Annotated in this window: 40 protein-coding genes and 1 tRNA gene (1 of these 41 running past the window's edge); 25 read left to right on the top strand and 16 right to left on the bottom strand. The window is 56.7% G+C overall.

The features are described from left to right. The 5 genes from H8B15_RS15075 to ureG all read left to right on the top strand — a co-directional run. Positions 1-1,368: P-loop ATPase, Sll1717 family (locus tag H8B15_RS15075; protein ID WP_187320503.1), on the top strand; the 1,368-nt coding region annotated here is incomplete at its 5' end. Between the two features lie 12 nt (positions 1,369-1,380). Next, positions 1,381-3,102: an urease subunit alpha gene (ureC, locus tag H8B15_RS15070; RefSeq protein ID WP_187320502.1), complete on the top strand. Its 1,722-nt coding sequence runs from the start codon at positions 1,381-1,383 to the stop codon at positions 3,100-3,102. Positions 3,103-3,168: 66 nt separating this feature from the next. Then, positions 3,169-3,762: a hypothetical protein gene (locus H8B15_RS15065; RefSeq protein WP_187320501.1), complete on the top strand. Its 594-nt coding sequence runs from the start codon at positions 3,169-3,171 to the stop codon at positions 3,760-3,762. A 103-nt stretch (positions 3,763-3,865) separates the two neighbouring features. Then, positions 3,866-4,537: an urease accessory protein UreF gene (locus H8B15_RS15060; RefSeq protein WP_187320500.1), complete on the top strand. Its 672-nt coding sequence runs from the start codon at positions 3,866-3,868 to the stop codon at positions 4,535-4,537. Between the two features lie 116 nt (positions 4,538-4,653). Further along, on the top strand, positions 4,654-5,409 hold the full coding sequence (gene ureG / locus H8B15_RS15055; RefSeq protein ID WP_187320499.1) for an urease accessory protein UreG: 756 nt from the start codon (positions 4,654-4,656) through the stop codon (positions 5,407-5,409). 30 nt (positions 5,410-5,439) lie between these two features. On the opposite strand, the gene H8B15_RS15050 is transcribed toward ureG, so the two are convergent. The 3 genes from H8B15_RS15050 to H8B15_RS15040 all read right to left on the bottom strand — a co-directional run bounded on the left by H8B15_RS15050 (position 5,440) and on the right by H8B15_RS15040 (position 8,053). Next, positions 5,440-6,240 carry a YqjF family protein gene (locus tag H8B15_RS15050; protein WP_187320498.1) on the bottom strand — a complete coding sequence of 267 codons (801 nt, stop codon included), beginning with the start codon at positions 6,238-6,240 and terminating at the stop codon, positions 5,440-5,442. Positions 6,241-6,457: 217 nt separating this feature from the next. Beyond that, positions 6,458-7,312: an urease accessory protein UreD gene (locus tag H8B15_RS15045; protein WP_187320497.1), complete on the bottom strand. Its 855-nt coding sequence runs from the start codon at positions 7,310-7,312 to the stop codon at positions 6,458-6,460. Between the two features lie 54 nt (positions 7,313-7,366). Further along, on the bottom strand, positions 7,367-8,053 hold the full coding sequence (locus tag H8B15_RS15040) for an HAD family hydrolase (RefSeq protein ID WP_187320496.1): 687 nt from the start codon (positions 8,051-8,053) through the stop codon (positions 7,367-7,369). A 303-nt stretch (positions 8,054-8,356) separates the two neighbouring features. On the opposite strand from H8B15_RS15040, the gene H8B15_RS15035 reads away from it, so the two are divergent. Beyond that, on the top strand, positions 8,357-8,728 hold the full coding sequence (locus tag H8B15_RS15035) for a hypothetical protein (RefSeq protein WP_187320495.1): 372 nt from the start codon (positions 8,357-8,359) through the stop codon (positions 8,726-8,728). Positions 8,729-8,804: 76 nt separating this feature from the next. On the opposite strand, the gene H8B15_RS15030 is transcribed toward H8B15_RS15035, so the two are convergent. The 3 genes from H8B15_RS15030 to H8B15_RS15020 all read right to left on the bottom strand — a co-directional run bounded on the left by H8B15_RS15030 (position 8,805) and on the right by H8B15_RS15020 (position 10,493). Next, complete coding sequence (locus H8B15_RS15030) at positions 8,805-9,473, bottom strand: phosphatase PAP2 family protein (RefSeq protein WP_187320494.1); 669 nt, start codon at positions 9,471-9,473, stop codon at positions 8,805-8,807. A gap of 102 nt (positions 9,474-9,575) precedes the next feature. Further along, positions 9,576-9,657: transfer RNA gene (locus H8B15_RS15025), tRNA-Leu, on the bottom strand. A gap of 119 nt (positions 9,658-9,776) precedes the next feature. Further along, on the bottom strand, positions 9,777-10,493 hold the full coding sequence (locus tag H8B15_RS15020; RefSeq protein WP_187320493.1) for a phosphatase PAP2 family protein: 717 nt from the start codon (positions 10,491-10,493) through the stop codon (positions 9,777-9,779). Between the two features lie 71 nt (positions 10,494-10,564). Between H8B15_RS15020 and H8B15_RS15015 the strand changes: the two genes are divergently transcribed. The 3 genes from H8B15_RS15015 to H8B15_RS15005 all read left to right on the top strand — a co-directional run bounded on the left by H8B15_RS15015 (position 10,565) and on the right by H8B15_RS15005 (position 14,431). Further along, the gene (locus H8B15_RS15015; RefSeq protein WP_187320492.1) at positions 10,565-11,293 is read left to right on the top strand and encodes a class I SAM-dependent methyltransferase; all 729 of its coding nucleotides are present in this window, start codon (positions 10,565-10,567) and stop codon (positions 11,291-11,293) included. A 60-nt stretch (positions 11,294-11,353) separates the two neighbouring features. Next, positions 11,354-13,213: a M61 family metallopeptidase gene (locus H8B15_RS15010; protein WP_187320491.1), complete on the top strand. Its 1,860-nt coding sequence runs from the start codon at positions 11,354-11,356 to the stop codon at positions 13,211-13,213. A gap of 96 nt (positions 13,214-13,309) precedes the next feature. Further along, complete coding sequence (locus H8B15_RS15005; RefSeq protein WP_187320490.1) at positions 13,310-14,431, top strand: glycosyltransferase family 4 protein; 1,122 nt, start codon at positions 13,310-13,312, stop codon at positions 14,429-14,431. Between the two features lie 273 nt (positions 14,432-14,704). Here H8B15_RS15005 and H8B15_RS15000 read toward each other — a convergent pair whose 3' ends face one another. Both H8B15_RS15000 and H8B15_RS14995 read right to left on the bottom strand, forming a co-directional pair. Beyond that, positions 14,705-16,183 (bottom strand): PA14 domain-containing protein, encoded by a 1,479-nt coding sequence (locus H8B15_RS15000; RefSeq protein WP_187320489.1) that lies wholly within the window; start codon positions 16,181-16,183, stop codon positions 14,705-14,707. A gap of 298 nt (positions 16,184-16,481) precedes the next feature. Then, a complete protein-coding gene (locus H8B15_RS14995) occupies positions 16,482-17,873 on the bottom strand; it encodes a PA14 domain-containing protein (protein WP_187320488.1) in 1,392 nt (463 codons plus the stop codon). A gap of 390 nt (positions 17,874-18,263) precedes the next feature. On the opposite strand from H8B15_RS14995, the gene H8B15_RS14990 reads away from it, so the two are divergent. The 12 genes from H8B15_RS14990 to H8B15_RS14935 all read left to right on the top strand — a co-directional run bounded on the left by H8B15_RS14990 (position 18,264) and on the right by H8B15_RS14935 (position 31,939). Further along, the gene (locus H8B15_RS14990) at positions 18,264-19,691 is read left to right on the top strand and encodes a Glu/Leu/Phe/Val family dehydrogenase (RefSeq protein WP_187320487.1); all 1,428 of its coding nucleotides are present in this window, start codon (positions 18,264-18,266) and stop codon (positions 19,689-19,691) included. 156 nt (positions 19,692-19,847) lie between these two features. Further along, positions 19,848-20,432: a hypothetical protein gene (locus H8B15_RS14985; RefSeq protein ID WP_187320486.1), complete on the top strand. Its 585-nt coding sequence runs from the start codon at positions 19,848-19,850 to the stop codon at positions 20,430-20,432. Positions 20,433-20,553: 121 nt separating this feature from the next. Continuing rightward, positions 20,554-21,573 carry an MBL fold metallo-hydrolase gene (locus H8B15_RS14980; protein ID WP_187320485.1) on the top strand — a complete coding sequence of 340 codons (1,020 nt, stop codon included), beginning with the start codon at positions 20,554-20,556 and terminating at the stop codon, positions 21,571-21,573. 311 nt (positions 21,574-21,884) lie between these two features. Next, positions 21,885-22,904, top strand: a complete 1,020-nt coding sequence (locus H8B15_RS14975; RefSeq protein WP_187320484.1) for an ABC transporter transmembrane domain-containing protein — start codon at positions 21,885-21,887, stop codon at positions 22,902-22,904. Further along, entirely contained in the window at positions 22,897-24,279 is a 1,383-nt protein-coding gene (locus H8B15_RS14970) for an HlyD family secretion protein (protein WP_187320483.1), read from the top strand. The genes H8B15_RS14975 and H8B15_RS14970 overlap by 8 nt, the downstream gene beginning before the upstream one ends. A 21-nt stretch (positions 24,280-24,300) precedes the next feature. Beyond that, positions 24,301-25,806 (top strand): TolC family protein, encoded by a 1,506-nt coding sequence (locus H8B15_RS14965; protein ID WP_187320482.1) that lies wholly within the window; start codon positions 24,301-24,303, stop codon positions 25,804-25,806. Between the two features lie 115 nt (positions 25,807-25,921). Beyond that, positions 25,922-27,406 (top strand): sodium:solute symporter, encoded by a 1,485-nt coding sequence (locus H8B15_RS14960; RefSeq protein ID WP_187320481.1) that lies wholly within the window; start codon positions 25,922-25,924, stop codon positions 27,404-27,406. 67 nt (positions 27,407-27,473) lie between these two features. Continuing rightward, positions 27,474-27,932, top strand: a complete 459-nt coding sequence (locus H8B15_RS14955) for an energy transducer TonB (RefSeq protein WP_187320480.1) — start codon at positions 27,474-27,476, stop codon at positions 27,930-27,932. Between the two features lie 101 nt (positions 27,933-28,033). Then, positions 28,034-29,860 (top strand): ABC transporter ATP-binding protein, encoded by a 1,827-nt coding sequence (locus tag H8B15_RS14950; protein ID WP_187320479.1) that lies wholly within the window; start codon positions 28,034-28,036, stop codon positions 29,858-29,860. A 54-nt stretch (positions 29,861-29,914) separates the two neighbouring features. After that, complete coding sequence (locus tag H8B15_RS14945; RefSeq protein WP_187320478.1) at positions 29,915-30,427, top strand: hypothetical protein; 513 nt, start codon at positions 29,915-29,917, stop codon at positions 30,425-30,427. Positions 30,428-30,436: 9 nt separating this feature from the next. Next, positions 30,437-30,970 carry a hypothetical protein gene (locus tag H8B15_RS14940; RefSeq protein WP_187320477.1) on the top strand — a complete coding sequence of 178 codons (534 nt, stop codon included), beginning with the start codon at positions 30,437-30,439 and terminating at the stop codon, positions 30,968-30,970. Positions 30,971-31,060: 90 nt separating this feature from the next. Next, on the top strand, positions 31,061-31,939 hold the full coding sequence (locus tag H8B15_RS14935; protein WP_187320476.1) for a DUF2911 domain-containing protein: 879 nt from the start codon (positions 31,061-31,063) through the stop codon (positions 31,937-31,939). 233 nt (positions 31,940-32,172) lie between these two features. On the opposite strand, the gene H8B15_RS14930 is transcribed toward H8B15_RS14935, so the two are convergent. The 7 genes from H8B15_RS14930 to H8B15_RS14900 all read right to left on the bottom strand — a co-directional run bounded on the left by H8B15_RS14930 (position 32,173) and on the right by H8B15_RS14900 (position 40,572). After that, on the bottom strand, positions 32,173-33,891 hold the full coding sequence (locus H8B15_RS14930; protein WP_187320475.1) for a sodium:solute symporter family protein: 1,719 nt from the start codon (positions 33,889-33,891) through the stop codon (positions 32,173-32,175). Between the two features lie 414 nt (positions 33,892-34,305). Beyond that, on the bottom strand, positions 34,306-36,897 hold the full coding sequence (locus tag H8B15_RS14925; RefSeq protein ID WP_187320474.1) for a PIG-L family deacetylase: 2,592 nt from the start codon (positions 36,895-36,897) through the stop codon (positions 34,306-34,308). 380 nt (positions 36,898-37,277) lie between these two features. Then, positions 37,278-38,525, bottom strand: a complete 1,248-nt coding sequence (locus H8B15_RS14920; protein WP_187320473.1) for a serine hydrolase — start codon at positions 38,523-38,525, stop codon at positions 37,278-37,280. Between the two features lie 87 nt (positions 38,526-38,612). After that, the gene (locus H8B15_RS14915) at positions 38,613-38,864 is read right to left on the bottom strand and encodes a hypothetical protein (protein ID WP_187320472.1); all 252 of its coding nucleotides are present in this window, start codon (positions 38,862-38,864) and stop codon (positions 38,613-38,615) included. 13 nt (positions 38,865-38,877) lie between these two features. Further along, complete coding sequence (locus H8B15_RS14910; RefSeq protein WP_187320471.1) at positions 38,878-39,246, bottom strand: hypothetical protein; 369 nt, start codon at positions 39,244-39,246, stop codon at positions 38,878-38,880. 39 nt (positions 39,247-39,285) lie between these two features. Further along, complete coding sequence (locus H8B15_RS14905; protein ID WP_187320470.1) at positions 39,286-39,594, bottom strand: hypothetical protein; 309 nt, start codon at positions 39,592-39,594, stop codon at positions 39,286-39,288. A gap of 189 nt (positions 39,595-39,783) precedes the next feature. Then, complete coding sequence (locus H8B15_RS14900; RefSeq protein ID WP_187320469.1) at positions 39,784-40,572, bottom strand: hypothetical protein; 789 nt, start codon at positions 40,570-40,572, stop codon at positions 39,784-39,786. Between the two features lie 229 nt (positions 40,573-40,801). Here H8B15_RS14900 and H8B15_RS14895 point away from each other — a divergent pair, with 229 nt between their 5' ends. From H8B15_RS14895 to H8B15_RS14885, 3 genes are all read left to right on the top strand, one after another. After that, positions 40,802-41,896, top strand: coding sequence for a hypothetical protein (locus H8B15_RS14895; protein ID WP_187320468.1), 1,095 nt, complete (start codon positions 40,802-40,804; stop codon positions 41,894-41,896). Between the two features lie 9 nt (positions 41,897-41,905). Beyond that, the gene (locus H8B15_RS14890) at positions 41,906-42,757 is read left to right on the top strand and encodes a rhomboid family intramembrane serine protease (RefSeq protein ID WP_187320467.1); all 852 of its coding nucleotides are present in this window, start codon (positions 41,906-41,908) and stop codon (positions 42,755-42,757) included. A 112-nt stretch (positions 42,758-42,869) separates the two neighbouring features. After that, positions 42,870-43,844: a T9SS type A sorting domain-containing protein gene (locus H8B15_RS14885; protein WP_187320466.1), complete on the top strand. Its 975-nt coding sequence runs from the start codon at positions 42,870-42,872 to the stop codon at positions 43,842-43,844. 145 nt (positions 43,845-43,989) lie between these two features. Here the strand turns inward: H8B15_RS14885 and H8B15_RS14880 are convergent, their stop codons facing one another. After that, complete coding sequence (locus H8B15_RS14880; RefSeq protein ID WP_187320465.1) at positions 43,990-44,853, bottom strand: aldo/keto reductase; 864 nt, start codon at positions 44,851-44,853, stop codon at positions 43,990-43,992. Positions 44,854-45,061: 208 nt separating this feature from the next. Here H8B15_RS14880 and H8B15_RS14875 point away from each other — a divergent pair, with 208 nt between their 5' ends. Continuing rightward, positions 45,062-46,501, top strand: partial view of a xanthine dehydrogenase family protein molybdopterin-binding subunit gene (locus H8B15_RS14875; RefSeq protein WP_187320464.1) — the 5' portion only. Its footprint extends 774 nt past the window's final position; only the first 1,440 of its 2,214 coding nucleotides appear in the window; it begins with the start codon at positions 45,062-45,064; its stop codon lies off the right edge, out of view.

The following is a 46,501-nucleotide window of genomic DNA, read 5'->3' as shown; positions in this document are numbered from 1 at the left end:
GGGGCAGTAGGGAAAGAATGGGAAAAGATACCCCCTTTCTCTACTTTTCACTGGCCTACTTCACGGGGAAGCCTACAAATTGGCAAATCTGCTCTTTTTACTGTTGCCATGAGTGAGAATGAGGAAAAAAAGGAGTTAGCTATACTTATTAGACCAGATGATATAATTTCAATTCAGCCAGATATTACAAATTTGCTTACAGCAATTAGAGATTGGAAGTTAGGATTAGAAAAAATAATTTGCGAAAAAGTTTTTATCAACGCTGGCATTGACAACAACGATTGGCAAGATAAAGCAGCTAATATTGGAGGTAAACTTATAAATTTTATAACAAATTCATTTAAATCAGCTCAACAGACTATAAGTTTAGAACCTTTTCAAAAAGCTTTAGTAAGTTCATTTATAGAAAATCATAAAATTATTATTTATATAGATGATTTAGATAGAGGATGGCAAGCTCGTAATTCTGACATATTCAGAATATCAGCATTACTAAATGCAGCGAGAGATATGGCTAATACTTATAAGGGTTTACAATTTAAAATTTCATTACGATCCGATGTTTATTTTCTAGTTAGAACATCGGATGAATCAACAGATAAAATAGAAAATTCTGTAATATGGCACAAATGGGAGAATATTGATATTTTAGCTATGCTCGTAAAACGTGTAGAAACTTATTTTGGCAATAAAGTAGATGAATCTCGATTAAACAATCTTAATCAAGTTCAGTTAGCTGGTTATTTAGAGAAGATTTTTACGGCAAAATTTCAAGGTTTTGGCAAATGGCATAATGCATCAACTGATGTTGTATTAATGTCAATGATAAGAAAACGCCCGCGTGATTTGGTGAAGATATGCGCAATGTCAGCACAAGTTGCTTATAGCGATAAATCTAATATTATTAAAACACATCACTTACAATCTGTATTCGAACAATATTCTCAAAACAGGATACAAGATACTGTAAATGAATATGGATCAGAATTACCTGATATAAAGCGATTGTTATTAAACATGAAACCTAAGAAGAGTTTTCAAAAGAAATATGTATATAATACCTCAGAGCTAACTATAGCTATTAATAATATTATACAAGGAGGAAAGTTTATATTTGCAAATAATAAAAGAGCAGCAACTCCAAAAGAACTTGCTCAATTTCTTTTTAAAATTAATTTCATTACAGCACGCAAAGATCATATTGATGGTAGGATAGAGCGAAAGTATTTTGAAGAAAGCAGATATTTATCGAGTGACTTTGTTGATTTCGGGTATGAATGGGAAATTCACCCTGCTTTTAGATGGGCATTAGAACCTTCTTCAACAATGGAAGATATTTTCAATAAATTAGATTTAACTACTTTTTAAATTCCCCCACATATGCCCTACCCCCTCTCCCGGCGCGCATACGCCGATATGTACGGCCCGACTACCGGCGACCGGGTGCGCCTGGGCGACACCGAGCTGCTGATTGAGGTAGAGAAAGACTACTGCACCTACGGCGAGGAATGCAAGTTTGGCGGTGGCAAGGTGCTGCGCGACGGCATGGGCCAGGCCGCCGGTATTCCGCAGACCGAGGCGCTGGATTTGCTCATCACCAACGCCCTGGTGCTGGACTACACCGGCATCTACAAGGCCGATATCGGCATCAAAAACGGGCGGATTGTGGGCATTGGCAAGGCCGGCAACCCGCACATCATGCCCCACGTGACGCCTGGCATGACCGTGGGCGTGACGACGGAGGTAGTGGCCGGCGAGGGTAAAATCCTCACGGCCGGCGGCATCGACTGCCACATTCACTTCATCAGCCCCCAGCAGATTCCGGAGGCGCTGGCCTCGGGCCTGACCACCATGGTAGGTGGCGGCACGGGTCCGGCGGCGGGCACCACGGCTACTACCTGCACGCCCGGCGCGTTCTACATCGAGATGATGCTGAAGGCCACGGAGGCCTACCCCCTCAACTTCGGATTTCTGGGTAAGGGCAACTCGTCGAAGCCCGAGGGACTGCGCGAGCAGATCGAGGCCGGGGCGCTGGGCTTCAAGCTGCACGAGGACTGGGGCACTACCCCCGCCGCCATCGACCAGTGCCTCTCGGTGGCCGAGGAGTACGACGTGCAGGTGTGCATCCACACGGACACGCTGAACGAGAGCGGCTTCGTGGAAAACTCGGTGGGCGCGTTCAAGGGGCGCACCATCCACAGCTACCACACCGAGGGCGCCGGCGGCGGCCACGCCCCCGATATTATCAAAATCTGCGGGGAGCCGAACGTGATTCCCTCCAGCACCAACCCCACGCGGCCCTACACCGTGAACACCATCGACGAGCACCTGGACATGCTGATGGTGTGCCACCACCTGGACCGCAACATTCCCGAGGACGTGGCCTTTGCCGAGAGCCGCATCCGCAACGAAACCATTGCCGCCGAAGACATTCTGCACGACATAGGCGCCCTCAGCATCATCAGCAGCGACTCGCAGGCCATGGGCCGGGTAGGCGAGGTGATTACGCGCACCTGGCAAACGGCCCACAAGATGAAGCAGCAGCGCGGCGCCCTCCCCGAAGACGCAGGCGCCGCCCGCCCCAACGACAACTTCCGCGCCCGCCGCTACGTGGCCAAGTACACCATCAACCCCGCCCGCGCCCACGGCTTTGCCGACGAAATCGGCTCCGTGGAGGTAGGCAAGCTGGCCGACCTGGTGCTCTGGAAACCCGCGCTATTCGGCTCCCGCCCCGAAACCATCATCAAAGGCGGTATCATCGTGCAGAACCAGATGGGCGACGCCAACGCCTCCATCCCTACCCCGCAGCCCTCCTTTTCGCGACCCATGTTCGGGGCGCTGGGTGGGGCCGTGGGCCAGTCGTCGGTGGTGTTTGTGTCGCAGGCGTCGGCTGAGCACGTGGCGGCCACCTACGGCTTGCAGAAGCGCGTGGTACCCGTGCACGGCTGCCGCACCGTGGGCAAAAAAGACATGGCATTGAACGATTACCTACCGAATATTGAAGTCGACCCAGAAACCTATAAGGTGACGGTAGACGGCGTGCATCTGACGTGCGAGCCAGCTACCAAGCTGCCGCTGGGGCAGTTGTATAATTTGTTTTGATGGGTACCCCAGCCCCCTCCCCTCCGGGAGAGGGGGAGCCAAGACATCTGCTATTATCGATAGGTTATGCGTGAGAATAGAGGGTTTACAGTCGCTGTTTTTCTTATCAGTCTAATGTTTCTGTTGGTACAGTTTATTGAGAATTCATTTATAGGAGGGGCTTTAATACTAGGAGCGATAGTTATATGGCTCGGTTTATTACCAATTTCAATTTACCGCATAATTACTAGAAATAAGCTCGTATGGCAAAAACGAATTGTTCCTTTTTATCTACTTACAATACCTTTTTTCGCATTAACAACAATCATTTTCATTAAAAAACTAATTTACAAACCTGATTGGCTCATTGCTGTTAGTCATGATTTTAGAGGTTCCGATGAATTTAGGATAAAAGAAAATGGAACGTTTGAATATTGGCGTGATAGTCCATTAGGACCAACTCTCATAACTAAAGGGGAGTACACAAAGAGAGATAGTTCCATAGTCTTACACACATCAGAAATAGACAAAATTTATGGTATATATAAACTCATCATACGCCCTTATATACAACGTGGTAAACAACTCAAAAAAACACCAAGCGCCTTAATTCCATTAGATGCACGAGGATATAAAATAGGTTTCTTTTCTATTGAATCAGAAGCATCAGCTAGATACTGAGAAACAGATACCGCAAACGCCCACATTTCGCCAATACCTAACCCACAAATAGCTTGGCTCCACCTCTCCCGGAGGGGAGGGGGCCGGGGGGTGGGGTACCCGTATGCACCTTGCCCGCCTGCTCCACCTCACCGACTCGGCCCTGCCTACCGGCTCGTTTGCCTACTCCTTTGGCCTGGAAAGCAGCGCCACATTTGGTCTGCTACCCGATTCCGGCGCCTTGCGCAACTACCTGTATTCATTTCTACAACAGGTAGTCAGCCTGGAGTTTCCGTTCATCAACTCATGCTTTCACCTGCCCGAAAACACGCAGGAGCTACACGAGTTGGCCGCCGAGTACAATGCCCAGCTGCTGGTGCCGCCGCTGCACCGCGCCAGTTTGGTGCAGGCCAGCAACTGGCTGCGGCTGCTGGCATCATTTTACCCGATGGCCGGGCTCAACGCAATCAGCCAGTGGTTTGCGGAGCAGGTGCTGCCGCTGCATTTTGTGCCAGTATTTGGGCTGTCATTGCGCCGGGTAGGGTTTAGGCTGGACGAAGCCCGAACGGCCTACCTGCACATGGCCTTGCGCGACCAGATCAGCGCAGCTATCCGGCTGGGCGTATTGGGACCAATGGAAGGCCACCTGCTGCAACACGATTTCTACGCTATTTTTGAAGAGCTGCTAGCCACGCCTACCACCATATCCTACCGAGAAGCTACGCGTTCCGGTTTTTTGCTGGAGGTGGCGCAGATGTTTCACGAGGATATATATTCGAAGCTGTTTCAGAATTGAGTTGTAACGCGAAGCTCTGCTTCGCGACCATTTGCGCCGTCGGAGTAACCTTGCGCCCACGCCGCTCTTTTGTGTCAACGATTCGCGAAGCAGAGCTTCGCGTTACTTCCTACCACATGGCTTTTGTCGATAAACTTGCCCTCCTGCTCCACGGCCACAACCCGCACGAAGCCTACGAGTCGCCGGGCGACTACAACGAGCGGGAGACGCGCCGCCTACCCTCCTACCGTAACTTCCGTAAGCGGGCCTTCACGGTGGGCATTGGCGGGCCGGTGGGCACGGGCAAAACGGCGCTGCTGAAAGCGCTGTGCGAGCGGCTGCGCCACGAGCTGGAGCTGGGCGTGGTCACCAACGACATCTTCACCCGCGAAGACGCCGACTTCCTCATCCGTCACAGCGCCCTCACCGAAGACCGCATTGTGGGCGTAGAAACCGGCGGCTGCCCGCACGCCGCTATTCGGGAAGATATTTCCCTGAACATGAACGCGCTGGAAGGGCTGATGCAGCGCTTCAACAACAAGCTCGACTTCCTGTTTGTGGAAAGCGGCGGCGACAACCTAGCCGCCCACTTCAGCCGCGAGCTGGTCGACTATTCCATCTACGTCATCGACGTATCGGGCGGCGACAAGATTCCGCGCAAGGGTGGCCCCGGCATCACACAGGCAGACCTGTTGGTTATCAACAAGATAGACATTGCCCACCTCGTGCGCGCCGACCTGGGCGTGATGGAGCGCGACTCGAAAAAAATGCGCGGCGACGGCCCCTTCGTCTTCGCCCGCGCCCTCGACGGCTACAACCTCGACGTCATTATCGACCACATCAAAGAAGCCAAAACCAAAGCCCTGGCCTCCGTACGGGAAGACCGGCGGTAGAACAACCGTTCTCCGCAAAAGTCTTTCCGGCTACACCCGACGGAGCGTCTGCACCCACACGTCGAGCGGGTCGGCGGCGTAGAGCACGGGCTGGCCGGTGGGGGTAGGCAGACCGTGGCTTTCTATCAGCGTTGACTCCCAGCTGGTTACCTTGGCTTCGCGCAGCGGCCAGGGCGCGTGCAGCAACTGGCCGCGCCACAGATCGGGACCGTGTATATCGTGCTGCAGGTTGGGGCCGGCCGTGTAGAGATGGTAGCGCTCCGTGAGAAAATGCGCCAGAGAGCCTGGCTGCGCGGGCGGCAGCGGAGCCCCTACCGTCCAGGTGGCGGCAAACGTGGCGGGTGCGCTGCCGGCATGGGTGCGCTCGGCCACCGCTTGAAGCGTATTGCCCTGCTGGGTGAGGCGCATGCGGGCGTGCAGGTAGGGCAGGTGAAATAAGGTGCGGGCGGCCCACACGCCCAGCGGCTGAGTGGCATCGAGGGAAAGGAACCACACACCCGGTACCCCATCCAGGGTCGCGTAGGTGCGCACGTTCAGCTCGTGCAGGTGGTTGAGGCCCGGCACGGCGGGCAGGCCCAGCGGCCGGATATGACTCATGGTGAACGGCACCACACCCAGCCACGCCTGGCCCTCAAATACATCCAGCGTCAGGCGCGGCGGCAGGTAGGGCCGCAGCACTTCCGGCGCTACCGGCCAGTGCGCAAACAACAATTGGCTCCACCGCTGCCGCATGAGGTAGGGCCAGCGGTAATATGGGGTAGGGAACTCAGGCACAGCGAAAACGAGAAAATGAAACAGCGACTCAGCCGAAGCTGGACTATTCCTACGCATACGTGCGGGCTCTGTTAGAGACGGGTGGACCGTTGAAAAGGATGTAGAGACGCATACTTGCGTCTCGTCGTTGAACGATTTCGTCCACACGGCGCATACGAAGAGACGCGAGTATGCGTCTCTACACGCGCGTCGTTGAACGATTTCGTCCACACGGCGCATGCGATGAGATGCAAGGATGCGTCTCTACACGCGCATCGTTCACTCCTTCACCTCCTCAAAACTTCCGCGCCCACGGGTTGAAGCCCAGCAGCTCCGGGGAGGCTAGTGCACGCATCAATTCCTCGCAAAGTGGCTGCAAGTCGGCCCGACTCAGGCCTAGAGCGCGTAGCACGTACACATCTTCGCGGGCGGGCGCCACGGATATCACGTAAGGGCGGGTGGCCAGCGTGAAATGCGGGTCGCGGCGCTCGGGTAGCTGCAAGGCCAGCAACGCTTCGGCCAGCCGCCGGAAACGCGGGTCGTTGGGCGGGCCTACCAGGTAGAGCGAGAGCATGGTTTGGTAGGGGCCGAAGTGCGCGGGCGAAGCGGCAATGTGCTCCTCGGGTTGAAACTGAAAGCGGTCTAGTAGCGTCAGCTTGCCCAGCCGCTCTACCCGTAGTGCCGTGTGCAGCGACGTGAAGGCGAACCGTTCGCCGCTGTCGGTGCGGCCGGCATGGAACCAGTCGGCCAGCAGCAGCACGGCGCCGGCTTGCAGCTGCCAGTGCTGCTGCTGGCGGTAGCGGCTGCCGGCCTGGGGCACCAAAGGGTCGGGAAACACCACGGCCAGTGCGTTTTCGGCCAGTGCGCCGGTGGTATGTTGCAGCGTTTCCTGCATGCCCACTGCCTTATATACCCTAGCATTGGCCTGCGTACCCAAAAACAGCTGTGCCTCCTCTCCTACCCCAACCCGCAGCCGAATGGCATCGCCGGAAACTAAGCCACCGCCGTAGCTCGACAGCACCGCGTGGCAGGCCCGAGCCGCCGAACGAGGTTGCAGAATCTTAAGCGGCTGCACGCTACGGCACGTCGTCAGCACCGACTGGCCGCGCACTACGGCTACCTCCAGTGCACTTTCTTCGGGTAAGAGCATTAAACTATCATACAGGCAGTTGTGAACATAAAAGCAGACAACGAACCGATTTTGCTACTTCGCTTTCTCACGCACCATCAGGCGCAGCACGTCGCGCAGGCCGTCTATCTGGTGTTTGGGTTCTAGGGCCCGGCACGCATCGGCGTCGCCGAAGCCGTAGCGTGCCCAGCAGGCATCGATACCACAATTACGGGCGAAGAGCAGGTCGGCGGCCGTATCGCCAATCATGAGGGTAGCGGCGGGCAGCACTGGCGCGAAGAAGGGCCGCACAATTTGCTCGTAGAGCACAGGGCTGGGTTTTAGAGGCAGTTGCTGATCGGGGTAGCTGCCGTCGCCAACCAGCAATTGCACATCGGCGCGCAAGCCCAGGCGCGTCAGGGAAGTTTCCAGCGTAACGGCGCCTTTGTTGCTCACTACGGCTACGGCAATATTGTGCGCACGGGCCGCAGCCAGCACCTCGCGGGCACCCGCAAACGGCTTCACCAGCTCTTCTCCCTCGTTGGTATAGATGCTCCGGTAGGTGAGCAGCCACGCCGCTAGCTCGGCCCCGGCCAACTGCGGGCGCAATGCCTGAAGGGCATCGGGTGAGGGCAAGCCCAGGCCTACCACTCGCTCCAACTCGGCTTCGGGCGGCACCGGCACCTGGTAATGCGTGAATACCTGGCGCAGACTATGCAGGATAGCAGCTTCCGAATTGCAGAGCGTGCCATCGTAATCAAACAAAAGTAGTGAGTAGGACATAGACAAAAATACGTTGCTCTGCCTAGTGCAGAGGAGGTTGTAAAGCTACTGGCTAAGACACCGAATAACGCCGTCAGCACAGGCAGGGAACGTATTTTTGCGATATATAGCTCAACAACAAATTCATAATGAAGTAATTATGTACTTCAAATGAGTAACCGAATTAGCCACTAGCCGTTAAGATTACGGATTTATGTGGCTGTAAAAGCCAGTGTCTTGCAAGCTGCTAAACAGCTGACCGTTGCAAGTCGCTTGGTTTCGTTAGTCATTAGTATCTACTCTTTCACCAGAAACTTTCTTTCCATGAAACGCACGTTCTTCTTCGCTGCTGCAGCCCTTACCGCTGCTACCCTGTCGCTTTCTAGCTGTGGCAACGACTCAACTTCCACCGACACCTCGACCACTTCAACCAGCACTATGGACTCCAACCCGACGATGAACTCGGATACGGGCATGAATGCTGATACCACTATGTCGACGATGCCATCAGACGGCACCTCCACCATGTCGGATGCTGGCGCGGCTACTACCACCGCTGGTATGTCTACTGGCAGCAGCGGTACCATGAATGGTGCTACCACTGGCACCACGGCTGGCACTACTACTGGCACCACCAGCGGCACGGCTGGTACTACCGGTGGCACGGCTGGCACCACCGGCGCTACTACTATGTAAGCAAACGGCATTGCCGTTTTGCAAGCGAAAGCCACCCCGAAACGTTTCGGGGTGGCTTTTTTAGGTTTTCCCCTACCTACCCAGGCTGCCCGAGCCCCCGGCGCCAGCGCAGAATAGTACGCAGAACCAACATCCAGACTATGCCCGCCGCAAAACCAGCCGTTACGTCGGTGGCGTAGTGCACATGCAGGTACACGCGGGTAAGGCCAATAAGAGCCGCCCACACCAGCAGCCCCACGGCCACGCCACGCTGGCCGTGGCGCCACGCCAGCCATGCCAACGCCGCGTATAAGGAGCTGCCAATCATGGCGTGGCCGCTGGGAAAGCTTAAGCCCGGCTGCGGAATCAGGGCCGAGCTGGGGCGGGTGCGCTGGAAATGCAGCTTCAATAACTGGTTGAAAACCGTGGCACCTACCACGGCCAGAAAGACCATGAGGGCCTCGCGCCGCTGTTGTCGCCACAACAAAAAGCCTGGTATGAGCAGCGCCGCTGCTACCAAAAAGGGCATAGAGGCAAAAAACGTGATGCCGCGCACCCAGTCCGTAAGCCCCGGCGTAGCTGCTCGCAAGGCATCCAACTGCCCAAACGCCCAATTGTCAAACGCAGTGGAGTGCTGCACAAATACGATGCGCGTGAGGTAAAAAAACACCCCAAAGGCCAGTAAAAAAAACAACCCGGCCAGTGCCACTTCCAACGTAATCAGACCGGTCAGCGTGACCAGGCGCTCTTGCAGACGTTTTCTCATATGGCGTATCCTACGTGCTATTCATGGCCATTGATACTTTAAGGATGTAGCCAGCCTGGCCTGAAAACAAAAAAGCCGACCCGGTGAGGGGTCGGCTTTCAGTGCGCTCGGAGAGACTCGAACTCTCACACCTTGCGGAACTGCCGCCTGAAGACAGCGCGTCTACCAATTTCGCCACAAGCGCAACACGTTTATCAGAAAACCGCCCTGTTGGTGGTCGTTTGATGCTGCAAAGATACAACAGCGAATTCGCTTCGCGCAACATTTTTTTCAAAAAACCGCTTAAAAAACCGCTTTATAGCTCTACAGAGGCTGTTTTTCAACGAGTTGCGGATCGTGTTTGAAGCGTTTTTTTACGATTTTTTCCAAGCGTTTCAGCAGCGGGATAGCCACAAGCAGCCATACTATACCTGCCGCGTAGCCCGCCAGCACATCGGTGGCGTAGTGCACGCGCAGGTACACACGGGTGAGGCCGATAAGTAAAATCAGCAGCGCTAACCCCGTCATCAGACCCCAGCGCAGGGCAGGCCGCGCTACGTGGGTGTAGGCGAGGTAGATCAGCAAGCCATAGAACGAAGCCGAAATCATGGCGTGGCCGCTGGGAAAGCTCAGGCCCGAAGCCGATACCAGCGGCAGCAACGGCCGCGGACGGTGGTAGAAATTCTTGAGTAGCAGGTTGAGCGTGATGCTACCCAGGGCCACCACCGGCACCAGCAACGAGTACCACCGGTGCCGCCGCACCAACAGGAAATAGCCAATCAGCCCCAGCGCTGCCGCCACAATGAAGTTGCGCGAGGCGAAAAATGTCAGCACTTCCACCCACTGCTGGTGGGTAGGGCCAAACAAGTCGCGCGTCCAGCGGAAAGCCGCTTCGTCGAAGGGCACAGCGTGCTCGTTAAACACCTCACGCCCAATCGCCAGAAACGCCACGGTGCCCAATGCGCCTAGCCCTAGCGTAAGCGTAAACTCGGTGATAAACAACGTGATGCCTGCCAGCAGGCGCCGGAGTGAAGTAGTCATTCAAACAGAAGTAAACTCAATCGAAGGGAATAATGCTTCTTCCAGCCATCTTTACAGGGTAGTACTTAGTCTTGCCCGTAACCTATCGTAGATACGGGCACTCGCTACCCATTGGTTGGAAACTGCATCCTTTCTCCTTCACCCTCAACCCTACCCTCCTGAAAGGCTTCGATTACGTGGCACCTTTTTATGATGCGCTGGCGCGGATGGTATTTGGCCGGGCACTGCGCCGCACCCAGCAGGCAGCCCTGGCGGGACTGCCAGTGGGCGCGCCGCGGGTACTCATTATTGGGGGCGGCACGGGCTGGATTCTGGGCGACATCTGGCAGCAGAGTCCGCAGGCCCAGGTGCTTTACCTGGAGGCCTCGGCCCAAATGCTGGCGCAGGCCCAGGCCTGGCAGCACCGCCACCAGCCACAACGGGCCGGGCAAGTGGAATTTCGGCTGGGCACTGAGTCTGCACTATTGCCAGCAGAACAGTTTGATGCCGTGCTTACCTTTTTCTTTCTCGACTTGTTTGCACCCGACCAACTGCAGCGCGTGGTGCAGCAGCTCAACGCAGCCCGGCGCCCCGGCGCGCCCTGGCTCCTCGCCGATTTTACTGCGCCTACCCGCTGGTGGCATCGTGGGCTGCTGGCGGTGATGTACCGCTTCTTTCAACTCACCACGGGTATTTCGGCCCGTGTCCTACCCCCCATGCAGGAGGTATTGGCGCAGGTAGGGCTACGGCCACAACGCAGGTCCTTATTCTTTAAGCAGATGATGGAGGCAACGGTATTTTCGGAGCCAGCTATAGATTAAAGGGGCCGCGTTCTGAGCGGAACACTTACTTTTACTACCTCCACTCCTGACTATTCGTTCATGCGAAAACACGTTACTCTCCTCCTGGCGCTGGCTTTTCCGTTGGCGCTGTGCCAGCCTGTGGCGGCGCAAACTGCCTCGGCACCCGTGCGCTACACGGTGGCTTTCCCAAACGCCGTGCACCACGAAGCCCAGGTAACCGCTACGTTTACCAACCTGCCTACCGCACCCTTGCAGGTACGGATGGCCCGCTCCTCGCCGGGGCGCTATGCGCTGCATGAGTTTGCCAAGAACGTGTATGATTTGCGCGCCACCAACTCCAAAGGTCAGCCGCTGACGGTGACTCACCCTGACCCCTACGGCTGGGACGTAGCCGGCCACGATGGCACCGTCACGTTCACCTACACTTTGTTTGGTGACCGGACCGATGGCACCTACGCCGGCATTGACTGGCGCCATGCCCACCTGAACATGCCCGCCACCCTGGCATTTGCCCGAGGCCTTGAGCAACGCCCAGTGGAGGTAAAGTTTGACATGCCCAACGAGTGGAAAGCCGCCACCCAGCTGCGTCCCGAGTCGGCTGGCAACACGTATTACGCGCCGCATTTTCAGTACCTTATGGATTCGCCTACCTCTTTGGGTGCGCAGCAAGTGCGTAGCTGGCAGGAGCAAGGCAAGACCATCGAAATGCAAGTGCTGCACGATGGTACTGCCGCCGAGCTGGACGATTTTGTGGCCAAAACCAAGAGTGTAGTGAAAGAAGCCGCCGCCGTGTTCGGCACGCTGCCAGACTATGATTTTGGACGCTATACCTTCATTGCCAACTACCTACCCCAAACCAGCGGCGACGGTATGGAGCACCGCAATTCCACCTCGCTCACCAGCAGCCGCCCATTGCGCGGGCAGGGAGCGTTGGATAACCTGGGTACGGTTTCGCACGAGTTTTTTCATAGCTGGAACGTGGAGCGCCTGCGCCCGCAGGACCTGGAGCCGTTCAATTTTGAGCAGGCCAACATGAGCAGCAACCTGTGGTTTGCCGAAGGTTTCACCCAGTACTACGGCGACCTGCTGCTACGCCGCTCCGGCGCCTTCGGCACCGACCAGCAGTACTGCGACGAGGCCCTGTCGGGAGTAGTGAATGCGATGCTGAACTCGCCGGGGGCAGCGCGCTACTCGCCGGTGTATATGAGCCAACAGGCGCCTTTCGTGGATGCGGCCGTCAGCATCGACCCCAACAACCGCGCAAACACCTACCTTTCCTACTATTACATTGGCGCGGCCAATGCGTTGGCGTTGGACATGATGCTGCGCCAGGACCACAAAACTGACCTCGATTCTTACATGCGGGCATTGTGGCAGCAGTATGGCAGCAAGCAGCAGAACTACGCCCCTGCCCGCCCCTACACCACCGCCGACCTGCAACGCGTGCTGGGCGAAGTAGCCCGCGACACGGCCTTTGCCGGACAGTTTTTCCGCCAGCACATCTACGGTCATACTCTGCCCGATTTTGAAAAGTTGCTAGCGCCGGCGGGCCTCCTGGTGCGCAAAGCCCACGCCGGCCAAGCCAGCCTTGGTGCCAACAGACTGTCGTTCAACGCGGATAGCACAGTCTCCATCCCGGCTACTACCCTGGCCGGCAGCCCGCTCTATCAAGCCGGCCTCGACCGCGAGGATGTCATCACGAAATTGGATGGTCAGCCCATTGCCAACCGCACGGCCTACGGCGCCCTGCTGGCCCGCCACAAGCCCGGCGACGTGATATCGGTGGTGTACCGCTCGCGGGGGCAACAGCGCACGGCCCAACTAACCCTGACCGAAGACCCTACCTTGGAAGTCCTACCCTACGAAGCCGACAAGCGTACCGTCACAAAGAAGATGAAGGCCTACCGCAGCGCATGGCTGGGCAGCAAAGCTAAATAAGCAATTATACTCCCCCACTCTCATCAGGAAAGCTTAGCCTACCTGCCTTTTCATGGATAGTGAACGTGTTGCTATCCTAACTTTTTCCCCTGCGGTATGCGGATTGGATATGATGCAAAACGCCTGTTTGGCAATTTCACGGGTTTAGGAAACTACAGCCGAACTCTGGTGCAGGATGTGGCGCGTTTCCATCCCGAACACGATTACCATTTATATACGCCTGCCATCCGGCAACATCCAGCAGTACAACCCTTTCTGGGAGGCACCCAGTACACTACGTTTGTACCCAACGGGTCCTTCAGGTCCTTGTGGCGCAGCTATGGCGTCGTGAAGCAGTTGAAACAAGACCGGATTGAACTGTATCATGGGTTGAGCCACGAGTTGCCTGTAGGTCTTGCGCGTGCAGGCATCCCGGGCGTGGTGACCATGCACGATGTCATTTCCAAAGTTCATCCGGAGTGGTACGGCACTGTAGAGCGCATTATCTACGACCAGAAAGTACGTTACAGCTGCCAGCATGCAACTAAAATAGTGGCCATCAGCGAGCATACGAAACGTGATTTGGTAGAGTATTATCGAGTAGATCCAGCCAAAATCAACGTCATCTACCAAGCCTGCGACCCTGTGTATTATCAGCGGCAACCAACTGAGCAGGTAGCTAGTACGGTAGCACAACTGGGCATAACAACGCCCTACCTCTTAGGGGTAGGAAGCATCGAGCCTCGTAAGAATATTGCCACGCTGCTCCGTGCTTATCAACACTTGCCAACAGACTTGCGGGTGCCGCTCGTGCTGGTGGGTAAGGGCAAGCGCTACAAACAGCAACTGCAACAGCTACTAGGCCACATCAAGTTGGAAGATGTTGTGTATTGGTTGGAAAACTTAGTGGATATTCGGCAACTCCAGGCTTTGTACCAAGGGGCATCGGCTCTTATCTACCCTTCGCTGTATGAAGGCTTTGGGCTCCCTATCGTCGAGGCACTATTGTGCAAAACGCCTGTTATCACCTCCTCTACTTCGGCTCTACCAGAGGCAGGTGGCCCAGCTTCGAGTTATATAGACCCTACCAGCCCCGAGCAGCTCGCGCATGCCATAGAGAAAGTCCTGACCGATTCAGCCTATGCGAATCATATGCGGGAACAGGGCTACGAATACGCTCACACCCGGTTTGCACCTGCACACCTTGCCACTCAGTTGGTAGACTATTATCGCCAGTAGACCTGTTTCCAAATTAGAAATGGGCGCTAGGATTTGCCGTTCGTGCTTCGGCAGGTGGCCCCTAAGTCAAGCATAACGTTCCCTTTTTGTTTTTCTTTTAGGACACTTATGTACGAATTGTGTGCCGGTTGGACGCCTAGGACGTCCGACCGGCACACGCCTTTCTAAACAGCTTCAATAAAACCCAGCAGCCTGCAAACGTTAAGAGGGGTAGCAACAGCCACGCATAGTGTGACTATTGCTACCCCTCTTAACGTTTGTGAGCTATTAGACCTACCGGCTAGTCTGCATCTGTACGATTTGCACTGGTTCGGCCGTTTGCACCCGTGCTTCGCCCTGCGGCTCTGCTTTAGGATGACGAATCATGATGGGCTGCGTAGTGGTTACGCCGTTCACTGTGAGGTGCAGCTGGTAGTTGCCGTTGGGCAGTTCCAAGAAGGGCAACGTTTGGTTGTGCACACCATCGCTCAACTGGCGAGCGTCGGAAGAGCGCACGGCCACGCCGCGGGTGTCGTAGAGCACCCAGCCCACAGGCATATTACCGGGTAGCTGATAGCGTAACTGCGAGATGCCGTTAGAGGGGTTGGGGTACACGTGCACCTTGTAGTCGCCATTGCCTACAAGCGGAGTAGCTTTGGTGCTAATCTTCGCGCCCGCTACGGGCTCCAGTTTCCATTGCTGATCGGCGCCGCCATTGTAGCGCCACTGCTGCAAGCCACCTTGCGACGTTTCTTTCGCTGTCAGAGCTTTGCTGCTGTGCTTGGCCACCAGCGAGTAGAAGCCATCTTCCGCCTCATGAATCAGCCACAGCTGATTGTCGCTCTTATAGGCAGGCCATAGGTCGAGGGCGGCACCGTTGGAAGAGGAGTTGCCGAGCACCTCTAGTGCCTTATTGCTACCCTGTACAAATACGCGGTAGTAGCCATTGCCAGCCGATTCGATCATCCATTCGGGTGCGGCGGCATCGGCGGCTATTTTACCAGCCGCTTGCTGCTCTGCCACGGCCAGCGTCTGGCCATCGTTGCGGGCCTTCAACCGATACACCCCCGACATGGAGGCAACCGCTGGAGCGGCCACGGCCCCTTTGGGTAGGCGCATGCCAGCTTTACGTGCTACGGCTTGCTTAGGAGCTTCCACCGCTGCTTTTGGTTGAGCTACTGCTGGGGCGGGCGCGGGCGCAGCGGCCATCACAAATCCTTCGGCCGAGAAAGCCTCAGCCGGAACAGCCTGGCGTACTTGCTTTGGGGTTGTCCACTGCAACTGCACGTGCGCATCGCCTTCTTCGCTGTGATACTCCAGCTTAATCGGCGTCGATTCTCCGGCGGCCAGGTTCACGTAGATATCCGACTCGGTGAGGCTCTGCCCATCCCAAGTATCCAAAATTTTCTGTCCGTTGATCCACAACCGCACTTGTTCCCCAGCCCGCACGGCAAAGGAGTAAGCCCCGGTGGTAGGAGCCGTCAGGAATCCTTCCCAGCGTATCGAGAAATAATCGGCTGGTATGGTGGGCGCTGGCGCGTCTTTTCCCCACTGGAAATTCGGTGCGGCATCCTGCTGCTGACGAATGGGTTTGCCGGCCAACGTGCTGTTACCGAAATACCACCCCGTAAGGCCCGGTGTACCGTTTTGCACTGGCGCCGCCAGTTGTTGAAATTCTTTGCCTGGCGCTCCTGTAGCAGAAGCAAACGCACCTTCGGTATGGCTGAACAGGTGCATCCCCACCAAGGAATAGTAGAGTAAGTGTCGCATCATAGGAGAAGAATGTACGGGATTTGGTTAAAATAGTATTTTATCAATAAATACTATCTCTGTTATGTCTGATTTCAAAGCCTAACAAACACAATAAAAACCAAGCCAGAATTACATATATCAGCTCAATACTCATAATTTTACTATTGTATACAATGAATAATAAATATATCTTATCTAACAATGTAATACCGTACTTCGTGCAAAGGCAGATGCTTGGGCATACCCCCACTGATATCCGCTGAGTCACGTTGGTCTTTCGCTATTCTGCCTGCGATTGCAAGTAGTTTATCCTAACTACTTATTCGGTTTGCGTCTGTGTTTCGGCCAATGGATGGCGAATCAGGATAGGTTGGGTGGTAGTGATAGTGCCGACAGTGAGATGCAGTTGATAATTACCGTTGGGCAAGGCCGAGAGCAGTAATGTTTGCTGATGCACCCCGCTGGTTGCCCGGCGGTAGTCGGAAGTGCGTACCACAATACCACGTGCATCGTACAGCACCCAGCCCACTGGTATTGCATCTGGCAACTGGTAGCGCAACTGAGAGATACTGTTGGCAGGGTTAGGTGACAGACTCACGTTGTAGGTACCATTGCCGACAAGCGGTGTGGTGGTAGTAACCGGCTGGGCTACTTTATCTTTCACGGGGTTCAGCCGCCATTGTTGATCCTCGTGGCCGTTTGCACGCCACTGTTGCACGCCACCCTCGGCAGGTGATTTGGCCGTGAGGGCTTTTCGGCTATGTTTGGCGACCAGCGTGTAGTAGCCGTCGCCTACCTCCTTGATTTGCCACAACTGATTATTGCCACTATAGTAGGGCCACAGATTGAGGGCCGCACCGTTGGAAGAGGAGCTACCTAATACCTCCAACACTTTGGTGCCGCCCTGCACTGCCACCCGGTAATAGCCCTGACCAGCTGGCTCGATGCGCCAGTGCGGAGCCACCGTGGCATCCTCAGTACCAAGCTGATGCTCATCGGCAACTACCAACGGCTGGCCGGTGGTACGGGCTTTCAGCGTATATACGCCTGCCAGCTCTTGCGGAGCTGGCAGGGTGGCAGGCGCGGCTTTAGCCTGAGTAATTTTTGTTGACTGAGTCGTAGCCGGGGCAATTTTGCGCTTGGCCGTTGCACTCTGCTTATTGCCGGTGCCCGCTACTGTTGCGGCCACTAGTTCATTGCTCTCAGAAGAAAACATTTGGGCGGGAATAGCCTGGCGTGCCTGACCAGGAGGAACCCACTGCAGCTGCACATGCGCGTTACCCTCTTCGCTATGATATTCCATCTTCACTGTCGTGGTTTCGCCGGCGGCCAGCGTCACGTAGGCTGGTGGCTGTAGCTGGCCGGTGCCATCCCAGGTATCGAGCACCTTCTGTCCGCCTACCCACAATCGCACCCGCTCATCGGCACGCACAGAAAAGGAGTAGGAGCCAGTGGTAGGGGCTATAAGCCAGCCCACCCACCGCACCGAGAAATAGTCGGCTGACACAGTAGAGGCCGGTGCCTCTTTACCCCAATCAAAGTTGGGGGCACCGTCTCGGCGCTGGAGCACTGGCTTGCCCGCTAGCGTACTGTTGTTGAAGTACAGCGCTGTGAGTCCAGTCTGATTACCTGGCACCACGAGCGAGGTTTTTTCTGGCTCGTCTACCGGTACCCAGGGCTGAGGGTGTGCGCTCCCAGTGCCAGCTAGCATGCAGATACTCAAAAGCGAACAACAAAATATACGTTGTGTCATACCAACTTCACCAAAAAGTACTTTATAGTATTTTACCGACAAAATAATGCATCTTACTCTTGTCAATCAGCTTAAAAATATTCAATTAATATTCCATAAAAAACAGATTATAATCGATTATTTGTATTTAAACACAATTTACCCGTTTAGTACAAGCTATATCCTGTTTCTTATATCATCCCCATTTTAATCCTTTTGAGAGAAGCTACTAGTGTCTGAAGCGCTATGAGTGCCCATAACCGGCAACTCCCGATCTTTGCACTAGGCAGCTACACAACGCAAGGAGCTTTTCGGCCGTTTGCGGGTATACTGTCTTCTCATTTTATCTTCCCACCAACGCACACTACCATGAGCAACCACTTGGTGAAGGGCAAGGACTTTTACGAAAGTGTCCTGCACTTCTACGACCACGCGGCGAGCTTCTCGAAGCTCGATCCTGGCATTATAAGCCAGATTCGAACCTGCAACAGCATCTATAAAGTAAACTTCCCGGTGGAGGTAGACGGGCACGTGCAGGTGTTCGAGGGCATTCGGGTGCAGCACAGCCACCACAAGCTGCCCAGTAAGGGTGGCATTCGCTACAGCATCCACGTAGACGAGGAAGAAGTGATGGCGCTGGCCACGCTCATGACCTTTAAGTGCGCTCTGGTAGACGTGCCGTTTGGCGGGGCCAAGGGTGGGGTGAAGATCAACCCACGCACCAGCTCTGTGCAAACGCTGGAGCGCGTGACGCGTCGCTACGCTAGCGAGCTGATTAAGAAGAACCTGATTGGTCCGGGTATGGATGTGCCAGCCCCCGACTATGGCACCAGCAGCCGCGAAATGGCTTGGATTGCCGATACCTATCTCACCTTTAAGTATGGCGACACCAGCGCGCTAGGCTGCGTAACGGGCAAGCCCGTAGGTCAGGGTGGTATTCGGGGCCGGACGGAAGCCACGGGTCTGGGTATTTTTTACGGCCTGCGGGAGCTGCTCGAAGATGAGCCGCTGCTGAAAAAGCTGGATATGACCAGCGGTATGGCCGGCAAGCGCATTATTGTGCAGGGCCTAGGCAACGTGGGCTACCACGCCGCGCACTTTTGCCAGCGCGAAGGTGCTCTGATTGTGGGCATTGCGGAACGCGAAGGCGGTCTGTACAATCCGGCGGGCCTGGATGTGGAGGAAGTGTTTAAGCACCGCTCCGTTACGGGCTCCATCCTCGATTTCCACCCCGATGCGCAGAACTTCGAGGACTCGCTGCAACTGCTGGAATATGAGTGCGACGTACTACTGCCAGCCGCGTTGGAAAATCAGATTCACGAGGGCAACGCCAAGAACATCAAGGCCAAGATCATTGCCGAAGGTGCCAACGGCCCGACCACCCAGGAGGCCGAAAAAATTCTGCTGGAGCGCGGCGTGGTGATCCTACCCGACCTCTACCTGAACGCCGGCGGCGTAACGGTTTCGTACTTCGAGTGGCTGAAAAACCTGTCGAACGTGCGCTTTGGGCGCATGGGCAAGCGGGCCGAAGAAGCCTCGCTGAAGCGTCTGGTGATGACCATTGAGCAAACCACCGGCAAGACGGTGAGCGAGCGGGAGCGGGCCCTCATCATTCACGGTGCCGACGAGATTGATTTGGTGCGCTCGGGCCTGGAAGATACCATGATTACGGCCTACCACGAAATTCGGGACGTGATGAACCAGGTGCCGGGCATCACGGATCTGCGCACGGCGGCCTTCTATGCAGCCATCGAGAAGATTGGCGTGAGCTACCAGGCACTGGGTATCTTCCCATAAACCGAGCTATTTGCCCGCCTACAGCGGGCTATTCGCTTAAGCAACAGGCCGTCATGCTACGCATGGCGGCCTGTTTTGCGTAGAATATTCGCCGGTTTGCGTTGTAGTTGCGTATCTTGTCGAAACTAAACCTACGGGCTTTACCTTCTACTATCGATGCTACGTACCCTACCCTTCGCTATAGCTTTTCTATCGGCCGGGCCGCTACTGGCCCAAACGCCTGTGGTAGTTCCGATGGCTGCTGAGGTGGAAGCCCCCCTAATTGGCCTGCAGGCCAACCGTACGTCGTATCAGCTAAATATTGGGACTACCTTCGCGGGTGGGCTGGGTTCGGCGATGCACATCAGCCCGCGGGTGACGCACCAGCTGGGCAAGCGTTTTTTCGTGTTTGGCGGAATGACGTATATGCGTTCGTTTATTAATCCGGCTTATTACGCGGGCGTTACGCAGCCCGCTACCCCTGCCGACGCCCTTTCTACTACCCGATTCGCTGTTAGCAACCGCTACTTTATCTACGGTGGCGGTACCTACCTGGTAAGCCCGCGCCTGGCCCTCACGGGCACGGCCTGGAAAGATATGTCGCCCACTGTTAACCCCTATGCGGGCTTTGGCAGCATGGGCCAGGGCATGAGCATGCGCGCCGACTACCGCCTTACTGAGAATCTAACGGTATCGGGTGGGGTGCGCGTGGCGAATGGTGTGGGCTACGCGCCACTGTATGGGCCTGGCTTTGGTTTCTAACAAACAAGAATCTTGAAGGCAACGCAAGCCTTTGAGTCGTTTAATCCTACCTTCCGCCGCCGCGCTTCGGGAACATTCCGGGGCGCGGCGGTTGTGTTTTCTCCGCCTTTCACTCCCTCTTATGTCCTCGCGCCCTACTTATCACCGCAACGAAAAACTACCGACCGTTTTACCTAACTACCCTGGCAATAAGATGATTGGCCGGGAATACTGCAATGGCGAAGAGCTATATGAGCCTAGCTTTGCCAACGTGTTTCGGTGGAAATTTTTGACCGAGAACCCACAGAAAGCCGAGAAGAAGGCCGATACCTGGGCACCGGTGGTGGTAGACTGCACGGAGTTCCTAAGGAGTGACGCAGACGGGCTGGTGTGGCTGGGGCACGCCTCGTTTGTGCTGCGGGTAGGCGGCATCACGCTGCTCACCGATCCAGTGCTGTTTTCCTCCTTTGGGCTGCAGCGCCGCCACCCCCTACCCTGCCGCCCCGAAGACCTAACGAACATCGACTACCTGCTGCTCAGCCACGGCCACCGCGACCACCTCGACGAGGCATCTGTGAAGCTGCTGGCCCGTCAGAATCCGCAGATGCAGGTGCTTTCGGCCTTGAGCATGGCACCGTTGCTGCGTGGCATGGCCCCTACCCTGGTGGTGCAGGAGGCCGGCTGGTGGCAGCAGTACGACCTGGGTTCTGATGTACCGCTGGAAATCTTCTACCTGCCCGCTTCGCACTGGCACCGGCGGGGAATGTTCGACCTCAACAAGGTGCTGTGGGGCTCCTTTCTTCTTCGTATGCCCGGAGGTGGCACCCTGTATTTTGCCGGCGACACGTCGCTTGCCGGTCATTTTGAGGCCATTGAGAAGCAGTTCGGTCCGCTAGACATTGTGCTCATGCCCATTGGCGCCTACAAGCCTCCCTTTATGATGGAGATGAGCCATACCAATCCCCACGAGGCGGCTAAAGCCACTAATATAGTACGCGCCGGCCACGTGGTGCCTATGCACTACGGCACCTTCGACCTGAGCGACGAGCCAGCTTCGGAGCCCCTGCGCCTGTTGGAAGAAATAGCCGCGGGCGGTATGCTTCGTGCCGAGCTACACGCGCCCGCGGTAGGAGAAGTGATGCGTTGGCAGGAATGGGTGTAAGTCGCTTCCTGTTGCGCTTGTTAAGTCTCTAAAACTACCGTCCTAAGACAATCACGAAATGCAATATTTATAACTAATCATAGCTTTTAATATCATTTTAATGCAAATTAATATGACTTTTCCCAATACGTGCCGTAAATTTGACGTTCGTAAGCAAGCAAGCTTCTATCTGGTACCTGTAAAACAGGAGCTGGTAGATAGCAACTGTAACAGAATACCCATTGCCGGCTGTGGCACAGCCAACTATGCGGAAGCGGTGCCGCATCGACTACGTGTTTTTCAGGTAGCCCGCTCTTTTCTTAATTTTTTCCATGGCTTCTAAGTCTCATTCAACCAGTCTCCCGCCCCCTACCCCCTGGCAGCGCCTCACGCGCATGCTCGACACAGAACGCGACACGATTCGTTACATTCTGTTTTTTGCCATTCTAACGGGTCTCATTGGCCTTACCCTACCCCTGGGCACCCAGGCGGTGTTCAACCTCGTTTCGACGGGGGCTGTGTTCAGCTCAACCTATATCCTGATTGGGGTAGTGGTACTGGGCGTACTGCTGGGCGGCATTTTGCTGATTGGGCAGATGACCCTGGTAGAGGCCATCGAGCAACGCTTGTATGCGAAGGCCGCTATTGAGTTTGCCTACCGTCTACCCCGCATCAAGCCGGAAGCACTGGAAGGTGAAAATCCGCCAGAGCTAGTCAACCGCTTTTTCGACATTCTGACGGTGCAGAAAAGCCTCACCAAGTTTCTGATTGACTTGATGTTTGCAGGCTTTCAGATTCTGTTTGGGGTGATTGTGCTGGCTTTTTACCACCCCATTTTTATTGCGTTTGGGCTGTTCACCATCATCATGCTGGTATTCATTTACATCATGAATTACCGCCGTGCTTTGCGCACCAGCATCGAGGAATCGGCCTATAAGTACGAAACGGTGGACTGGCTGGAGCAGGTAGCCCGCGAGCTGCCCCAGTTTCGGCACAATAAGGAAGAACAGCAGCGCGCCCTCACGCGCACCGACGAGCTGACGGCCGACTACCTGAACGCCCGCAACGACCACTTCCGGGTGCTGAAAAGCTACTACGGCTGGGGCGTGGCCCTGCGCACGGTGCTTACGGCTGGTTTGCTGATTGCCGGTACCCTGTTTGTGGTATCGCGGCAGATGACGCTGGGCCAGTTTGTGGCCGCCGAGGTGCTGATTGTGCAGATCAGCGGCTCCATTGAAAAACTAATGACTGGCGTGAGTACCGTGTTTGACATGCTAACGGGGGTAGAGAAACTAGCCGCCGTGACCGACCTACCCATGGACGAGAAAAAGACGGAGGGAACCCATGCTTAACCTATCCAACCAAAACGTAGACGAGGCGGTATGGCAGGAGCAGCCCCAACGCTCTCAGAAAGAACTCCTGCAGCCCAAAGGTAGCCGCACATTGGGCCGCGTGATGCTCGCTGTGGGCATCATCTTCTTGATTATCTTGTTCTTACCCTGGCGCCAGACCATTGAGGGCACGGGTACCCTCACCACCCTACGCCCCCAGGACCGCCCCCAAACGGTGCAAAACCAGATTGCGGGCCGCATTGAGCACTGGGCTGTGCGCGAAGGCGAGTTTGTGCGCAAGGGCGACACGATTCTAACCATCTCGGAAATTAAGGACGAATATTTCGACCCCAACCTGCCCGAGCGCCTAAATGAGCAGCTGACGGCCAAACGAAATAACGTAGAAGCCTACGGCGCCAAGATTGAAGCCACCGACCAGCAACTGGCTGCCCTGCGCACTACCCTGAACGTGCAGCTGGAATCGGCCCGCAACAAGGTGGAGCAGGCCCGCAACTACGTGGCCATCGACAGCGCCGACCTGGTGGCCGTTACCAACTCCTACGACATTGCCAAGGCCCGCCTGGCCCGCTACGAGAATGGCTACCAGAACGGCTTGTTTTCCCTCACCGATATCGAAACGCGCCGCCTGAAGCTACAGGAGGATCTGGCCAAGGTAACCGCCCAGCGTAACAAGCTGATGAACTCGCGCCAGTCGTTGGCCAATGCCATCATCGAGCTGAGCAACCTGCGCGCCAAGTACGGGCAGGACCTGGCCAAGACGCTCTCAGACCGCAGCTCGGCTGTGTCGAGCCGGGCGTCGTCGGAGGGCGAGGTAGCCTCGTTGCGTAACAAGATCAGCAACGTGGAGGTACGCCGCGGTTTGTACGTGGTGCGGGCCCCGCAAACCGGCTACGTGGTGCGTACGCTCAAGGCGGGCATAGGCGAAACCATCAAAGAAGGCGAGTCGATTGCCACCTTGCAGCCCGAGGCGCCCGTGCTGGCCGCCGAGCTGTACGTGCGCCCCATGGATGTGCCCCTGATTCAGCGGGGTAGGCAGGTGCGGATTCAGTTTGATGGCTGGCCGGCGGTGCAGTTTTCGGGCTGGCCCTCAGTGGCTGTGGGTACTTTTGCCGGTGTAGTGACGGTGATTGACGTGGTGAGCAGCACCAACGGCAAATACCGCATCTTGGTGCGCCCCGAGCCTCACCCCGAACACCGCAACGACGACGACCATAAGTGGCCCGCGCAACTGCGCCTGGGCTCAGGTGTGTACGGTTGGGTTATTCTGGACTCGGTGCCTGTGTGGTACGAAATCTGGCGGCAGCTCAACGGTTTCCCGCCCAGCTTACAGGCTGAGCCACAACCTGACTCACCCGTGAAAGCTGAAAAGAAGTAGGAAATGAGGATGCGTTTTTTCATGCTGACTAGTTGGCTTACGCCGCTGGCTTTCCTGCTGCCTACCCTTGCCGTGCTGGCCCAAACGCCCCGCCTGCCTACCCAGGCGCCGGGGCTGGAGCCGGCGCCTGTGCAAACCAAGCAACTGGCTCGGGACCGGCCACCTGTGGATACGGCCCATATTTTCTCGCTGCAGGATTTGGCGGAGCTGGTGTTTGCCTACCACCCCGTGGTGAAGCAGGCTGCCCTGCTCAGCGAAGATGCCCGCTCGCAGGTACAGCAGGCTCGTGGCGGCTTCGACCCTAAGCTGGGCTCGGGTTTTGACCGCAAGCTGTTTGGTGGCACCGACTACTACAACAACTGGGCAAACGAGCTGAAAGTCCCTATTTGGCCAGGTGGCATCGACCTGAAAGTAGGCTACGACCGCATGGTGGGCACCTACGTGAATCCCGAGCACCGCACCCCGCTCAATGGCCTGGCTATTGCTGGCCTGTCTGTGCCGCTGGGGCAGGGCCTGTTGATTGACGCCCGCCGCAGCACGTTGCGCCAGGCCAAGATACTGGTAGATGCTGCCGAGGCCGACCAAGTGAAGCAGATCAACGCCATCTGGCTGGAAGCAGCTCAGGCGTACTGGACATGGTACTATACCTACCAACAGATGCTGCTTATTCAGGAAGGGGTAGAGCTGGCCCAAACCCGCTTCCGAGGCACCAGCCGCCGCGCCCAACTAGGCGACCAAGCTCCCATCGACTCGGTGGAGGCACAGATTACGGTGCAGGACCGCCTGGTGCAGTTCGAGCAGCTACAGGTGGAGCAGCTAAATGCCAACCTGATCTTATCGAACTACCTATGGAACAAAGACGGACAGCCCGTAGAACTGCCCGCCTACGCGGTGCCGCAGTCGCCTACCCTGCGTCCAGTCGACAGCTTGGCTTTCGAGCAGCTCCAGGATTTTGCGGCCAACCGCCACCCTACTCTCCTCAAGCTCGACGCCAAAATCCGGCAGCTGGGTGTGGAGGAGCGCTACCGCCGCGAGCTATTGAAGCCAACGGTGAATGTGAGCGGCTACCTGCTCAGCCGCGGCGACTTCTACCGTCCCGAGGTGCCCGGCTACTATGATTTTGGCCGCGACAACTACAAGGTAGGCGTAGACTTCGCCTTCCCGCTGTTTTTGCGTAAGGAGCGCGGCAAGCTCTGGCAAACCCGCATTAAGGTGCAGGATGCCACGCTGGAGCAACAAAACAGCCGCCGCATGATTGCCAACCAGGTCAGCGCCAAGTACAATGGCCTCAAAGCCTACGAGCGGCAGCTAGCCGTGCAGGAGCAAACCATTGCCAATCAGCGCATTTTGTTACAGGCTGAGTTGCAGAAGTTTGAGTTGGGCGAGAGTACTATCTTCTTGATCAATGCCCGTGAAAGCAAGCTCATTGAGCTGCGCCTCAAGCAGGAAAGTATGCGTGCCAACTACGAAAAGTCGCTGGCCGAGCTGTATTACTACGCCGGCACACGCACGCTGGGAAATGAGTAGCTGTTAGCTTTTGGCTGTTAGCTGTTAGCTTTGATGTTCTTGCTACAGTATGCTTCGGCTTACTCTCGGGTAAGCTAACAGCTACTAGCCATCAGCTAACAGCCACAAAAGCTTCATGTCTCCTACCCTTATCCTGAGCCTGATTGCGGGCTACTTCGTGGTGCTCGTCATCATCTCGATCCTCACGTCGCGCAAGGCCACCAGCGAATCGTTCTTTATTGCCAACCGCAACGCCCCCTGGTACATGGTGGCCTTTGCCATGATTGGTACTTCCTTATCGGGCGTCACGTTCATCTCCATTCCGGGCATGGTACAGGGGCAAGCGTGGAGCTACATGGCCGTGGTACTGGGCTATACGGTGGGCTATCTGGTGATTGGCACCGTGCTAATGCCGCTCTATTACCGCTTGCAGCTGGTATCGATTTATACTTACCTGGAGCAGCGGTTTGGCTTCTGGAGCTACAAAACGGGCGCTTTCTTCTTCTTGATTTCCAGGGCAGTAGGTGCAGCGTTCCGGCTGTTTCTGGTGGCGGGCGTGCTGCAGTTTGCGGTGTTTGATGGGTTGGGCGTGCCATTTGCCGTCACGGTATCGGTTAGCATTCTGCTGATTTACCTCTACACCTTCCGCGGGGGCCTCAAAACCATTCTTTGGACCGATACCTTCCAGACGCTGGCCATGCTGGTGTGCGTGGGTGTAAGTATTTATCTGATGGCCGACGAGCTGAACCTGGGCTTTGCCGGCCTGGTGAAGACGGTGAAAGAAAGCAGCATGTCGCAGATCTACTTCTCCGACCCCAAAGACGACAAGTTTTTCTGGAAGCAGTTTGCCTCCGGCGCCTTCATCACCATCGTGATGACTGGCCTCGACCAAGACCTGATGCAGAAAAACCTGAGCTGCCGCAACCTGCAAGACGCCCAGAAAAACATGTTCTGGTTCACCATCGCCATTGTGATTGTGAACGTGTTTTTCCTGTCGCTGGGCGTGCTGCTCTACCAGTTTGCCGCCGCCAAGGGCATTGCCCTACCCACCAATTCTGAAACGGGTAAGGTCATCGGCGACAACGTGTTTCCGCTGCTGGCGACCAATCATTTCTCCCTGTTTGCCGGCATCGTGTTCATCCTGGGCATCATTGCCGTCACCTACGCCTCCGCCGACTCGGCCCTTACGGCCCTCACAACCTCTTTCTGCGTGGATATGCTAGATATCAAGCAGTACGAGGAACGCAAGCAGAAGCGCCTGCGCCAGCTCACGCACTTCGGCTTCTCGCTGGTGTTGATTGTGATTATCCTGATTTTCAGGGCCATCAACGACCAGAGTGTGATTACGGCCGTGTTCAAAGCGGCGGGCTATACCTACGGGCCGCTGCTGGGACTCTACTCCTTTGGCATCTTCACTGGCCGCGGCCTGCACGACCGGCTGGTGCTACCCGTATGCTTCGCGGCGCCGCTCGTCACGTGGTTTATCAATGCCAATTCCAAAGCGTGGTGGGGCTACGAGTTTGGCTTTGAAATCCTGATACTCAACGGCATCCTCACGTTTATTGGCCTGCTGCTGATTTCCCGGCCCGCCGCTACCCGCCAATTGAACCCTGCGGCGTAGCGGTTGTTGAGGGGTAGCGTACCTTTGTGCGCTGGCCCGAAGCCACACTTTGGGCCACCCCTCCGCTATGCAACATCTATTCTTCATCTGCTCGCTGTTACTTGCGGGCGTTATGGCGCAGGCCCAAACCCCTACCCCACCGACCAAACAGCCCATTGAGCTGCGTGCTGGCCGGATGCAGGCCCAGCGCACGCCCGCTGCCAACCGCCCCGACGTGGCCCCGCAGTTTCCGGGCGGCCCGGAGGCGCTAAGTGTCTTTTTTCAGCAACAGATAAAGTATCCGGAGGCGGCGCGCGTCAGCGACTTGACAGGCGACGTGGTGGTGCAGGCCACCGTGGCCGCTGATGGCAAACTGCAAAACCCTACCATCGTGCAAAGCCTTTCTCCCGCCTGCGACGCCGAAGCCATGCGCGTGCTGGCGCTCATGCCGGCCTGGCAGCCTGCTACCCGCAAGGGCCAGCCGGTGGCGGTGCTGGTGCGCGTGCCTGTTCCTTTCGGCAACTCCAAGAATCTGAAGGTGGAGTAAGGGCGCATTGCAGGCGCCCGTTCGTTGCATATTGTAACCGACAGACATAGACTTACCACGTATATCTGGGCGCGTGCAGCGTGCCCCTACTAACATATAGAATGGCTCGAAGTGGATTGAATACCAGCGGCAACGACGCGGCGGCGGATGCGCCGAAGGTGAAACTGAATAAGGAGAGCTTCCGGCAGGGGCTGCGCATTTTTCGTTTCACGTTGCCCTACCGTACCAAGTTCATCATTGGCTTGGTGCTGCTCACGCTGTCCAGCGCCACCACCATGGCATTTCCCTGGATTATCGGCAAGCTAGCCGATACGGCTAGCGGCCACCCGGTGGCCCTACCCAATGGCACCGTGGTGACCATCAACCAGATTGCCCTGGGGTTTGCGGCCCTGATTCTGTTGCAGGGCATGTTCTCGTTTGGGCGCATCTGGTTTTTCACGCAGGTGAGCGAGTTCACGGTGCGCGACATCCGGCAGGCGCTTTACCAGAAGTTTGTGACCCTACCCATTCCCTACTTTGAACGCAACCGGGTAGGCGCCATCACCTCGCGCATCACCTCTGATGTGAGCGTGATTCAAGACTCGTTTTCGCTGACGTTGGCTGAGCTGTTTCGGCAGGTAACGACGCTGCTGGCGGGCATCGTGTTTATCATGGTGGTGTCGGTGAAGTTGTCGATGTTTATGCTCCTTACCTTCCCGCCCATTGTGGTGCTGGCCATGGTATTCGGGCGCAAAATCAGGGTCTTGGCCAAAGTGACGCAGGATGAGCTGGCCAAAACCAACGTGATTGTGGAGGAAACCTTGCAGGGCATCAACACGGTGAAAGCCTTCACCAACGAGCAGTTTGAAACCGGCCGCTATACCAGCTCGCTCACGCGCACGGTGCAGGCCGCGCTGCGCAGCAACCTCTACCGCGGCGGGTTTGTGTCGTTTGTGATTGTGGGCTTGTTTGGCGGCATTGTGCTGGTGCTGTGGCGCGCGGCCACGCTGGTGCAATCGGGCCAGATGACCATTGGCGACCTCACGCAGTTTGCGCTCTATACCATCTTCATCGGCGCTTCGGTGGCCGGACTGGGTGAGCTGTATGGCAAGGTGCAAAGCACGCTGGGCTCCTCGGAGCGCATCCTCGAAATTCTGGACGAGCCCGCCGAGCCTACCCACCGCCCCGGCGCTACTCCCTTGCAGATTGGTGGCGACATTGCTTACGAGCACGTGGCCTTCCGCTACCCTACCCGCCCCGATCTGGCGGTACTCAAGGACATCACCTTTGCTATTCAAGCCGGCGAGAAAGTGGCGCTGGTGGGTCCTTCGGGCGCTGGCAAAAGCACCATTGTGCAGCTGCTGATGCAGTTTTATGAGCTGAGCGGTGGCAAAATTCTCATTGATGGTCGCGACGCCGCACTGCTCGACCTTACGGAGCTACGCCGCCACATTGGCATCGTGCCCCAGGAAACCATTCTATTCGGCGGCACCATCCGCGAAAACATTGCCTACGGCGACACCAGTGCCACCGACGCTGAAATCATTCGGGCGGCCAAGCAGGCCAATGCGTGGCTGTTCATCGAGTCCTTTCCGGAGGGGCTGGATACGCTGGTAGGCGAGCGGGGCATCAAGCTCTCGGGCGGGCAGCGCCAACGCATTGCCATTGCCCGCGCCATCCTGAAAAACCCCGCCATCCTGATCCTGGACGAAGCCACTTCCGCCCTCGATTCTGAAAGCGAGAAACTGGTGCAAAGCGCCATGGACGAGCTGATGGTAGGCCGCACCAGCATCATCATCGCTCACCGCCTCAGCACCATCCGCAAAGCCGACAAAATCCTGGTCATCGACGGCGGCCAAATTGTGGAGCAAGGCACCCACGAGGAGCTGGCCCATTATGACAATGGCCTGTATGCTAATTTGTTGAAGTTGCAGTTTGAGTTGAGTTAGAAATTTATTTTTTGGAAGCTAGTAGGTAGGCTGTGTGCGTGCTAATTTGGCCGCATGCAGCCTATTGTTTTCTCCAACGTACTTCTCTCCGCTGACGAATTTGCACAATTGAACAAGAAGGTTCTGTTGCGGCAGCGGTGGTGGTATTACTTCCTTGTCATACCTGCCATTTATGTATTCGTGCTGTGGAATACAATTAGTAGAGATGACCCGCAATCTTCTTTACCTGTTGCCTTATTTCTTGCAGCTGTGCTGATATTCAGCGTTGTACTTGCGTTTTCTCGTGCGCAAAAAAGGGCGCGGGAAGAATACGCAAAAAGTCAGCTTCTACAGAGCTCAACCACCTACACGTTGACCTCAGAAAAGATTCTGGTAAACAGCGCTCTAATGCAAAGCGAAAGCACATGGGCTACCATCTCCGCTGTGCGTCACCTGAGTGGGCCTTGGTATCAACTCATTACATCTACCGCTACGGGTCATTTGCTGGATACACGCTGCTTACTCTCACCCAACTCTACCGATGATTTTCTCCATTTGCTCCGCCAACAAGGAATAAAACTACGGTAACAAGTCACTATGTCTATTTCAGCCGATACTACTATTCGTATTCCCAATGTCTGCTTATCGCTGTGGCAATACTTCGTAATCAGCATGCGTGTCACGTTCATTGCATACCCTGTAATGTGGATTCTGCTTATACCGCTTGCTGTAGGGGTGTTGAGTTGGTATTCTTTATTCAATGGTAGCATTTCACTCACACAACTTTGGAGTAATGGTGCAGGCATGTTGCATATACTGTTGATGCTTTATGTTCCCATTCTACCATGCTTAACGTGGTATGGTGTCCGAAAACAGTATAAGGCTCACCACTTTCTAAGCACAGGTGCTAGCTATCAACTCACGCATGATCTGTTGATAATTGATACAGATACTATGCACACCGAATTGGCGTGGCCCACAATTCAAACCGCCCGTCGTATTGGCTCTTGGCTGATTTTGTTCGCATCAGCTAACGTGGGCCATTTTATCGATACAAAACAGATAGTAGACCCAGGGAATGCCGAAAGCATTTATGCTCTTCTACGGACGAAACAGATAGTATTGAAATAAAGAAGTCGTCAGCGTGGCATGGGAGGAAAGAGAACGTGGTTGCAGCTTTTCGCTACTTTTGCCTCATTCCAATTCGCTTTTCATTCCCTTATGATTGCCACTACTCTTTCGAAAGCTACCCGCGTGGCGGGTGCTACCTTTTTTGCTACCGGCTTGCTTATTGCCTCCGCTGCGCAAGCCCAAATTAGCACGCCTGCTCCCAGCCCCACCAGCACCATCACGCAGCGCGTGGGCCTCACGGATGTCACCATCACCTACTCACGCCCCGGCGTGAAGGGCCGCTCTATCTACGGCACGCTGCTACCCTACGGCCAGCGCTGGCGCACGGGGGCCAATGCCACCACCAAAATCAAGTTTTCAGATGATGTGACTGTAGAAGGCAAACCAGTAGCCGCCGGTGAATATGGTATTTACTCAGTCCCGGGTAAGGATTCCTGGACCATCGTGCTCAGCAAAGACACGAAGCGTGGCGCCGATGTAGCTGGCTTCAAGGATGCAGACGACGTGGCTAAGTTCATGGTGAAGCCCTACCGTCTCGCTGCCAAGCAGGAAACTTTCACGATGAACTTCGTGGACCTGACACCTGCCACCGCCAACGTGGATATGCAGTGGGAATCGGTGGGTGTGAAGTTTGCCATCAAGACCGATGTGGATACCAAGGTGATGGCCCAGATTAACGACAAGGTGATTAACAACGCCAACGCCTCGGCCAACGACCTAGCTGCCGCCGCTGTTTACTACATCGACAACAACAAAGACAACAAGCAGGCGCTTGCCTGGCTGAAGAAGGCCAACGCCACCGACCCCAAGTTCTGGAACCTACACACCCAGGCCAAGCTGGAGTTGAAAATGAAGGATAAAAAAGCCGCCATTGCTTCCGCTGAGCAATCAAAAAAGCTGGCCGCCGAAGCCAAAAACACGGAATACGTGCAAATGAACGACGCCCTGATTGCCGAAGCGAAAAAGTAAAGGCCTCTCTCCAAAGAGGAGGCGCCAGACGCGAGTCTTTCTACGCAGCCGCGCCGACTTGCATCGTCGCAGTTGTTACGGTAATGGATAGAAACCCTGTTTTTTACTGTACAAGAGGCCAATTGCACAAGCAGTTGGCCTCTTCTTTTTGATTGTCGTCTTTGACACTCGGCGGGAAGCAGCTAGTGAAGTGGTAACCAAACTGGCTGTGTTTAGTGGCCCGCATCTGGCTCCTACTCTTTTGGGGAGAGGGGGCGGGGAGATGAGGTAGCAAAGACCACCCGCTGCACAAGCCACGCCAGCCCTACCACCAACCCGCACCCGATAATATTGAACCACAAGTACCCGATATCCGTCTGCCAGAACAGCAGCAGCACCGTAGCCTGCGCCACTACCGTAGCCCAAAACGCAGCGCTTGCCTGAATCTTCGGCAGGAAAAACGCCACCATGAAGAGGCCCAGCATGGCCCCGTAAAATAGCGAGCCGAGAATGTTGACTGCCTGAATCAGATTTTCGAGGCGGGCGGCAAACAGAGCAAACCCAATGCCCAGCACACCCCAGCCTACCGTGGCCCAGCGCGATACACGCACACAACGGCTATCGGTGGCACGAGGGTAGGCCGGCCGGTACAGGTCGACGACGGTGGTGGAGGCTAGGGCGTTGAGGCCGCCCGCAGCCGAGCCCATGGCCGCTGATAGCACCACTGCTAGCAGCAGCCCTACCAGGCCATGCGGCAGGTAATGCAGCACAAACGTGATGAATACATAGTCTGTGTCTTTGGCCTCGGCGGTGGGAGCCGCTGCTTTAAACAAGGCCTGCGCCCGCGCTTGTAGCCCCAGCGCGGCAGCGGCTACGGCCTGGCGGTGGGTTTGCGCGGCGGCTATCTGTTCGGGATTGTGGGAGGTGTAGGCGCGCGCCAGCTGTTGCGTGGCAGTCCGCTGAGCCACGGAGAGAGTGGCCTGGTCGGCCTGTAGCTTCTGTAGTTGGGGCGCGTAGGTAGGGCTGGCAGCTACCTGATTCAGCAAGGGGCGGTTGAAGGTGAGCGGGGCCGGGTTGAACTGGTAGAATACGAACAACAGCACGCCAATCAGCAGAATACCAAATTGCATGGGCACTTTCACTAGTCCATTCATGAGCAGGCCCAAGCGACTTTCGCGCTGGCTGCGACCGGCCAGGTAGCGCTGTACCTGGCTTTGGTCGGTGCCGAAGTAGGATAGGGCTAGGAACAAGCCGCCCGTCATGCCCGACCAGAAGTTATATCGGTCTTTGAAGTCAAAGCTGAAATCAACCAGGTTCAGCTTGCCTTGATGGCCAGCTACCTGCATCGCCTCCGAAAACCCTACCCCCGCGGGCAGGTAGTGCACCAGCAGGTAGCCCGCCACCACCATTCCCGTGAAGATAACGCCTACCTGAAACTGCTGCGTAACGGCAACAGCACTGCTGCCGCCCGTCACGGTGTAGGCAATCATTAGTCCCCCAATCAACCAGACTGTCAGCGAGATGTCCCACCCCAGCAGCGCCGACAACACCAGCGCGGGCGCGTAGAGCGAAAGGCCGTTGCTGAGGCCGCGCTGCACCAGAAACAGCACCGCCGCCAACGTGCGCGTGCGCCTATCAAAGCGTCCTTCCAAGTATTCGTAGGCCGTGAACACCTGCAACCGATGGAAAATGGGCACCGCAAAAATGGCAATCAGCACCATGGCCACTGGCAGTCCGAAGTAGAACTGGATGAACCGCATGCCATCGGCGTAAGCCTGGCCGGGCGTGCTCAGGAAGGTGATGGCCGAGGCCTGCGTGGCGATAATGCTTAGCCCAATGCCCCACCAACTGGCCTGGCGGCCGCCCAGCAAATAGCCGTCGAGGGTGCGGCCGGCCGTGCGCGTGCGCCAGGTGCCGTAGCCTACAATAAACAGCAGGGTGCCACCCAGCACCAACCAATCGAGTAAACTCAAGCGAAGAAATGAGTTAGGTAGGCGAAAAACCCGACTTCGGCGGCCAGCGCACCTAATACCAGCCAGTACCAGGCGCGCCAGTTGGTGGAGTCGGTTGGTTCTGTTTTCGTCATGGTATCATGCATTCTGGCAAAGTAAAGATATCAACGAAGGCACTCGTCAATTCTTTTGTATTTATCTGTCATCCTGAGCTTGCGAAGGACCTTATCACGCCAAGACGAGTGGTTGCGCCTGTCGTTCCAACGTGAGAAGGTCCTTCGCAAGCTCAGGATGACAGACGTTGCAGACCTAACAACATCGGCAACGACCTCAACCACCCCAATTTTCGCTTTGCGAAAATGTCCCCTCCTCATCTGAGGAGGGGAGTTTGTCGTTCTTACTTCCCTCTTATCTTCTCACCCTCTTACCCCTACCCTATTTACCCAGCGAAATCATATTGGCCAGGATGCGGTAGGCGCCGGGGACGCCAGCGGGCAGCTCGCGGAACAAGGAGAGGCCGGTGTAGATGTAGTGGCCCTTGCCGTAGTCGGCTACCAAGATGGCGCTTTCCTTATCGGTTTCGCCGGGGTCGTGGCTGCTGATGACGGTTTGGTAGTGGCTGTCCCACTTGCTGGGGTAGTAGAGGCCCTGCTCCTGCACCCACCCCTCGAAGTCCTTGGCGGTGATTTTGTTGGGTGTGTTCAGCAGAGGTGCTTTGGGGTTGAGGAATTTGACCGGGGCGTTTTCTACCGTTACACGGTCGGTGGAGAGCGTGAGGGGGTAGGGGCCGATTTCGGGTAGCAGCACGCCGCGGCTCACCACGTACTGCACGATGAGGTTGCCGCCGTTTTTCACGTAGTCGAGCAAGGTGGGCTGGGCTACGCGCAGGCGCTCCACGGTGTTGTAGGCGCGCACGCCCAGCAGCACCGCGTCGAAGCGGCGCAGGGTTTCGGGCGTCACCTCATCGGCGTTGAGCAGGGAAACGGTGTACCCAATCTGCCGCAGGGCCTCGGGCACTTCGTCGCCGGCCCCCATGATGTAGCCGATGTTGTTGCCTTTCTTCGCCAGGTCTACCCGCACCAGCGGGGCCACGGCTTCGGGGAACAGCGTTTGGGTAGGAATGTGCTCGTACGCAATCGTCTGCAAGCCGCGGGAGTAGGTCTGGCCGTCTATGGTAGCCGTAGCACGAAGCTGGCCTTCGCTGTTCGTGCTGCTGGTGGGCCTCACCTGAAACTGCACCAGCTGCTCGGTACCTTTCGCTTTCAACTCAAAGGGCACGCTGGCCGGCTCCACTTGCCAGCCGGCGGGCACTTGCAGCGTGAGGTTGCCGCGCACGTTGTCTTTGCCAGCTAGCAGCGTTACGGGCACCGTTTTGGGTTGGTTATCCGCGAAAACATAGGCTTTGCCAGCAATATTTACCGCCACGGGTGGCACCACGGCCAGCGGCTGGTACCGTTCGCCGAGGACGGGGTCGGTGTGTTTATATTGAACGGGGACAGAAAAGAAGAGCGGTATTTTTCCATCTAAAGATAAATCAAAAGAGGTAGTAGCTACTGGTGGATTCTCTGGCTCTCCTCGTAACACCGGTTCTTGAAACTCGCTATCAATATCTTTAATACCTACTATTTTGTACATTCCAATGGATGCCGGTTCCCGAAGCCAATAAGGTTGTGATAGTAGAAAGTCACTATATCCAGGCAACGTCAATTTGCCAGTTACATATTTGTTTTCGCTCAGTACAGCTGTCTGTTTTGCATCGGTAATTGAGCAATCAAGCAGCATGGTGTTGATAAGATGAGGAGCGCGTGTTCTAACTTTTAGAAGCTTTAGAGGCAGCTTGGACCGATTCACAATAGAATATTCCACTAGTGCATCCGTACCTTCTCCTATTGTTGGGGCACTTGTTACAGCTTCCATATAAATACCTGCACAAGCTTTAATTAATTCTGAAACTAAGCTTGTCTTATCACTCAGTGAAATCCCAGTTTTTGCCTCTTTATTAGAACGGGCACGCTCATCTGCTTCCAGACGAATTATTGCGATGTATACATCTATCAGCCCCACCACACTCGCCGCTGGATTCGCCGCATCATACTCCTTAATTACCTTCTCTACCAGCTTCCCTACCGCCGCGCCGCCGGGTACGCGGTTCCACGTCTGGTCGATGCCTTCGAAGGGGTCGGTTTTGGCCTTGTCGCCTTTCACGGGTTGCAGATACTCTAGGGCCTCACCGCGCTGGGCGGCCGAGCCGAAACCCTGGCTGCGGTGCTGGGAGCGACTTTCGGCGGCAATTTCGCCGTAGCTCCTACCCAGCAGGGCGTTGTAGCCGCCCGCGTCTACTTTCAGGTAGCCCTCCATACTTTCGCCGGGGCGCGTGAAGTAGCTGCCGGTATTCCAGAGCAGGCGCTTGGGCTGCCAGGGCTGCACGTATTTTAGCTGCTCGGGGAAGCGCTTGGGGTCGCCGGCCGCATCGAAGGCTTCGGCGGCCAGGATGGCGCTGGCCTGGTGGTGGCCGTGGCCGGCGCGGGCGTCGGGCGGGAAGCGGGTGAACAGCACGTCGGGCCGGCGCTGCCGGATCACCCACACCATATCGGAGAGCACCTGCTCCTTGTCCCAGATGGTGAAGGTTTCCTGTGAGGTTTTGCTGAAACCGAAGTCGTTGGCGCGGGTGAAAAACTGGTGCGCCCCGTCGATGCGGCGGGCGGCCAGCAGCTCCTGCGTCCGAATCAGGCCCAGCTGCTCCCGGATTTCGGGGCCGATGAGGTCCTGGCCGCCGTCGCCGCGGGTGCAGCTGAGGTAGCTGGTTTCCAGCAGGCGTCCGTTGGCGAGGTAGGCTAGGAAACGCGTGTTCTCGTCGTCGGGGTGGGCAGCGATGTACATAGCCGAGCCGAGGACGTTGAGCTTTTTCAGGCCTAGTAAGATTTCCGAGGAAGACCAGGTTTTGGGAGCTTGGGCTTTCGCACTAGGTGCTGCACCAGAAGCAAGCAGTACGGCAAGCAGCGCGGTGCGAAGTCGGGATAGAAGCATAGAGAGGAATCAGGAGCGTGGCCTTAAAGATACCGGTCAACAAGAAAGCCTGCTGTGGGGTTATGTGACCGTGACGGTTGAGGCGGCTACTGAGGGACGTAGCTACGCTGCTAAGGCTGCTTGGCCCGCTGGCGTAAAATGTTGCGTTTTTACTCGGCTGTATAGGCAATGAATAAAAAGAACGTCATGCTGAACCGTTTAGACCGTCCTGCTGAGCGCAGCGTAGCGGCGTCGAAACATCTCGCGTGCTGACGTTGGATACTATCTGTCGTCAGCACGCGAGATGCTTCGGCAAGCTCAGCATGACGTTCAATCTTCTGACTTCTTAGACAGTTTTACTGCCTTTTCGGCTACAAGCCATGGCAAAAGCGCCAACGCGGCTACCGGCTCACTGGTTGCTTTCGTCGCAGTTCCCATTCGTACACGGCCCTACCCAGGTCGCGCAGAAAGGGGAAGCCAATGGTATCGTAGTCGTAGTGGTCGTCATTGAGCACGCCATCGGCGTTGACGTAGATGACGGCGCTGAGCAGAAACTCCACGCCGTGCGCTTCGTCGGCGATGTAAGCATTGTCGATCAGAAAGCCGTAGGCCTGCCCAATTTTGTTGTAGATGCGCACGCCCGCTGGCAGTGCGGCGGGCGCGCCGCCGGCCAGCAAAAACTTCGCGTAGTTGTCGGGGTAGGCCACCGAGTCGTAGGCCGGGTACTGGCTCTGCCGGGGCGGCAGCGACAGGTAGCGCCGCAGAAATTGGTAATCGTCGGCGCGCAACCCCTTGAAACGCTGGCGGCGGGGCACGGCTTCCGGAAACAGCAAGGCGCGCAGCACCTGCTGCTGCGCGCGTAGAGGAAAGAAGTTTTTGTTGGTGAAGTCGAACGGCTGGTTGATGCGCTGGCTGCCGTCCTGCCAGGCGTGGCCCACGCGCAGGCGCGTAGCCCGCAACGGCGGCAACGGCGCCGGATTGTAAGCCGCCGGCTGCCGGTACAACACCTGGCGCCGGGTGCTATCGATGAAAAACGTGAACGGGTTGGTGTGCCGCGAGCCGGGCTCCCGGTCGCCTACCGATAGTCGGCTGATGATGCGCGTGCGATGCAACCCGTGGCCGCGCAGAGCTTGGGCTATATCGGCCTGTCCCACAAACTCATACAGCCGGTTGTAGGCATCATTATCACTCACCAGCAGCACCTTACGCACGTAGTTACCTAGGGTAGGCAGGCCGTTGTGGGCGCTGCTGTCGGCTACCACCCGCATTTGCCCTGCAAAGGCGGAGTCAATCTGCAAGGGCGACTCGCGGGTGAGTTGAAGAGGCAAATGCCCATCCCACACCTGATTGATACTGTTGATTTTCTCCAAGGCCAGGGCCACCACTGGCAGCTTCACGGTGCTGGCCGGGTAGAAATACTCCCGCGGCCGCACGCGGTAGCCGTAGCTGCGGAAATGCGGCCGCCCCCGCGCATCGCGCCGAATCTGGGTGTAGAGTACCTGCACGCGGTAGGCGGCGGGGTGGCGCAGCACACGGCCAAACTGCATCGTATCGGCCCGCAGCAAGCGACGCAGGGGGTTGCCAGGCTGGGCGTGGGCCATCCCGCCGGTCAGCAGAGCAAGTAGCAGGCATAAAAAAACGGCGCGCATCGGGCCGGAAGATACACTTCCGCGTCCAATGCGCGCTGCTGCACGGAGCTATCTGTTTGAGCGTGCGTATTTACACGACAGTCAGTTTCAGCCTTCTTTGCCGTTGGTCTGGCTGCTGTCGCCGTAGTCGCCGCGGATGCCGCTGCCGTCGCCCATGTTTTCCTGGGTGCTTTCAGTGGTTACTTCGGGACTACCTTCGGCACGCTTCGAGGAGTTCATATGCTGCTGAGCGCCGTCGCCAGAACCGTCGGCAATAGTGGCATCGGCGTTTTTGGCATCAGAAGAGTCGATGCGGCCTTTTTCTTCGTCTTTTTCGGAGGGGATGGATGGAGTACTCATAGGAAATGAGGGTTTAGCTATTGTTTGCGTCGTCAATTTTGCCGCCGTCGTTGGCGGGGCTGGGGGCAGCGTTGCCAGTCCCGTAATCCGATTTGTAGTCGGTGGTGTTCTGAGTTTGGTCGGCCGTTTCGGCGTCTTGGCCGCCGCCTTGGTTTTTCTGGTCGGCACTGAGCTGGGCGCCGGCCCCGCTGCTGCCTTTGGCGCCGCTGGTGTCGGCGTGCTGGTCGCCACCGCGGTTGCCGCCGTGGTTGCCAGTGCTGTCGGATTCAGAAGAAGTTTGAGGAGCGTTGCCCTGTTGCTGCGAGCCTACGCCCCGCTCATTTTCGGGACGCTCGGCGCGCGTGCCGTCGTTAGGGTGCTGGTTGTCGGGAGAATTACTCATGGGTGTTTTGCGTGGAAAGGGTGGAAGAACGGGTACGAATTATAGGTTGACTTGTCCGATGCCGGTGCCAGCGCTACCAGAGGCGGAGCCACTGCTGGTGGTGCTACCGCCCACATCGCCTTCGTCGGCGTTGCCGGGCTTGTCGTACTCGGTGCTGGTAGCTACTTTTTTACCTGTGATTTCGTGGCCACCTGCGGTACCACCGCTGCCGGAGTTGTCGTCGCCGTTGTTGCCGGTGAGGGCCTCGCTGCTATTGCCAGCCGCCATGCGGCTATCGGGCTGAAATTCACGGGCGCGCAAGGCGTCTTCGGTTTCTTCGTCGAGCGGGGGCGTGGGATGCTGAGCCATAAGGATAGGAAAGTTCTGAGTGGAAAGAAGCGTGGGCCACCGCGGCGGCCTACCATTGGCTATACGGGCAGCACGCCGGGCGGTTGAGGCATGGTTTTTCTTGCGGCTTCTACCTCCCGATGATACGCAGCATAATCTCTCACTACCCAGAGTAATATAATGCCGAGGTATAGCTCTATCTGAACAACTTCAGTATCGACTATACTTACGCCGATTTTCTTCGCTGAAGACTACCGACGCATGCCATTTCATTGGCACCCAACGGCCAAACCGATAGGTGGCGCCCCAATCACGCACAGCTATTTGTTGTGCAGCATGCAAGGCGACTGCATCGTAGGGGTTGCCACAGCCTTTGCGAATTAGCACACGAGAATGTTTACCAGTGCTATCAGGAGAAAACTCTATATGCATTCGACAGGCAGCAGTTGATTGTGTCGGAATGCTCTTCCAATCGAGCGCTCGATAGAGTTGCGCGCTAAAATCCTTATCCAGCGGTTTACTTACCTGGTTTTTATACATGCGCTGGCTTACCAACCGACCATGTCGGAACAGCAGAAGCCAATCTTTTTCATAGATCGACTCATAACCCATGTGTTCATAATTCAATAGCTCTCCTAACGGCACATCTAAATTTCCATCCACCCAAGTAGCCGCTACCCGCCCCCTTGCATCTGGCTTAAACCAACGATTCAATGGAATATTTGGCCCTTCGCTAGCACACCCTGGGCGGATAGCCGTAAGATATAGCTGGTTGTTTTCTAAAAGCCATGTAGCTATATATCCGCGCCAGCAGGCACTAGACCTGCTTTCGAATTCCTTCGGCCGCTGCGGCAACTTATCCAGCCAGCCTTCTAATGGGTTAGAATACAGTCTCAGCGTGCTACCTTGATAAAGTAATATATCGGGCTCTTGCCCTGTAGCATATACTAAGCAATACGTATTCAGTATCAGCAGAATCAGAAGCAGCACTTTTTTCATAGTGTAGTTATTTCTTGCCGGTAATCAGATTTAGGACTGATGCTTGGTGCCTTATTTTACACAAATTCGATGTGTTATTACAAGCTCTTGTATTTCGTTAAACGCATGTAATGTTAATGTATCGGCTATATGAGTGACAGGGCACTGGGCGGTTGAGGCATGGTTTTTCTTGCGGCTTTTCCAGACCTTTCTTTTCTCTTACCACACTACGTTTCGCTATTCTGAATCTATGTTTACCAACTCCGATTCCTTTACTGAGAAAACCGACGACGCCCTGCGCTTTCTTGCCAGCCACCCTGCCCTCTACCACCCCGATATTGTGCGCACGGCCCAACAAGAGCTACGGCGGCGCGGCCTGACCTTGCCAGAAATAGCCCAGGGTGCTACCCCGGCGTTGCTTTTGGAGTACGCCCCGGAACCAGAGCGTTCAAACTCGGCTCGCGGGCTGCTACTTAGTGGCGCACTAGTAGCGGCTTTGCTGCTTGGTGCGTGGGCGCTACAGTCTACTGATGCCGATGCCGCCGACCCTACCCTTTCAACGGAGCGGCCCACATCACTGCCTGCCAGCGTGGTAGAGCAGCCCGCCACTACCGACGATATGATGCCCGGCTTTGAGGCGCAAGCACAGGAGCGGGTGCGGGAAGCCGCCGCCACAGTGCCCGCCGCTGAGTGGCGCGACTCCATCGCCCGCAACAACTACCAGCAAATGGTGGCCCGCTACTGGACTGCCGAGTACCAAACTGCCTGGCTGCTCACGCGCACCGGCCAGCGCTCTACCCCCGATCCTACCCTGGTGGGCAAGATCAATCTCATTCAGGAGCAGTGGGGCCGCCTGACGCACGCGGCCGAGTATAATTTGAAGCTTCAGCCTGTGATGCAGCAACGGCTGGATGCCATGCTGCTGGGGTACAAGCGCCGCAACGCAGTCCTTGGTTTACTGACTTATAGCTTCAACGGGCGCGACTCCCTCATCACCCGCGACATTCAGCAAGGCGATACCGCCGCCTATGCCGTGCGCTACCAAGTGCTGGCCGCTTCCCTTCCCAGGCAATTGCCTCTATTACCCTTGCGCGCCTACCCCGATGTGGTACGCACTCAAACCGTGCCCAGGCGCTCCCCCAACACCCACCCACTTTATCTGTTACACAACAGAGCATTCGTTGGCGACCCGCTTTCTGACAAGCTACCTGCGCCGGTAGCCGAGCTGTCGGACGCAGACATTGACTCGGTGCTGGTGCTACAGCCCCGGGTAGCCACCCAGGCTTATGGCCCCCAAGCCAGCGATGGCGCGGTCCTCATCTTCACGCATCCTCCCCGCCCTTAGCGCTTTTCTATGTCTGATACGCCGCCTGCTGATTCTTCTACCCCGCTGGCGGCGACTTCCGAGGCGGAGCTGTTTTATCTGGCCCAGCACCCTGAGCGCTACCCCGCGCCGCTGGTACACGCTGCCACCCAGGAGCTGCAACGCCGCGGCCTGGTACCTACCGAAGCGCCAACGCCCATACGGCGGCGCACGGCCCCACCCCCTACCCTGCCCGAAACGCCGATGGTGCTGCGGCTGCTGCGGGCCGTGTTCTGGCCCACGCGCAGCCATTGGGCCACGCCGGCGTTGCTAGATACCATCCTGTTGGTGTTTCTGTTGATGGTGTTTACTGGCGTGTCGGCGGTGCACCCAAGCGGCGCGGCGCTGGTGGCCTGGGGCAGCAACTACTCGCCGCTTACGCTGCCGGGGCAGCCGTGGCGGCTGCTTACCAGCTGTTTTGTGCACAGCGGGCCTGGTCATTTACTGCTCAATGCCAGCTCATTGCTGCTACTGGGTACATTGGCCGAGCCGCTGCTGGGCGGTTGGCGGCTGTTGCTGGCTTACGTGGTGTGTGGGGTAGGCGGCAGCCTGGCCAGCTTGGCCTGGCACACGGGTGGCGTCAACTCCGTGGGGGCATCGGGGTCGATATTTGGGTTGTATGGGGTGCAGTTGGCACTGCTGCTTACGCAGGCACTGCCGCTGGAGCGCCGCGAGCGACTCACCATGCTCTTCTTTCTACTCTACTTTTTGGTGAGCAGCGTGGCCGGCAGCACAGACGCGCACATCGACCACGCGGCTCATGCATGCGGTTTGTTCACGGGGTTGCTGCTGGGCGGTTTGTACGCGGCACATTTCCAGCGCCAACGTCGCCAACGGACGTAAATCGCTCATTTTCAATAATAAATACCTATATATTTCTTTCCTATATAGGATGTTTCTCTATATTTGATAGAATATATTCTGCTGCTCGCTCACCCTACCTCAACACCTTCTGATGAAAACATTCCTACCCTTTTTGCCACTTGCGCTTGGTCTTACCCTGGGGCAGGCCTCGGCCCAGACAATCTCCAACGGCACCCTCGATACCTGGGCTACGCGCAACAACGTGGAAGCCCCCACCAACTGGCTGAACACCGACGATGCCGTGGCAGCCGCGCCCTTTGGTGCGCTATTTCCTACGCGCTTGCAAACTGGCACCGTCACCAAAAGCACTGATTTTCAGCAGGGCACCTTTGCCGCTCGTTTGGAATCGAAGACGGTGAATGTCCCGATTCTAGGCAACATCGTAGCACCGGGCATACTGGCGCTTGGCAATAAGCCCAGCGCCAATTCCGACTATCCCGGCGGCCTACCCTTCACGGGCCGGCCAGCCAGCATGCAGTTCTATTATAAGCTCGCGGGCACCTACATCGCCAACGATAAGCCCACTGCCGGCGTGCAGCTCACGCGCACCGTGAATGGCAAACAGGAGCCCATTGCTTCTGGCATGCTGATATTTACGACCTCTGCCGATAGCTACACGCTGGCCACGGTGCCGCTGGTGTATACCTCTTCGGCCGCGCCCGATTCCATCCACATTGCCTTTGCGTCGGGCAGCAACGTTTCCATCACAACTGTTCCGCCTACCTCATCACTCACAGCGGGTACTACCCTCCTCATCGATAACGTGACGATGGTAGGCGTGGCCACCGCCAACCGCATGGCCCTGGACACGCGCAGCCTGACCGTGTATCCCAACCCCAGCACCAGCGGCGTGTTTGCGCTGCAAGCTGATGAGCCAGCCCTCCGGGCCGCGCCCTACTCGGTGCTAGACGTAACCGGCCGCGTGGTACGCCGGGCCGCCGCAGCCCCTGCTACCACCGCCCCCCGCACCATCGACCTGCGCGGGCAGGCCGCCGGCCTCTACACCCTCCGCCTCGACACCTCCGACGGCCGCACCGTAGTGCAAAAGCTGGTAGTGAAATGGTGAAATGGTGAAATGGTGAGTTGCAAAACCCGCCTGTCATCCTGAACGCAGTGAAGGACCTTCTCACGCGAGAACGATTGTCGAAACAACGACTCGTTCTCGCGTGAGAAGGTCCTTCACTGCGTTCAGGATGACAGGCGGGCTCGGTTTACTTCGCCGTGCCTAGCTTGTTCAGCTCCTGCATATCTGCTTCCGATAGCTGGATATCGGCGGCTTTCACGTTTTCTTCCAGGTGTTTTACTTTGGACGTGCCCGGAATCAGGAGGATGTTGGGGGCGCGGTGCAGCAGCCAGCTCAGGGCCACTTGCTGCGGGGTAGCGTCGTACTGCTTGCCAATGCCGGTAAGTTTGTTCATCACCTCCAGGTTGCCTCCGTTCAGTGGGTACCACGGGATGAAGGCAATATTCTGCTCCTGGCAGTAGTCCAGCTCCTTTTCCCACTTGCGGTTATCCACGCTGTACATGTTCTGTACCGACACAATTTCCACCGCATCCTGCGCTTGCTTGATCTGCTCCACTGTTACCTCCGAGAGGCCAATGTGCTTGATCAGGCCGTCTTGTTGCGCCTTTTTCAGGAAGGCCAGCGTATCGTCGAAGGGCACTTCCGGATCTACGCGGTGCAGCTGGTAGAGCTCAATCTGCTCCAGGCGCAGGCGTTTCAGGCTGCCTTCCAGGGCCTCGCGCAGGTGGTCGGGGTGGGCATTCACGGGCCACTGGTTGGGGCCGGTGCGCAGCAGGCCGCCCTTGGTGGCAATCACCAGGTCGGCAGGGTAGGGATACAGGGCCTCGGCAATCAGCTCCTCCGACACGTTGGGGCCGTAACTGTCGGCGGTATCGATGAAATTGATGCCCAACTCCACGGTTTTTTTCAAGACCCGAATGGCCTCGTCGTGGTCCTGGGGTGGTCCCCAGATGCCTTCGCCCGTGATGCGCATGGCGCCGTAGCCCATGCGGTTGATAGTTTTGTCGCCGGCCAGCGAGAAGGTGGCCGAAAAGGTGGTGTCGTTTGCCATGAGAAAGGTAGGTGGTGGAAGGGATGGAACGTGTGCCCGCCGTGGGGAGGGGCAGTCTGATAACAGGGGAAGGTGCTAATGGTTGAAATAGAGCGGGAAAGCCCGAAATCCTGTTCAACGAGCCGGGTAGCCTGCCGTACACAGGGCAACGGTACCCACCTCCTGCAGCAGTAGCAGCGGCTATACATCGGGTACTGATCTGTTCAGTATGGAAGCGCAGCTTTTTCCTACCTACCTGGGCTTGCCCCGCCGCCGCGTGGATGCCCGCCAGAAAGTAACGGGCGCCGTCCGCTACGCCGCCGAGCACGTGGTGCCCGACTGCCTGCACGGCGTGCTGGTGACCAGCGCTATTGCCAAAGGCCGCATTCAGGAAATCGACACTCAACGCGCGGCACAGATGCCGGGCGTGCGCGGTATCATGACGCATCAGAACGCGCCTACCGTGCCCGGCTACCTCAGCAAAGAGCACAACCACAACCCGCGGGTAGAAGGCCAGGAGCTGCGCGTGTTCTACGATGAGCAGATCCATTTCAGCAACCAGCCCGTGGCTCTGGTGATGGCCGATACGCTGGAGCAGGCACAAGGCGCCGCCGCGCTGGTGCAAGTGAAATACGTTGCCGAATCTGCCCAAACCAATCTGACGGAGCACCTAGCACACGGCACTACGCCCGAACAGGAACCCGACTACCACCGTGGCCAGCGCCACGCCTACCGCACCGCGCCCGTGCAGGTAGAGCAGACGTATCAGACGCCCATTCAGGTGCACAACCCTATGGAAACCCATGCCGCCATTGCACAGTGGCAGGGCGATGAGTTGACCGTGTACAACAAAACGCAGGGCGCTAAGCTGGCGCAGCAGGATCTGATGCGCATGTTTCAGCTGCCCATCGAGAAAGTGCACGTGCACTCGCCGTTTGTGGGCGGGGCGTTTGGTGGGTCGTCGCGGATATGGCCGCATGAGGTGGCTGCCATCCTGGGCGCCCGCCTGATGGAGCGCCCGGTGAAGGTGATGCTGACCCGCGACCAGGAATTCAATATGGTGGGCTACCGGCCGCAATCGGTGCAGAAGGTGGGGCTGGGTGCCCTGCCCGACGGCACGTTGGTGGGCATCAGCCACGAAGGCCACGGCCTGACCTCGCGCTACGAAACGTTTGCCGAGCGCATGGTGCACCCCACCAAAGCCGCTTACCGTTGCCCCAACCTGGATACCACCTACCGCGTGGTACCGCTGGATATGAGCACGCCCTGCTGGACCCGCGGCCCCGGCGAAACCAGCGGCTCCTTCGCCCTGGAATCGGCCATGGACGAGCTGGCCTATAAGCTGGGCATGGACCCGCTGGCCCTGCGCCTGCACAACTTTGCCGAAACCGACCCAGAGAAAGACAAGCCGTGGTCGAGCAACGGTCTGCGCGCTTGCTACCAGCAAGGTGCCGAACGGTTTGGATGGGCGCGGCGCAACCCAGAGCCGCGTAGCATGCGCCAGGGTGAGTGGCTGGTAGGATGGGGCATGAGCATGGGCATCTACCACGCCTCGCGGGCGGCCGCGTCGGCCCACGCCCGCCTCAGCGCCGACGGCTCCTTGCTGGTACAAAGCGGCACCGCCGACGTAGGCCCCGGCACGGCCACCATCATGACGCAGATTGCCGCC

It is taken from the genome of Hymenobacter citatus (assembly GCF_014333615.1).
In the GTDB taxonomy this organism is placed as follows: Bacteria; Bacteroidota; Bacteroidia; order Cytophagales; family Hymenobacteraceae; genus Hymenobacter; species Hymenobacter citatus.
The sequence above is the reverse complement of the archived record's forward strand: the minus strand, read 5'-3'. Positions and strand labels throughout refer to the sequence as shown.

What these genes read in the sequence shown, in the direction of transcription:
- H8B15_RS14980 (WP_187320485.1), top strand. Translation starts at nt 20,554, where the DNA reads ATGTCCTCGCGCCCTACTTATCACCGCAACGAAAAACTACCGACCGTT.
- H8B15_RS14955 (WP_187320480.1), top strand. Translation starts at nt 27,474, where the DNA reads ATGCAACATCTATTCTTCATCTGCTCGCTGTTACTTGCGGGCGTTATG.
- H8B15_RS14890 (WP_187320467.1), top strand. Translation starts at nt 41,906, where the DNA reads ATGTCTGATACGCCGCCTGCTGATTCTTCTACCCCGCTGGCGGCGACT.
- H8B15_RS15010 (WP_187320491.1), top strand. Translation starts at nt 11,354, where the DNA reads ATGCGAAAACACGTTACTCTCCTCCTGGCGCTGGCTTTTCCGTTGGCG.
- H8B15_RS14985 (WP_187320486.1), top strand. Translation starts at nt 19,848, where the DNA reads ATGCTACGTACCCTACCCTTCGCTATAGCTTTTCTATCGGCCGGGCCG.
- H8B15_RS15020 (WP_187320493.1), bottom strand. Translation starts at nt 10,493, where the DNA reads ATGACTACTTCACTCCGGCGCCTGCTGGCAGGCATCACGTTGTTTATC.
- H8B15_RS15035 (WP_187320495.1), top strand. Translation starts at nt 8,357, where the DNA reads ATGAAACGCACGTTCTTCTTCGCTGCTGCAGCCCTTACCGCTGCTACC.
- H8B15_RS14925 (WP_187320474.1), bottom strand. Translation starts at nt 36,897, where the DNA reads ATGCTTCTATCCCGACTTCGCACCGCGCTGCTTGCCGTACTGCTTGCT.
- ureG (WP_187320499.1), top strand. Translation starts at nt 4,654, where the DNA reads ATGGCTTTTGTCGATAAACTTGCCCTCCTGCTCCACGGCCACAACCCG.
- H8B15_RS14970 (WP_187320483.1), top strand. Translation starts at nt 22,897, where the DNA reads ATGCTTAACCTATCCAACCAAAACGTAGACGAGGCGGTATGGCAGGAG.
- H8B15_RS14885 (WP_187320466.1), top strand. Translation starts at nt 42,870, where the DNA reads ATGAAAACATTCCTACCCTTTTTGCCACTTGCGCTTGGTCTTACCCTG.
- H8B15_RS14915 (WP_187320472.1), bottom strand. Translation starts at nt 38,864, where the DNA reads ATGAGTACTCCATCCATCCCCTCCGAAAAAGACGAAGAAAAAGGCCGC.
- H8B15_RS14895 (WP_187320468.1), top strand. Translation starts at nt 40,802, where the DNA reads ATGTTTACCAACTCCGATTCCTTTACTGAGAAAACCGACGACGCCCTG.
- H8B15_RS14945 (WP_187320478.1), top strand. Translation starts at nt 29,915, where the DNA reads ATGCAGCCTATTGTTTTCTCCAACGTACTTCTCTCCGCTGACGAATTT.
- H8B15_RS14965 (WP_187320482.1), top strand. Translation starts at nt 24,301, where the DNA reads ATGCTGACTAGTTGGCTTACGCCGCTGGCTTTCCTGCTGCCTACCCTT.
- H8B15_RS14960 (WP_187320481.1), top strand. Translation starts at nt 25,922, where the DNA reads ATGTCTCCTACCCTTATCCTGAGCCTGATTGCGGGCTACTTCGTGGTG.
- H8B15_RS14880 (WP_187320465.1), bottom strand. Translation starts at nt 44,853, where the DNA reads ATGGCAAACGACACCACCTTTTCGGCCACCTTCTCGCTGGCCGGCGAC.
- H8B15_RS14905 (WP_187320470.1), bottom strand. Translation starts at nt 39,594, where the DNA reads ATGGCTCAGCATCCCACGCCCCCGCTCGACGAAGAAACCGAAGACGCC.
- H8B15_RS14950 (WP_187320479.1), top strand. Translation starts at nt 28,034, where the DNA reads ATGGCTCGAAGTGGATTGAATACCAGCGGCAACGACGCGGCGGCGGAT.
- ureC (WP_187320502.1), top strand. Translation starts at nt 1,381, where the DNA reads ATGCCCTACCCCCTCTCCCGGCGCGCATACGCCGATATGTACGGCCCG.
- H8B15_RS15030 (WP_187320494.1), bottom strand. Translation starts at nt 9,473, where the DNA reads ATGAGAAAACGTCTGCAAGAGCGCCTGGTCACGCTGACCGGTCTGATT.
- H8B15_RS15060 (WP_187320500.1), top strand. Translation starts at nt 3,866, where the DNA reads ATGCACCTTGCCCGCCTGCTCCACCTCACCGACTCGGCCCTGCCTACC.
- H8B15_RS14990 (WP_187320487.1), top strand. Translation starts at nt 18,264, where the DNA reads ATGAGCAACCACTTGGTGAAGGGCAAGGACTTTTACGAAAGTGTCCTG.
- H8B15_RS15005 (WP_187320490.1), top strand. Translation starts at nt 13,310, where the DNA reads ATGCGGATTGGATATGATGCAAAACGCCTGTTTGGCAATTTCACGGGT.
- H8B15_RS14935 (WP_187320476.1), top strand. Translation starts at nt 31,061, where the DNA reads ATGATTGCCACTACTCTTTCGAAAGCTACCCGCGTGGCGGGTGCTACC.
- H8B15_RS14910 (WP_187320471.1), bottom strand. Translation starts at nt 39,246, where the DNA reads ATGAGTAATTCTCCCGACAACCAGCACCCTAACGACGGCACGCGCGCC.
- H8B15_RS15000 (WP_187320489.1), bottom strand. Translation starts at nt 16,183, where the DNA reads ATGATGCGACACTTACTCTACTATTCCTTGGTGGGGATGCACCTGTTC.
- H8B15_RS14975 (WP_187320484.1), top strand. Translation starts at nt 21,885, where the DNA reads ATGGCTTCTAAGTCTCATTCAACCAGTCTCCCGCCCCCTACCCCCTGG.
- H8B15_RS15040 (WP_187320496.1), bottom strand. Translation starts at nt 8,053, where the DNA reads ATGTCCTACTCACTACTTTTGTTTGATTACGATGGCACGCTCTGCAAT.
- H8B15_RS14900 (WP_187320469.1), bottom strand. Translation starts at nt 40,572, where the DNA reads ATGAAAAAAGTGCTGCTTCTGATTCTGCTGATACTGAATACGTATTGC.
- H8B15_RS15045 (WP_187320497.1), bottom strand. Translation starts at nt 7,312, where the DNA reads ATGCTCTTACCCGAAGAAAGTGCACTGGAGGTAGCCGTAGTGCGCGGC.
- H8B15_RS14995 (WP_187320488.1), bottom strand. Translation starts at nt 17,873, where the DNA reads ATGCTAGCTGGCACTGGGAGCGCACACCCTCAGCCCTGGGTACCGGTA.
- H8B15_RS15065 (WP_187320501.1), top strand. Translation starts at nt 3,169, where the DNA reads ATGCGTGAGAATAGAGGGTTTACAGTCGCTGTTTTTCTTATCAGTCTA.
- H8B15_RS14920 (WP_187320473.1), bottom strand. Translation starts at nt 38,525, where the DNA reads ATGCGCGCCGTTTTTTTATGCCTGCTACTTGCTCTGCTGACCGGCGGG.
- H8B15_RS15050 (WP_187320498.1), bottom strand. Translation starts at nt 6,240, where the DNA reads ATGCGTAGGAATAGTCCAGCTTCGGCTGAGTCGCTGTTTCATTTTCTC.
- H8B15_RS14940 (WP_187320477.1), top strand. Translation starts at nt 30,437, where the DNA reads ATGTCTATTTCAGCCGATACTACTATTCGTATTCCCAATGTCTGCTTA.